At 70.0% G+C, this 56,189-nt stretch carries 52 protein-coding genes and 1 pseudogene (2 of these 53 cut by a window edge); 26 read left to right on the forward strand and 27 right to left on the reverse strand.

The features are described from left to right. Positions 1–828 carry the 5' portion of an LLM class flavin-dependent oxidoreductase gene (locus ACZ7OO_RS36615; protein WP_471511713.1) on the reverse strand. 201 nt of this gene lie to the left of the window's left edge, so only the first 828 of its 1,029 coding nucleotides appear in the window; the start codon lies at positions 826–828; its stop codon lies off the left edge, out of view. Positions 829–1,050: 222 nt separating this feature from the next. Between ACZ7OO_RS36615 and ACZ7OO_RS36620 the strand changes: the two genes are divergently transcribed. Further along, positions 1,051–1,392: an ATP/GTP-binding protein gene (locus ACZ7OO_RS36620; RefSeq protein ID WP_471511715.1), complete on the forward strand. Its 342-nt coding sequence runs from the start codon at positions 1,051–1,053 to the stop codon at positions 1,390–1,392. 15 nt (positions 1,393–1,407) lie between these two features. Here ACZ7OO_RS36620 and ACZ7OO_RS36625 read toward each other — a convergent pair whose 3' ends face one another. From ACZ7OO_RS36625 to mce, 7 genes are all read right to left on the reverse strand, one after another. After that, complete coding sequence (locus ACZ7OO_RS36625) at positions 1,408–2,289, reverse strand: ABC transporter permease (RefSeq protein WP_471511717.1); 882 nt, start codon at positions 2,287–2,289, stop codon at positions 1,408–1,410. Further along, a complete protein-coding gene (locus ACZ7OO_RS36630; protein WP_471511719.1) occupies positions 2,286–3,542 on the reverse strand; it encodes an ABC transporter ATP-binding protein in 1,257 nt (418 codons plus the stop codon). Before ACZ7OO_RS36630 ends, ACZ7OO_RS36625 begins: the two co-directional genes overlap by 4 nt. Before the next feature lie 120 nt (positions 3,543–3,662). Next, positions 3,663–4,439 (reverse strand): ABC transporter permease, encoded by a 777-nt coding sequence (locus ACZ7OO_RS36635; protein WP_471511721.1) that lies wholly within the window; start codon positions 4,437–4,439, stop codon positions 3,663–3,665. After that, positions 4,439–5,395, reverse strand: a complete 957-nt coding sequence (locus ACZ7OO_RS36640; RefSeq protein ID WP_471511723.1) for an ABC transporter ATP-binding protein — start codon at positions 5,393–5,395, stop codon at positions 4,439–4,441. Before ACZ7OO_RS36640 ends, ACZ7OO_RS36635 begins: the two co-directional genes overlap by 1 nt. A gap of 188 nt (positions 5,396–5,583) precedes the next feature. Next, on the reverse strand, positions 5,584–6,519 hold the full coding sequence (locus tag ACZ7OO_RS36645) for a cellulose-binding protein (protein WP_471511725.1): 936 nt from the start codon (positions 6,517–6,519) through the stop codon (positions 5,584–5,586). A gap of 195 nt (positions 6,520–6,714) precedes the next feature. After that, positions 6,715–10,563 carry a polarized growth protein Scy gene (gene scy, locus ACZ7OO_RS36650; RefSeq protein WP_471511727.1) on the reverse strand — a complete coding sequence of 1,283 codons (3,849 nt, stop codon included), beginning with the start codon at positions 10,561–10,563 and terminating at the stop codon, positions 6,715–6,717. Between the two features lie 222 nt (positions 10,564–10,785). After that, complete coding sequence (mce, locus tag ACZ7OO_RS36655) at positions 10,786–11,226, reverse strand: methylmalonyl-CoA epimerase (protein ID WP_352224679.1); 441 nt, start codon at positions 11,224–11,226, stop codon at positions 10,786–10,788. A 148-nt stretch (positions 11,227–11,374) separates the two neighbouring features. On the opposite strand from mce, the gene ACZ7OO_RS36660 reads away from it, so the two are divergent. From ACZ7OO_RS36660 to ACZ7OO_RS36670, 3 genes are all read left to right on the forward strand, one after another. Then, positions 11,375–12,580 carry an acetyl-CoA C-acetyltransferase gene (locus tag ACZ7OO_RS36660; protein WP_471511729.1) on the forward strand — a complete coding sequence of 402 codons (1,206 nt, stop codon included), beginning with the start codon at positions 11,375–11,377 and terminating at the stop codon, positions 12,578–12,580. 39 nt (positions 12,581–12,619) lie between these two features. Continuing rightward, the gene (gene meaB, locus ACZ7OO_RS36665) at positions 12,620–13,576 is read left to right on the forward strand and encodes a methylmalonyl Co-A mutase-associated GTPase MeaB (protein ID WP_471511731.1); all 957 of its coding nucleotides are present in this window, start codon (positions 12,620–12,622) and stop codon (positions 13,574–13,576) included. A gap of 151 nt (positions 13,577–13,727) precedes the next feature. Further along, entirely contained in the window at positions 13,728–14,936 is a 1,209-nt protein-coding gene (locus tag ACZ7OO_RS36670) for an MFS transporter (RefSeq protein ID WP_471511732.1), read from the forward strand. 58 nt (positions 14,937–14,994) lie between these two features. Here the strand turns inward: ACZ7OO_RS36670 and ACZ7OO_RS36675 are convergent, their stop codons facing one another. The 5 genes from ACZ7OO_RS36675 to ACZ7OO_RS36695 all read right to left on the reverse strand — a co-directional run bounded on the left by ACZ7OO_RS36675 (position 14,995) and on the right by ACZ7OO_RS36695 (position 18,159). Next, a complete protein-coding gene (locus ACZ7OO_RS36675) occupies positions 14,995–15,471 on the reverse strand; it encodes a MarR family winged helix-turn-helix transcriptional regulator (RefSeq protein ID WP_471511734.1) in 477 nt (158 codons plus the stop codon). Between the two features lie 92 nt (positions 15,472–15,563). Further along, positions 15,564–16,319, reverse strand: coding sequence for an AIM24 family protein (locus ACZ7OO_RS36680; protein WP_471511800.1), 756 nt, complete (start codon positions 16,317–16,319; stop codon positions 15,564–15,566). A 38-nt stretch (positions 16,320–16,357) separates the two neighbouring features. Beyond that, entirely contained in the window at positions 16,358–17,008 is a 651-nt protein-coding gene (locus tag ACZ7OO_RS36685) for an AIM24 family protein (protein WP_471511802.1), read from the reverse strand. A gap of 1 nt (position 17,009) precedes the next feature. Further along, positions 17,010–17,642 carry an AIM24 family protein gene (locus tag ACZ7OO_RS36690; RefSeq protein WP_471511804.1) on the reverse strand — a complete coding sequence of 211 codons (633 nt, stop codon included), beginning with the start codon at positions 17,640–17,642 and terminating at the stop codon, positions 17,010–17,012. Positions 17,643–17,718: 76 nt separating this feature from the next. Beyond that, positions 17,719–18,159 (reverse strand): DUF6191 domain-containing protein, encoded by a 441-nt coding sequence (locus tag ACZ7OO_RS36695; RefSeq protein WP_471511736.1) that lies wholly within the window; start codon positions 18,157–18,159, stop codon positions 17,719–17,721. On the opposite strand from ACZ7OO_RS36695, the gene ACZ7OO_RS36700 reads away from it, so the two are divergent. The 9 genes from ACZ7OO_RS36700 to ACZ7OO_RS36740 all read left to right on the forward strand — a co-directional run bounded on the left by ACZ7OO_RS36700 (position 18,134) and on the right by ACZ7OO_RS36740 (position 24,353). After that, on the forward strand, positions 18,134–18,478 hold the full coding sequence (locus ACZ7OO_RS36700; RefSeq protein WP_471511738.1) for a DUF3817 domain-containing protein: 345 nt from the start codon (positions 18,134–18,136) through the stop codon (positions 18,476–18,478). The two genes, ACZ7OO_RS36695 and ACZ7OO_RS36700, sit on opposite strands and share 26 nt — an antisense overlap. Next, positions 18,475–18,768, forward strand: a complete 294-nt coding sequence (locus tag ACZ7OO_RS36705; RefSeq protein WP_014675047.1) for an MTH1187 family thiamine-binding protein — start codon at positions 18,475–18,477, stop codon at positions 18,766–18,768. The genes ACZ7OO_RS36700 and ACZ7OO_RS36705 overlap by 4 nt, the downstream gene beginning before the upstream one ends. A gap of 161 nt (positions 18,769–18,929) precedes the next feature. Further along, positions 18,930–19,673, forward strand: coding sequence for a hypothetical protein (locus ACZ7OO_RS36710; RefSeq protein WP_471511741.1), 744 nt, complete (start codon positions 18,930–18,932; stop codon positions 19,671–19,673). Beyond that, positions 19,670–20,350 (forward strand): DUF4166 domain-containing protein, encoded by a 681-nt coding sequence (locus tag ACZ7OO_RS36715; RefSeq protein ID WP_471511743.1) that lies wholly within the window; start codon positions 19,670–19,672, stop codon positions 20,348–20,350. Before ACZ7OO_RS36710 ends, ACZ7OO_RS36715 begins: the two co-directional genes overlap by 4 nt. After that, positions 20,347–20,994 (forward strand): TetR/AcrR family transcriptional regulator, encoded by a 648-nt coding sequence (locus tag ACZ7OO_RS36720; RefSeq protein WP_471511745.1) that lies wholly within the window; start codon positions 20,347–20,349, stop codon positions 20,992–20,994. The genes ACZ7OO_RS36715 and ACZ7OO_RS36720 overlap by 4 nt, the downstream gene beginning before the upstream one ends. Before the next feature lie 188 nt (positions 20,995–21,182). Then, positions 21,183–21,692 carry a MarR family winged helix-turn-helix transcriptional regulator gene (locus tag ACZ7OO_RS36725; RefSeq protein WP_471511747.1) on the forward strand — a complete coding sequence of 170 codons (510 nt, stop codon included), beginning with the start codon at positions 21,183–21,185 and terminating at the stop codon, positions 21,690–21,692. A 66-nt stretch (positions 21,693–21,758) separates the two neighbouring features. Continuing rightward, on the forward strand, positions 21,759–22,097 hold the full coding sequence (locus ACZ7OO_RS36730) for a DUF3817 domain-containing protein (protein ID WP_471511749.1): 339 nt from the start codon (positions 21,759–21,761) through the stop codon (positions 22,095–22,097). 75 nt (positions 22,098–22,172) lie between these two features. After that, a complete protein-coding gene (locus tag ACZ7OO_RS36735; protein ID WP_471511751.1) occupies positions 22,173–23,873 on the forward strand; it encodes an acyl-CoA mutase large subunit family protein in 1,701 nt (566 codons plus the stop codon). A 72-nt stretch (positions 23,874–23,945) separates the two neighbouring features. Further along, positions 23,946–24,353, forward strand: coding sequence for a DUF6086 family protein (locus tag ACZ7OO_RS36740; RefSeq protein ID WP_471511753.1), 408 nt, complete (start codon positions 23,946–23,948; stop codon positions 24,351–24,353). Positions 24,354–24,373: 20 nt separating this feature from the next. Here ACZ7OO_RS36740 and ACZ7OO_RS36745 read toward each other — a convergent pair whose 3' ends face one another. After that, positions 24,374–25,024, reverse strand: coding sequence for a TetR/AcrR family transcriptional regulator (locus tag ACZ7OO_RS36745; protein ID WP_471511755.1), 651 nt, complete (start codon positions 25,022–25,024; stop codon positions 24,374–24,376). Between the two features lie 231 nt (positions 25,025–25,255). Between ACZ7OO_RS36745 and ACZ7OO_RS36750 the strand changes: the two genes are divergently transcribed. From ACZ7OO_RS36750 to ACZ7OO_RS36770, 5 genes are all read left to right on the forward strand, one after another. Then, positions 25,256–26,233 carry a tetratricopeptide repeat protein gene (locus ACZ7OO_RS36750; protein ID WP_471511757.1) on the forward strand — a complete coding sequence of 326 codons (978 nt, stop codon included), beginning with the start codon at positions 25,256–25,258 and terminating at the stop codon, positions 26,231–26,233. Between the two features lie 634 nt (positions 26,234–26,867). Next, the gene (locus tag ACZ7OO_RS36755; RefSeq protein WP_471511758.1) at positions 26,868–27,515 is read left to right on the forward strand and encodes a DUF6230 family protein; all 648 of its coding nucleotides are present in this window, start codon (positions 26,868–26,870) and stop codon (positions 27,513–27,515) included. 141 nt (positions 27,516–27,656) lie between these two features. Next, positions 27,657–28,202: a DUF6114 domain-containing protein gene (locus tag ACZ7OO_RS36760; RefSeq protein ID WP_471511760.1), complete on the forward strand. Its 546-nt coding sequence runs from the start codon at positions 27,657–27,659 to the stop codon at positions 28,200–28,202. Beyond that, on the forward strand, positions 28,192–29,568 hold the full coding sequence (locus ACZ7OO_RS36765; RefSeq protein WP_471511761.1) for a hypothetical protein: 1,377 nt from the start codon (positions 28,192–28,194) through the stop codon (positions 29,566–29,568). Before ACZ7OO_RS36760 ends, ACZ7OO_RS36765 begins: the two co-directional genes overlap by 11 nt. 187 nt (positions 29,569–29,755) lie before the next feature. Next, complete coding sequence (locus ACZ7OO_RS36770; protein WP_471511763.1) at positions 29,756–29,893, forward strand: hypothetical protein; 138 nt, start codon at positions 29,756–29,758, stop codon at positions 29,891–29,893. Between the two features lie 77 nt (positions 29,894–29,970). Here the strand turns inward: ACZ7OO_RS36770 and pyk are convergent, their stop codons facing one another. The 3 genes from pyk to pta form a co-directional block, all read right to left on the reverse strand. Beyond that, positions 29,971–31,398: a pyruvate kinase gene (gene pyk, locus ACZ7OO_RS36775; protein WP_471511765.1), complete on the reverse strand. Its 1,428-nt coding sequence runs from the start codon at positions 31,396–31,398 to the stop codon at positions 29,971–29,973. A gap of 73 nt (positions 31,399–31,471) precedes the next feature. Further along, complete coding sequence (locus tag ACZ7OO_RS36780; RefSeq protein WP_471511767.1) at positions 31,472–32,689, reverse strand: acetate kinase; 1,218 nt, start codon at positions 32,687–32,689, stop codon at positions 31,472–31,474. Beyond that, complete coding sequence (gene pta / locus ACZ7OO_RS36785; RefSeq protein ID WP_471511769.1) at positions 32,686–34,851, reverse strand: phosphate acetyltransferase; 2,166 nt, start codon at positions 34,849–34,851, stop codon at positions 32,686–32,688. Before pta ends, ACZ7OO_RS36780 begins: the two co-directional genes overlap by 4 nt. A 178-nt stretch (positions 34,852–35,029) precedes the next feature. On the opposite strand from pta, the gene ACZ7OO_RS36790 reads away from it, so the two are divergent. Then, entirely contained in the window at positions 35,030–36,055 is a 1,026-nt protein-coding gene (locus ACZ7OO_RS36790) for an ATP-dependent 6-phosphofructokinase (protein WP_471511771.1), read from the forward strand. Positions 36,056–36,077: 22 nt separating this feature from the next. Here ACZ7OO_RS36790 and ACZ7OO_RS36795 read toward each other — a convergent pair whose 3' ends face one another. The 4 genes from ACZ7OO_RS36795 to ACZ7OO_RS36810 form a co-directional block, all read right to left on the reverse strand. Further along, a complete protein-coding gene (locus tag ACZ7OO_RS36795; protein WP_471511773.1) occupies positions 36,078–36,794 on the reverse strand; it encodes an XRE family transcriptional regulator in 717 nt (238 codons plus the stop codon). A 142-nt stretch (positions 36,795–36,936) separates the two neighbouring features. Continuing rightward, the gene (locus ACZ7OO_RS36800) at positions 36,937–37,767 is read right to left on the reverse strand and encodes a carbohydrate ABC transporter permease (protein WP_471511775.1); all 831 of its coding nucleotides are present in this window, start codon (positions 37,765–37,767) and stop codon (positions 36,937–36,939) included. 9 nt (positions 37,768–37,776) lie between these two features. Beyond that, the gene (locus ACZ7OO_RS36805; protein ID WP_352224649.1) at positions 37,777–38,637 is read right to left on the reverse strand and encodes a carbohydrate ABC transporter permease; all 861 of its coding nucleotides are present in this window, start codon (positions 38,635–38,637) and stop codon (positions 37,777–37,779) included. After that, entirely contained in the window at positions 38,634–40,001 is a 1,368-nt protein-coding gene (locus tag ACZ7OO_RS36810; RefSeq protein WP_471511778.1) for an extracellular solute-binding protein, read from the reverse strand. Before ACZ7OO_RS36810 ends, ACZ7OO_RS36805 begins: the two co-directional genes overlap by 4 nt. A gap of 145 nt (positions 40,002–40,146) precedes the next feature. Between ACZ7OO_RS36810 and ACZ7OO_RS36815 the strand changes: the two are divergent. Continuing rightward, positions 40,147–40,293: pseudogene (locus ACZ7OO_RS36815) on the forward strand (PPOX class F420-dependent oxidoreductase); the annotation flags it as partial. Between the two features lie 395 nt (positions 40,294–40,688). Here the strand turns inward: ACZ7OO_RS36815 and ACZ7OO_RS36820 are convergent. Both ACZ7OO_RS36820 and ACZ7OO_RS36825 read right to left on the reverse strand, forming a co-directional pair. Further along, a complete protein-coding gene (locus ACZ7OO_RS36820) occupies positions 40,689–41,375 on the reverse strand; it encodes a response regulator (protein ID WP_471511780.1) in 687 nt (228 codons plus the stop codon). Next, complete coding sequence (locus tag ACZ7OO_RS36825) at positions 41,375–43,003, reverse strand: sensor histidine kinase (protein ID WP_471511782.1); 1,629 nt, start codon at positions 43,001–43,003, stop codon at positions 41,375–41,377. The genes ACZ7OO_RS36820 and ACZ7OO_RS36825 overlap by 1 nt, the downstream gene beginning before the upstream one ends. A 121-nt stretch (positions 43,004–43,124) precedes the next feature. On the opposite strand from ACZ7OO_RS36825, the gene ACZ7OO_RS36830 reads away from it, so the two are divergent. Continuing rightward, complete coding sequence (locus tag ACZ7OO_RS36830; RefSeq protein WP_471511806.1) at positions 43,125–44,534, forward strand: cation:dicarboxylate symporter family transporter; 1,410 nt, start codon at positions 43,125–43,127, stop codon at positions 44,532–44,534. A gap of 239 nt (positions 44,535–44,773) precedes the next feature. Here ACZ7OO_RS36830 and ACZ7OO_RS36835 read toward each other — a convergent pair whose 3' ends face one another. After that, positions 44,774–45,382, reverse strand: coding sequence for a TetR/AcrR family transcriptional regulator (locus tag ACZ7OO_RS36835; protein WP_471511784.1), 609 nt, complete (start codon positions 45,380–45,382; stop codon positions 44,774–44,776). Between the two features lie 183 nt (positions 45,383–45,565). Between ACZ7OO_RS36835 and ACZ7OO_RS36840 the strand changes: the two genes are divergently transcribed. The 5 genes from ACZ7OO_RS36840 to ACZ7OO_RS36860 all read left to right on the forward strand — a co-directional run bounded on the left by ACZ7OO_RS36840 (position 45,566) and on the right by ACZ7OO_RS36860 (position 51,305). After that, positions 45,566–47,239, forward strand: a complete 1,674-nt coding sequence (locus ACZ7OO_RS36840) for an MFS transporter (RefSeq protein WP_471511786.1) — start codon at positions 45,566–45,568, stop codon at positions 47,237–47,239. 92 nt (positions 47,240–47,331) lie between these two features. After that, positions 47,332–48,105 (forward strand): DUF2127 domain-containing protein, encoded by a 774-nt coding sequence (locus ACZ7OO_RS36845; RefSeq protein WP_471511788.1) that lies wholly within the window; start codon positions 47,332–47,334, stop codon positions 48,103–48,105. A gap of 29 nt (positions 48,106–48,134) precedes the next feature. Next, entirely contained in the window at positions 48,135–48,563 is a 429-nt protein-coding gene (locus tag ACZ7OO_RS36850) for a MerR family transcriptional regulator (protein WP_471511790.1), read from the forward strand. Next, positions 48,560–48,892: a thioredoxin family protein gene (locus ACZ7OO_RS36855; RefSeq protein ID WP_471511792.1), complete on the forward strand. Its 333-nt coding sequence runs from the start codon at positions 48,560–48,562 to the stop codon at positions 48,890–48,892. The genes ACZ7OO_RS36850 and ACZ7OO_RS36855 overlap by 4 nt, the downstream gene beginning before the upstream one ends. Positions 48,893–49,022: 130 nt before the next feature. After that, positions 49,023–51,305, forward strand: coding sequence for a HelD family protein (locus ACZ7OO_RS36860; protein ID WP_471511808.1), 2,283 nt, complete (start codon positions 49,023–49,025; stop codon positions 51,303–51,305). 23 nt (positions 51,306–51,328) lie between these two features. Here the strand turns inward: ACZ7OO_RS36860 and glgB are convergent, their stop codons facing one another. The 3 genes from glgB to treS all read right to left on the reverse strand — a co-directional run. Beyond that, positions 51,329–53,515 carry a 1,4-alpha-glucan branching enzyme gene (gene glgB / locus ACZ7OO_RS36865; RefSeq protein WP_471511794.1) on the reverse strand — a complete coding sequence of 729 codons (2,187 nt, stop codon included), beginning with the start codon at positions 53,513–53,515 and terminating at the stop codon, positions 51,329–51,331. 17 nt (positions 53,516–53,532) lie between these two features. After that, positions 53,533–54,906, reverse strand: coding sequence for a maltokinase N-terminal cap-like domain-containing protein (locus ACZ7OO_RS36870; protein WP_471511796.1), 1,374 nt, complete (start codon positions 54,904–54,906; stop codon positions 53,533–53,535). Between the two features lie 103 nt (positions 54,907–55,009). Next, positions 55,010–56,189, reverse strand: part of the annotated coding region (gene treS, locus ACZ7OO_RS36875) for a maltose alpha-D-glucosyltransferase (protein WP_471511798.1) (this coding region is incomplete at its 5' end). 493 nt of the annotated region lie beyond the right edge of the window; 1,180 of its 1,673 annotated nt are in view.

The raw sequence follows: 56,189 nt of genomic DNA on the forward strand, positions 1-56,189 counted from the left end.
GCGCATCGAGCGGAACCGGCCGTCCACCGTCACATGGGCCTCCAGGCCCTGCCTCAGCCAGCCCGGCATCGCCTTCGTCAGCGTCTCCACGGCGTCGGTGCGCCGGTCGGCGATCTGGCAGACGCCGGCCGAGACATGGGCCGCGCCGAGGACCTCCTCGGCCGGCCGTCCGGCCGCCAGCGCGTGCTGCCGCCACAGCGCGACCATCTCGGCCTTCTCCTCGTCCCCCACATGCATCCCGAGCAGCATCGGCAGCCCCTGCTCGGCGGCCAGCCGGACGCTTGCGGGGGAGGTGCACGCGAGCACCACCTCCGGCCCCGGGGCCTCCGTCAGCGCCTCCGACGGGCGCGGTACGACCGGGACTTCACGGAACGAGAAGCGCGGCCCGGAGGCCGACACGGCCGGCTCGCGCAGCCAGCGCATCAGCAGTTCGAGTGATTCCGGGAAACCGTGTTCGTACGCATCGAGTCCGGCCCCGAACACCTCCAGATCCACCCAGGGGCCACCCCGGCCCACGCCGAGCGAGAAGCGGCCGCCGCTCGTCACATGGAGCAGTGCGGCCTGTTCGCCGAGCGCCACCGGGTGGACCGTGGGCAGTACACTCACCGCCGTACCGACCCTGAGGCGCCTGGTGCGGCCCAGCAGTAAAGCCGCCAGCGTCACCGCGGACGGGCATGTGCCGTACGGCACGAAGTGGTGCTCGGCCAGCCAGACCGCGTCCAGCCCGGCCTCCTCGGCCACTTCCGCCGTGCGCACCGCCCGGTGCAACGCCTCCCCTTGGCCCTGGCCCGGGAACTGGGCCGCCAGCACAAAACTTCCTACGCGCATCGCATTTCCCGCTTTCGTGGCTCCTGCCCGGAGCTCCCCCACCCGGCATAACCGTCTGACACGTGCCGAGGACACGGCCTGGCGAAGAGATTTGCGGATTGTCTGGAGAATGGGTCGCCCTCGAGGGGGACTTGTGGGGGTTGGTGCCCTACGCGTACCCCCGCGCGCGCGTCGTAGGCTGGACACAGCCCTTGCTTCCTGTATAGCTCCGAGAGGTGTCCCGTGTCCCCGCGTCGCAACCGACCCAAGGGCCCGAATGGAGCCTCCTCCTCCGGCCGGAGCGCCGAGGACGACCGCGCGGACCGTTACGGCGGCTGGCAGTCCAGCGAGGCCTGGCTGGGCGAGGAGTGGAGCGTGCGGCACGTGGCCGGCGCCAGCGCGGTCGGCAAGACATACCGCTGCCCGGGCTGCGACCAGATGATTGCCTCCGGCGTCCCGCACGTGGTGGCCTGGCCTGAGCACTCGGGCGTCGACGAGCGCCGGCACTGGCACAAGGCCTGCTGGAACGCGAAGGACCGCCGCACCACGCGGGTGCAGCGGTCCCGTAACGCGCCGAGGTTCTAGCGGGAAAGCCGGAACTCACACGTCCCGCTTCTCCAGCAGGGCGTAGGCGCCGGCGAACGCGACGGCCGTCACGCCCAGGATGATCCACAGCGGGTCCCAGCCCGAAGGGCCGGAATCGCTGAGGGAGTTGGAGTAGAAGACGCTCAGCTGGTTCGGGATCGAGTACTCGAACAGGGCGGTGCGCACCTTCTCCAGCGACGCCGAGAACATGAACAGCGCGATCACCAGCGGGGCGAGCACCGCGCCGATCATGATCGTGATGGCGCCCGCCGAGTGCCGGATGATCGAGCCGATGACCAGCGAGAGCAGCCCGAGCAGCGCGATGTAGAGGCTGACGCCGACGGTGCCCTTCAGCCATTCCCCACCGGTCGGCGTCCGGGCGACGTCGTTCAGCATCGACACCTGTGTCATGGCGACGAACGCGCTGGCCGCGAGGGTGATCACGAACGCGACCGCGAAGAAGACGATCGCCTTCGCCGCGAGCACACGCGCGCGGGAGGGGCAGGCCACCATCGTCGTACGGATCATTCCGGTGCCGTACTCGGAGGCCGTGGTCAGCACGCCCAGCGTAATGATGCACATGCTGCCGAGCAGCAGCCCGAAGAAGCCGAGTGACAGCGCGTTCTGGCCCGACAGGTCGTTGGACGAGGAGGAATTGCTGACCACCGCGGCGGCAAGCAGGCCGATGCCGACGACGAGGAGAACGAAGACACCGAGCGTCCACATCGTCGAACGCACCGACCGGATCTTCGTCCACTCGGAGGCGATGGCGTGCCCGAGGTGAGTGCGCACCACCGGGATCGGCGAGGTGTAACCGGGGTACGGGCCGCCGGGCGCCGCCTGCCAGTCGGGCGCGGCCGGGGCTGCCTGTGGCATCGGGGGCTGGGGGGTGCTCATCGGGCGTCCTCGGGCTTGGTCAGGTCGGCGGGGGCGGGAGCGGGAGCGGGAGTGGCGGGAGCCGGCTGTGACGATTCAGCGGGCGCCGGAGCGGGCGCCGGGGCCGGCGCGGCGTAGGGGTTGGGGTTGGGGGCGGCCTGGGGAGCCCCGTAAGGGGCCTGCGGGGCGCCGTACGCGCCTGCGGGCGCTCCCTGTGCGCCGTACGGCGCCGTGAACGGCTGGCCGCCCTGCTGGGGCGGCGGAGGGGCGTACCAGCCGGGCTGGCCCTGCCCGGGCACCGGCATCGGCGGCTGCGCGCCGGGCGGCAGCGGCTGCTGGAGGCCGGTCCTCTGGTCGACGGTGGAGCGGTAGTCGACGGCGCCCTGCGTCATCCGCATGTACGCCTCCTCGAGGGAGGCCTGGTGCGGGGAGAGCTCCCACAGCCGTACGTCCGCCTCGTGCGCGAGGTCGCTGATCCGGGGCAGCGGCAGGCCGGTCACCCGGAGCGCCCCGTCCTGCTCGGGCAGGACATGGCCGCCGGCCTCGGTGAGCGCCGAGCTGAGCTTCTCGCGCAGCTGCGGCTCGGTGTCCGGGGTACGCACTCGCGCGAAGTCGGCGGAATTGGCCGAAATGAAGTCCTTCACGCTCATGTCGGCGAGCAGCTGGCCCCGCCCGATGACGATGAGGTGGTCGGCGGTGAGCGCCATCTCGCTCATCAGATGGGAGGAGACGAAGACCGTACGGCCCTCGGCGGCGAGGGACCTCATCAGGTTGCGCACCCAGAGGATGCCCTCGGGGTCGAGGCCGTTGACCGGTTCGTCGAACAGCAGCACCTGGGGGTCGCCGAGCAGTGCGGCGGCGATGCCGAGGCGCTGGCCCATGCCGAGCGAGAAGCCCTTGGAGCGCCTGCCGGCCACGTCCTGGAGGCCCACCACACCGAGCACCTCGTCGACCCGGCGGGCCGGGATGGCGGACAGCTGGGCCAGGGAGAGCAGGTGGTTGCGGGCGGACCGGCCGCCGTGCACCGCCTTCGCGTCGAGCAGCGCGCCGACCTGGCGGGCGGCGTTGGGGAGCCGGCGGTAGGGGTAGCCGCCGATCGTCACCGCGCCGGCGGTCGGGTTGTCCAGACCCAGGATCATCCGCATGGTCGTCGACTTGCCCGAGCCGTTGGGCCCGAGGAAGCCGGTGACGGCGCCGGGCCGTACCTGGAAGGAAAGGTTGTAGACGGCGGTCTTGTCGCCGTAGCGCTTGGTCAGGCCGACAGCCTCGATCATGCTCCGCACCCATCGAAAGGATCAGGACAGCAGGGCAGACGCCCCCGTAAGGGTTAGGAGGATATCCGGACGCTGACGGTTCCCATCAAGAGCTGGTAAAGCCGGTCGGTCCCGGTCCGGTCACTGGGCGTCCCGTTTCTTCAGCAGGACATACCCGCCGGCCAGCGCGGCGACCACCCACAGCCCCATGATCCCGAGGCCGCCCCAGGGCCCGTACGGGACGTCGTCGCCGACTCTCGGCACCACCTGCATGATGTGACTGCCCGCCTGGTCCGGCAGGAACCGGCCGATCTTCTTGGTCGCGTCGACGTTGCCGAGGATGTTGGAGATGAGGAAGAAGAACGGCATCAGGATGCCCAGCGACAGCATCGGCGAGCGCAGCATCGCGGCCACGCCCATGGAGAACATCGCGATGAGCGTCATGTAGAGCCCGCCGCCGACGACCGCGCGCAGCACCCCGGTGTCGCCGAGCTGTGCCCGGTGGGAGCCGAGCATGGCCTGCCCGAGGAAGAAGGCGGCGAAGCTGGTCACCATGCCGACGACCAGCGCCAGGCCGGTCGCCACCGCGATCTTGCTGAAGAGGAAGGTGGCCCGCTGCGGTACGGCGGCCAGTGAGGTGCGGATCATGCCGGTGCTGTACTCGTTCGCCACCACCAGCACCCCGAACACGATCATCGCGAGCTGACCGAGGGTCATCCCGGCGAAGCTGATGTTCGTCGGGTCGAAGGAGAGCCGTTCCCGCGCGGGCATGTTGCCGAACTGGCTGTTGGCCAGCGCGGAGAGCAGCATCCCGAGCGCCACGCTGACGACCACGGCCAGCGAGAGCGTCCACACCGTCGAGGAGACCGACCGGATCTTGGTCCACTCGGACCGTACGACCTGGGTGACGACCGCCATCACGCCCCCCTGTCCCAGCCGGCACCCCAGGCCTGCGGCACCGGGGTCGAGTCGGCATGTGCGTGGTATTCCACGGACTCCGCCGTCAACTGCATGAACGCCTCCTCCAGTGAGGCCTGCTGGATGCTCAGCTCGTGCAGCACGATCCCGTGCTGCGCGGCCAGTTCCCCGATCGGCTCGGCCTTCGCGCCCTCCACCTCAAGCGCCCCGGTCCCCGTCTCGACGACGGTGATCCCGGCCTGGTGCAGCACATCGAGCAGCCGCTCGCGCTGGGGAGAGCGGATCCGGACGTACGACCGCGAGTTCGTCCGGATGAAGTCCGCCATGGAGGTGTCGGCGAGCAGCCGCCCCTGCCCGATGACGACGAGGTGATCGGCGGTCAGCGCCATCTCGCTCATCAGGTGGGAGGAGACGAACACGGTCCGGCCCTGGGCGGCCAGCGACTTCATCAGGTTCCGGATCCAGTGGATCCCTTCCGGGTCGAGCCCGTTCACCGGCTCGTCGAACATCAGGATCCGCGGATCCCCGAGCAGCGCCCCGGCGATCCCGAGCCGCTGTCCCATGCCCAGCGAGAACCCCTTGGCCTTCTTCCGCGCCACCGCCGTGAGCCCGACGGTGTCCAGCACCTCGCTCACCCGGCTCTTCGGGATCCCGTTGCTCTGCGCGAGGCACAGCAGATGGTTGAAGGCACTGCGCCCGCCATGCACGCCCTTGGCGTCGAGCAGTGCCCCCATATACGTCAGCGGGTCCTTGAGCTGCTCGTACCGCTTGCCGTCGATCCGTACCCGGCCGGCCGTGGGGTGGTCGAGTCCGAGGATCATCCGCATGGTGGTCGACTTCCCGGCCCCGTTGGGCCCGAGGAATCCGGTCACGATGCCGGGCCGCACGGCGAAGGTGAGGTCGTCGACCGCGGTCTTGTCGCCGTAACGCTTGGTCAGTCCCTCCAGCTCGATCATGCGGCCACGCTAAGACCGGCTTGTGGGGGCTGCCACCTGAGTGGGCGCGGGGGAGCAGTGCGGCGGGGACGAAGCGCCGTTGTCGTGTGCGGCGCCGTGGGAGCAACCACGTACGACCCGCACTCGCACGACAAAGGCCCGCACCCCCCACGGGAATGCGGGCCATTGATGTCGTTACCGGTCAGCGCCTAGCGGGACTGCTGAGCCGGGACCCCACGGGAGATCGGCTCGTCCTCCGCCGGAGAGCCGGCGGCGGCCACCGCGGCACCCGTCAGCGTGGCCAGCATCTCGCGGACGTTGGTCAGCTGGGCGTTGATCGAGTCGCGGCGGTTGGTCAGCGCGGCGAGCTCGCGCTCGGATTCCGAGCGGATCCGGTCGGCCTTGGCGTTCGCGTCCGCGACGATGTCCTCGGCCTGACGCTGAGCGGTCTCGACGGTCTGACGCGCACGGCGCTCGGCGTCGGTGCGCAGCTTCTCCGCCTCGAGGCGCAGCTGCTCCGCGCGGTGCTCGATCTCGGCGAGGCGCTTTTCGGCCTTCTGCTGACGCGAGGCGAGGTCACGCTCGGACTGCTCACGCCGCTTGGCGAGGTTCGTCTCGAAGTCGGCGGCGGCCTGCGCGGCCTTCGCACGGGTCTCCTCGAAGAGCGCGTCCGCCTCCTCACGCTTGGACTGCGCGTCCTTCTGGGCCTCGGAACGCAGCTGCGACGCCTCGCTCTTGGCCTTCTCGACGATCCGGACGCCCTCGTCCTCGGCCTTGGCCCTGCGCTCCGCAGCGAACGATTCTGCGTCGTTGCGTACCTGCTGGGCCGCCGACTCGGCGAGCTCACGGTGCTGCTCGGCCGCCCGACGGGCCTCCTCGCGCAGATCCTTGGCCTCTTCCTCGGCGAGGCGGAGGATCTTCTCGACACGCGCGCCGAGGCCGGCGTACGACGGCTCCGCGTCGCTTACCTGAGCCTGGGCGTTCTGCGTCTCGAGATGGAGCTCCTCGATGCGCTTTTCCAGAGCGGTGATGCGGGCGAGAGCGCTGTCACGGTCGGAGACGAGCTTGGAGATTCGTTCGTCCACCTGAGCGCGGTCGTACCCACGCCGCACAAGCTCGAAGCCGTAGGGGGAAGTGTCGCTCATGGGGTTCCTGTCGAGTGAGACCGGTGAGGTGATAGGTGGAATCCTAGGGGCCGAAGCGGTGTGTCATCGAGCGGATGCGTGTTTGATCTGGAGAATGACACCCCTTTTGGGTGGCTGGCCGTGGGATCGCTTGCCAAAGCCTCTGTCAAAGGCTTGCTCAAAAGCCTCAGAACACTACAGAACAGGACCTGGTCTCTAGCCTTCTGACGACTTGCCACCCGATCGAGGGGAGCCCACCGTGCTGCCCGCCTTGACTCCGCCGTCCTTGTTGGCCGACGGGGTCTCGAAGGATTCCAACGCCTCCAGGACGTCCTGGACACGGGAGATCTCGCCGTTGATGTTCTCCCGGCGGCGCTCCAGGATCTCCAGCTCGCGCTTGCCGGCCTCGACCGTGGCCCGGGCCTCGCGGACGGCCTCGGCCTTGAGTTCCTCGGCCTCCCGGACGAGCGTGGCCTTCTTCTGCTCGGCCTCCTTGAGCAGCCCCTCGGCCTTCTTGACGGCGGCGATACGGACCTTGCCCGCCTCGGAATTGGCCTCCGAGACCAGGTCCTTGGCCTTGGCCTGGGCCTTGGCGAGCTGCTCCTCGGCGGCCTTGATGAGCGCGTCACAGCGGTCGCCGGTGGACTTCATGGTCTCGGCGGCCTCGCGGCGGGCCCGCTCGTGCAGCTCCTCGATCTCGCTGGTGATGCGGTCGCGCAGCTCCTCCGCCCGCTCCCTTATGGCGGTGGCGTCCCGGCGGGCGCCGACGAGCAGCTCGTCCGCGTCCGTACGGGCCTTCTCCACCAGCGAGTTGCCCTCGACCGTGGCCTCGGACACCAGCCGGTCGGCCTCCTTGCGGGACGCGCCGACCATGCTGTCGGCCTGCGCCTCGGCATCCGCGGTGGTCTTGTGGGCCTGCTGCTGTGCCTCGGTGAGCAGCTTGTCGGCCTCGGCGGCCGTCTCGTTGATGAGCGTGTCGACCTGCTCGGCCACGTCCTGACGCCGCTTGTTGGCCTCCCTGCGCGCCTCGTCCAGGGTGCGGTCGGCCTCCTCGCGGGCGGCGGTGACCATGCGCTCGGCCTCCGCCTCCGCGTCCGCCTTGAGCCGCTCGGCGTCGCTGCGGGTCCGCTCGGCGTGCAGCTGGGCGGAGCCGACCGTCTCGGCGGCCTCGGCACGCAGCCGCTCCGCGTCCCCGCTGGCGTCCGCGATGAGCTTCTCCGCCTTGGCGATGGCGTCCGCGCGGACGCGGTCGGCCTCGGCGATGGTCTCGTTCTGGAGCAGCTCGGCCTCGTTGCGCGCCTCGGTGATGAGGGTGTCCGCCTGGGTGGCCGCGTCCGAACGGATGCGGTTGGCGTCCTCACGGGCCTCGGCACGCGTACGCGTGGCGTCCTGCTCGGCCTGCGCGATGGTGTCGGAGGCCTCGGTGCGCACCCGCTGGGCGTGCGCGGACGCCTCCGAACGCAGCCGCTCCGACTCCGCCATGGCGTCCGTCACGGTCCGCTCGGCCAGCGCCTTCGCCGCCTCGGACGCCTCGGCGGCCTCGCGGCGGATCCGGGTCGCGTCCTCGCTGGCCCGCTCCCGCTCGGCGTAGGCGTCCGCGCGGAGCCGGTCCGACTCCTCCTCGGCCTCCCGGCGGGTCCGGTCCGCCGCGTGCTCGGCGGCCGAACGCAGCCCGGCGATCTCCTCCTGCGCCTGCTCGTGCAGCCCCGAGACCGAGTCCCGTACCTGCTGGGCGTGGAGCTCGGCGGCGGACACCATCTCGGTGGCCCGCCGGTCGGCCTCCTCGACCAGCCGTACCGCCTCGGCCTGCGCCTCCTCGACGCGGTTGCGCGCGGAGGCGAGCAGCTCCTCGCTCTGCTCGCGGGCCCGCCGGCGCTCCTGGTCGGCCTCCTGGCGGGCGGCGCCCAGAAGTTCCTCGGCCTCGCGGCGGCGCCGGGTGGCCTCCTCCTGGGCGGCGGCCAGCGTCTCGGACGCCTCGGCCGACAGCCGCTCGGCAGCCGCCTGCGCCTCGGCGCGGACCCGGTCGGCGGTGTCCTGGGCCTCCTGCTTGAGCCGCTCCGCCTCGGCCGCGGCCTCGGACCGCAGCCGTACGGCGATGGACTCGCCCTCGGCGCGGGACGCGGACGCGTCGGAGGCGGCCTCGTCGCGCAGCCGCTGGGCCTCGTTCTCGGCCTGCTGCTGGAGCGTGCGGATACGTTCGGCGGCCTCGGAGCGCAGCCGCTCGGTCTCCTCGGCGGCCTCCCGGCGGATCCGGCCGGCCTCCTCACGAGCCTCGGTGAGCGCCTGCTCGGCGTTCGCGAACCGCTCCTCGGCCTCGGTGTGCAGCCGGGTCAGCTCCTCGGCGGCCTCCGCGCGCCGGGCCTCGACGCCCCGCTCGGTCTCCTCGCGCAGCTCGCGCGCGGCCCGCTCGGCGTCCGCCTTGAGGGCCTCGGACTGCTCCAGGACCTCGGTGCGGTGCCGGTCGGCCTCCTGGCGGGTGCGCTCCAGGGTCTCCTCGGCCTGCCGGCGCAGCGTGGTCGCGCGCTCGATGGCCTCGGTGCGGACCTTCTCGCTGTCCGTGGTGGCGGTCTGCCGCAGCTCGTCCGCGTCGGCCTTGGCCTTGGCGAGCAGCTCCTCGGCGGACCTGGCCGCCTCCTCGATCTGCTGCACGGCCTCGCGCCGGGCCTCGGCACGGATCGACTCGCCCTCGGCGACCGCGTCGGAACGCAGCTGCTCGGCCTCGCCGCGCAGCCGGCGGGCCTCCTCCTGCAGCTCGACCGTCTTGGCGCGGTACTCCTTGGTGTCGTCCTTCGCCGCGCCCTTGAGCTGCTCGGCGATGTCGTGCGCTTCGGCACGCAGCCGGTCCGCCTCGGTCTCCGCCTCGGTGCGGATCCGCTCGGCCTCCTCGGCGGCGGCCTTGGTGGTCCGCTTGGCCTCCTCGGCCGCCTTGTTGAGGACGTCCTCGGCGGTCTTGGCGGCCTTGGACAGCTGGGAGGCGCTCTCCTCGGCGGTCAGGGTGCGGGCCTTCTCGGAGGCCTCCGCGATGATCTTCTCGGCCTCGGCCCTGGCGTCCGCGACCACCTGCTCGGCGTCCGCCTTGGTGGCCTCGGCGTCCTTGGTGGCCTCGCTGACCAGCCGGGCGACCTGCTCCTTCGCCGTACGGGTGCGCTGCTCGTTGGCGGCCTCGGCGCTCGACAGGGCCTTCGCGGCGTTCGCCTCGGCCTCGGTGACCAGCTTCTCGGCCTCGGACTGCGCCTTGCGCAGTGCCTCCTCGGCCTCCGCCATCCGCTGCTCGGCGGCGCGGCTCAGCTCGCTCGCCTGCCGGCGGGCCGCGTCCGACTCCGTCGCGGTGGAGCTGCGTAGCTGCTCGGCGTGGTCGGTGGCCTCCTGGGCCTGGGTGGAGGCGGCGTTCAGCAGCCGCTCGGCGTCCCTGCGGGCGCGCAGCAGGAGCTGCTCGGCCTCCGCGCGGGCCGCCTCCGCGTCGGCCTGCACCCGCTGCCGCGCCTCGGTCGCCAGCCGCTCGGCCTCCGCGCGGGCGGCGGCCATGGCCTGCTCGGCCTCGGCCCGCGACTCGTCCAGCAGCCGCCGGGCCTGGGACTCGGTCCGGGCCCGCAGCTGCTCGGCCCACGCCACGTTTTCGTTGACGTGCGACTCGACGGTCTGTCGGCGCTCCGCCAGCTCCTGGTCCAGCTGCTGGCGGCGGGTCACCGCCTCCTGGTGCAGCTCGGCCTGGAGCCGCGCGGCCTGCTCGGCATGCTCCTGGAGGATGCGCTGGGTCTGCGCCCGGGCCTCCGCGGCCACCCGTTCCGCCTCCTGGCGGATCTGGTCGGCCTGCATCTGGGCGTTACGGAGCAACTGCTCGGCGTGATAGCCGATGTCACCGCCGTCGAACGCGGGCCGGGACATGATGGTGCGCCGCGCCTCATGCAGCTTGGCGCGCAGCACCTCGACCTGGTAGCCGAGGTCCTCGGCATGCTGGATCGCCTTTTCCCGCTCGGTCTTCAGCCGTTTCATCTCGGCCTCGAACCGAGAGAGGTGGTCGACGTCAGCCGCCGGCTCTCGCTCCTGGCTCTCGTAGCCCCGCACTGCGCGGTCCCATCCGTCCCCTGGTCGCAACCTTCTCCGAACGAGCCCCGTCCATCCGCCGAACGGGGCCCCCGGGGAATGGTGTCAGATCAACGGCGGAGCACGGGCTGCTGCCCCGACGCTCGTCCCCCGAAACCCGGACCCCGGCATGCGGCCGCCCCGGCCCTGCGAACGTGCGAAGGGACGACCGCGCCCAACCCTACCGGCCCATATGTACGAGGGTCAGTGCTCAGGTGACTCAACAGCCGCCGAAGTGACCAGTTCTGTCAGTACGCCGTGGCAATCCTTTGGATGCAGGAAGGTGATCCGTGATCCCATGGACCCGCGCCGGGGCTCGTCGTACAGAACGCGTACGCCCTTGGAACGGATGTCCGCGGCGTCACCGTCCACATCCGCCGTACCGAAGGCGATGTGGTGCACACCCTCGCCGTTCTTCGCGAGCCACTTGCCGACCGCCGAGTCCTCCCGGGTCGGCTCCAGGAGCTGCAGGTAGGAGGCACCCCCGTCGGACGTCTCGTTGATCTTGAGCATGGCCTCCCGCACGCCCTGCTCCTCGTTGACCTCGGTGTGGAACACCTCGAAGCCGTACGTGGCCCGGTAGAACTCGACGGTCGCGTCGAGGTCGTGGCAGGCGATACCGATGTGGTCGATTCGCGTCAGCATGGATTCAGTGCAGCGCCACCGCGATGGTTACGCAACGTGCCAGCGATCACACTGACGGCCCGATGACGGCACGGAGTGCCACTCAGTACATTCGAAGTAAACCCTCGTTCACTCCTCGGCAGTGCAGCCGGTAAGGGGATCGCAGCTCATGACTTCTGGAACCGCTGGAACCACCTCAGTGATCGTCGCGGGCGCGCGGACGCCCATGGGACGACTGCTGGGCTCGCTGAAGTCCTTCTCCGGGGCCGACCTCGGCGGCTTCGCGATCAAGGCCGCCCTCGACCGTGCGGGAATCGGGGGCGACCAGGTGCAGTATGTGATCATGGGCCAGGTGCTCCAGGCCGGCGCGGGCCAGATCCCGGCCCGGCAGGCCGCCGTGAAGGCCGGCATCCCGATGAGCGTCCCGGCGCTCACCGTCAACAAGGTGTGCCTCTCCGGCCTCGACGCCATCGCCCTGGCGGACCAGCTGATCCGCGCCGGCGAGTTCGACATCGTGGTCGCGGGCGGCCAGGAGTCCATGACCAACGCCCCGCACCTGCTCCCGAAGTCCCGCGAGGGCTTCAAGTACGGCGCGATCGAAATGCTCGACGCGATGGCGTACGACGGCCTGACCGACCCGTGGGAGAACATCCCGATGGGCGAGTCGACGGAGAAGCACAACACCCGCCTCGGCCTCGGGCGCGAGGAGCAGGACTCGGTGGCCGCCCTGTCCCACCAGCGGGCCGCCGCCGCGCAGAAGAACGGCATCTTCGAGGCCGAGATCACCCCGGTCGAGATCCCGCAGCGCAAGGGCGAGCCGGTCGTCTTCAGCAAGGACGAGGGCATCCGCCCCGACACCACGGCGGAGTCGCTGGGCAAGCTCCGCCCGGCGTTCACCCGCGACGGCACGATCACGGCCGGTACCTCCTCGCAGATCTCGGACGGCGCGGCGGCCGTGGTCGTCATGAGCAAGGCCAAGGCCGAGGAGCTGGGCCTGGAGTGGCTCGCCGAGATCGGCGCCCACGGCAATGTGGCAGGGCCGGACAACTCCCTCCAGTCCCAGCCGTCCAACGCCATCCAGCACGCCCTGAAGAAGGAGGGCCTGGAGGTCGCCGACCTCGACCTCATCGAGATCAACGAGGCTTTCGCCGCGGTCGCCGTCCAGTCAATGAAGGACCTCGGCGTATCCACGGAAAGGGTGAACGTCAACGGCGGTGCCATCGCCCTGGGCCACCCCATCGGCATGTCCGGCGCCCGTCTCGTCCTGCACCTGGCCCTGGAGCTCAAGCGGCGCGGCGGCGGGGTCGGCGCGGCCGCACTGTGCGGTGGCGGCGGCCAGGGTGACGCGCTGATCGTGCGGGTACCGAAGGCCTGAGCACGTTTCTCTGAGCGAACGGAAGCGAACGGAGCTGTGATGCAGGACGTCTCCTCACTGGTGGCCCAGGCCAGGGAGGGCCGACCGCGTGCGGTGGCCCGGCTGATCTCACTGGTGGAGGGGGCGTCCCCGCAGCTCAGAGAGGTCATGGCGGCGCTCGCGCCCCTGACGGGCAACGCGTACGTGGTAGGCCTGACGGGCTCCCCGGGGGTCGGCAAGTCGACCTCCACCTCGGCCCTGGTGACCGCCTATCGCAAACAGGGCAAACGGATCGGCGTCCTGGCCGTCGACCCGTCCTCCCCCTTCTCCGGAGGCGCTCTGCTGGGTGACCGCGTCCGGATGTCCGACCACGCCTCGGACCCCGGCGTCTACATCCGCTCGATGGCCACGCGCGGCCACCTCGGCGGCCTGGCCTGGGCCGCCCCCCAGGCCATCCGCGTCCTTGACGCGGCGGGCTGCGACGTGATCATCGTCGAGACGGTCGGCGTGGGTCAGTCCGAGGTGGAGATCGCCTCCCAGGCGGACACGTCCGTCGTCCTGCTGGCCCCCGGGATGGGCGACGGCATCCAGGCGGCGAAGGCCGGAATCCTGGAGATCGGCGACGTGTACGTCGTCAACAAGGCCGACCGCGACGGCGCGGACGCCACCGCCCGCGAACTCAACCACATGCTGGGGCTCGGCGAGTCCCGCGGCCCCGGCGACTGGCGGCCCCCGATCGTCAAGACGGTCGCCGCCCGCGCGGAGGGCATCGACGAACTGGTCGAGGCCCTGGAGAAACACCGCGCGTGGATGGAGGAGCGGGGCGTCCTGGCGGAACGCCGACTGGCCCGCGCCGCCCGCGAGGTCGAGACCATCGCGGTGACGGCACTGCGCGAACGCATCGGCGACCTCCACGGAGACCGTCACATCGGCGCACTCGCGGAACGCATCGTGACGGGAGAGCTGGACCCGTACCGCGCGGCGGACGAACTGGTGACAGGGCTGACGGAGACCTGATCACGGCCGACCGACGGATCCGGCTGCTATTTTGACCCGCATGTTCCTCTCCTTGGCGTAAGCGGACACCCAGCGCCACCGGCACCTTCATGTCCCGTGCCGTGGCGTGCACAGGTGTCCCCTCTTCCGCCTCTGACTGAGGAACCGACCCATGTCCGCGCTGACTTCAACGCGCCCTTCACCCGCCCGGCGACCGTCGTACGCCGCCGTCCTGCGCGTCCCGCACGCGCGCCGCACCTTCCTCGCCGCCCTCGCGGGCCGCCTCGCCTACGGCACCGTCTCCCTGTCCGTCCTGCTCTCCGTGACCCGCGCGACCGGTTCCTACGCCGTGACGGGGCTGGTGATGGCCCTCTTCGGCGGCTCCGCGGTCGTCCTGATGCCGGTCCGGGCGACCTTGGTGGACCGCTACGGCCCCCGGCGGGCCCTGCCACCCATGGCGGGCGCCTACAGCGCCGTGCTCTGCCTGCTCGCGGCCCTGACCTGGCGCCCGGGCGCCCCACCGACGGCGCTCGCCGCCACCGCCGCCCTCACCGGCTGTGTCGCGCCGCCGCTCGGCCCCACCATGCGGGCGGTGTGGGGCAGCCTGGTCGACGACCCGGCACTGCTCCGGAGGGCGTACAGCCTGGACGGGGTCGCCGAGGAACTGTTGTTCGTGTCCGGCCCGGCGCTGGTCGGCCTGCTGCTGCGCTTCGGTCCGCCGCCGGCCGGGCTGCTGCTCAGCGCGGTGCTCATGCTGACCGGCACCTGTGCGTTTGTGATGTCACCGGCGGTGCGGGGCGCGAGTCCCGCGAAGCGTCAGGCCGGCGGTCCGCCCGGGCGTTTCCCGGCGGCCCCCGTGCTCGCGGCCGCCGGACTCGGGCTCGCGCTGAGCGGTGCCGACCTGCTGGTGCTGGCCTTCGCCGAGCAGCGGTCGTACGGCACGGAGGCAGTCGCCTGGGTCCTGGCCGCGCTCTCGGTGGGCAGCGCGGTGGGAGGCCTGCTGAACGGGGCGGTGGACTGGCGCCTCCCGGCCGCCGAACGGCTGGCCTGGCTGACGGTGGCCCTGGGATCGGCGCTGGCCCTCGCCGGGCTGGCCCCAGGTGTCCTGACCCTGACCCTGGCCATGACGGTCACGGGCGGATTCGTGGCACCGACCCTGACGACGGCGTACCTGCTGGCCGACGAGATGGCGGGCGACTCCGCACGGAACCGGGCCGGGGCGTGGGTCAACGCGGCGGTGAACGCCGGAAGTTCGGGGGGCTCGGTGGTGGCGGGGCTGGCGCTCGGACACCTGCCGGTGGGACTCTGCTTCGCCCTGGCAGGAGCCGCGGCCCTGGCCTCGGCCGTGGCGGTATGGACGGTCAGCCGGCTACGGCCCTGACGAGCGGCGGCGGACGAGACCTGAACACTCGTCCGCCGCCGTCAGGTGCCGTTCGCCGTCACGGGCGCCCGCGCTGCCCCCGCAGGTGTTCGGCGATCGGCTTCAGGCCCTTGTCGAGCTCTGTGAGTGCCTCCGGCGACAGCAGGTCGATGAAGTGCCGTCGCACGGAGGCCACATGATGTGGCGCCACCTTCTTCATCGTCTCCATGCCGTGCTCGGTGAGGACGGCGAACAGCCCGCGGCGGTCGGACTCGCAGTTCTCGCGGCGGACCAGGTTCGCGTTCTCCATACGGGTGATCTGGTGCGAGAGCCGGCTCTTGGACTGGAGTGTCGCGGCCGCGAGGTCGCTCATCCGCAGCCGGTAGTCCTCGGACTCGGACAGATTCACCAGGATCTCGTAGTCGTTCATTGTCAGGCCGAACGGCTGCAGATCCTTTTCGAGCTGGTACGTCAACAGCCTGTTGACCTCCAGGTGGGTGCGCCAGGCGCACTGCTCCGCATCGGTCAGCCAGCGCGTGGCCGTCTCGGTCTCCATGTATGAAGTCTACCTAAAATGTTGAAAGGCGAACTAGTGAGGGCGGTGTGACTGCGCGCACGCGTTCGATGTCACACTCCGCAGACTACCGCTCACAGCCCGAAGCGACGTTGCAGGTCCCCCAGCTGTCCGGGAAGGCGCGGTGTGCCCTGCTGCTGTGAATGGCCTGTGAAAGGGCCACTCCCACCGGGTACCCCGGGCTCATGTGGAACCGCTCCCGTGGCCTGCTCCGCCATCAGGGTCTCGGTGGACTGGAGCAGGACCGTGCCGGCCCCCACGAACTCGAACTGGTGCTCCTCTCCGGAGGCCCCGCCGAGGCCCGTCATCGCACGTAGACCGCCCATGACACCTGTCATGTAACCGTGGTCGTAGTGGTGGCACGGGGAGGGGCAGTCGGCCCATCCCACGAGTGCCTGCGGATCCACCCGGATCGGGGGTTCCATGAACACCACCGGCCCGTTGGACGCGGCGACAAACTTGCCGGTTCCGATAAGGGTCAGAAAACCCGGAACGATCGACTGCTTGAGCGCGAGACTTGGCTGAAAAGCTAGCAAGTTGCCGGAGCGAATGGTCAGGTTGCCGTCGTCCAAATCGTACGAATTGACGTCGAAGGCCCGGTCGGCGAGGAGCATCTTGCCCGAGCCCTCCGCCACCACCCAGTCGCTCGCGTGCAGAGGCGAATGGAAGGACGTGCGGACGAGACGGTCCAGGCGGCCGTGCCCGACGCCGTTGAAGTCGATCGAGCCGTAGTAGGCGATCATCTTCCCCTTCTGCAGGAACCACTGGCCGCTCTTGAGCTCCACGCAGAAGGTGTACTTGTTGACGTTGTCGTCGACGGGGAGGGTCATGGGGTCGTACACGACCGGGCCGGCGGGACCGTATGCGCTCACAGCTTCTCCTCGGAGGCCTGGACGTACACCGTGCCGTTTCCGCTGAGCTCCAGCTGGAACGCCTCGCCGGAGCCGCGGCCCACCATGTCCCGCCAGCCGAGCGCGGTCGACAGCTTGTTGCGGACGTCGCCGTGGTGGGCGACGTAGGCCTGCGGGTCGACATGGACCGGGCGCTGCGGGGTGATCGGGATCTCGAAGACCCCGCCGTGGGCCATCACGGCGACCGAGCCGTGGCCCTTGAGGGTGGTCGTGAACAGGCCCTGGCCGGTGACCTGGCCACGCACCATGCCCATCACACCGCCCTGGGAGCCCATGAACATCGTGCCCTGCTGGAGCGTGCCCTCGAAGGCGAGCAGCCGGTCGGCCTCGACATAGAGGGTGTCGCCGGTGAGGGTGATGACCTGGACGTGATGGCCGCCGTGCCCGAAGAAGACCGTGCCGCTGCCCTCGACGGTCATCAGCGGGGTGGCCTCGCCCGCGACGCGGCGGCCGAGCATCGACATCAGCCCGCCCTGGCCGCCCTGGATGTTGGGGGTGAAGGACACCTCGCCCTTGTAGGCGAGCATCGCGCCGCGCTGGCTGTAGAGCCGCTGCCCGGGCATGACGGTCGCCTCGACCATCTTGGAGTTCACCTCGCGCAGGGCCATCTCACACATCCCCCGCGATCGTGTTCCGCTCGCTCGGCTGCACGTACACCAAGCCGTCCCCCTCGAACCGGATCTGGAAGGCCTCGCCGCCGCCCTCTCCGAGGAACGTGCGGAATGTCACACCTGACTGGAAGGACTGACGGAGGTTGCCCTGGTGGGCGATATAGGCGCCGGGGTCGACGGTCAGCGGGTACTGCGCGCTCACCCGGAGCACCACCGCCGGGCCGTCCGACATGATCGCCGCCTGGCCGTGGCCCTCGACCGTGGTCGTGAACAGGCCGTTGCCCTGGGAGGCGCCGTGCAGACCCGTGAAGGTCGTGCCGGTGCGCAGGCCGGCGTCGGTCGCGAGCAGGTTGCTCGACTCGACGTACAGCTTGTCGCCCTGGAGGCCGACCAGGTTGATCTCGGACGCCTGGTCCGCGAACCAGCACGTCCCGTGCCCCTTCACCTCCATCACCGTCATCTGCTCGCCGGTGAGCCGCCGGGTCACCATCCCCCGTAGCCCCTCACCGCCGCCGCTCAGTTTCTTGAACGCCATCTGCCCGTCGTACGCGACCATCGAGCCGTTCTTCGCCTTCACGGCGTCCCCGGTCATCTCGACGGCGAGCACCTTGCTGCCTTGAAGTCGAAACATCGCCACGCTGCGAAGGTAGCCGCAGGCCGACGCCACCAACAGGTCCCACGGGTGGACGTCATCCCGGATCCGACCCCTAGGGGGCTGACCACGGCACCTGGGAGCCCCAATCTCCAGGGTGCCGGCCACCGATCGCCGGAATGCCGGAGCTCTGGCGGGCCGCCCGCCGATCGCCGGGGACGCGTATGACCGCCTGCCCGGCCGTCAGGTCGAACGTGGACCTCGGTGGCGCCCCGTCCTCCTCGTCGAGCAGCATCGACGCGCTCTGCCGTTCCTTCAGCTCGTACTGCTTGCCGGGAGAGAGCCGCGTGAAGCTGCTCGACGCCGGGTGCGGTGATCTGCCACACGAACTGCATCCCGCCCGCACCCCCGCCGTCACCGCGCCCAGCCGCCCACCCCGCGCGGGGACCGCGGCGTTCCTTTGCCACAATGGGTGAACGTTTGTGCTCGCGTTCACAAAGAGTGGACGTCTCTCCCACCGAAGGTGACTCGTGGACATCAAGACCGCCACCGCCATCCGCCGCCTGCGCCTGGTCTCCGCCCCGGAGGCCGTCTCCTTCCTGATCCTGCTCGTCTGCTCGGTGCTGAAGCGGACCACGGACTTCAACGCGGTGCCCGTGATGGGCGCGATCCACGGTGTCCTGTTCGTTCTGTACGTGATCTTCTGGGCCGACGCCTGGAACCGTGCCAAGTGGCCGCTGGGGACCGCCGCCTTCTACTTCGTCCTGTCCGTCCTGCCGACCGGCGGCTTCTTCGCTGAGCGCAAGCTGCGCCGCGAGGCCGAGGACGCGGTCATCGCGGCCCGTGCCCGCCAGGAAGGGGTGGTGAAGGCATGATCGTCGCCTTCTCCGTGACGCCGCTGGGCGTCGGTGAGGATGTCGGGGAGTACGTCGCCGACGCCGTCCGGGTGGTCCGCGAGTCCGGGCTGCCCAACCGCACCGACGCCATGTTCACCTCGATCGAGGGCGAGTGGGACGAGGTCATGGACGTCGTCAAGCGCGCCGTCGCGGCCGTCGAGGCGCGCGCCCCGCGTGTCTCCCTGGTCCTCAAGGCGGACATCCGCCCCGGTGTCACCGACGGACTCACCAGCAAGGTGGAGACGGTCGAGCGGCACCTCGCCCAGTAGCCGACAGCCCCCCGACGTCAGAACCCCGGCCCTTCCAGGGTCGGGGTTTTCTTCCGCCCTGCGATTGAGCGATCGCTCAAAAACGGGTACCGTCTCCGTCGCAGAGTTGAGCGATCGCTCAAAAAGCACTCAAAGGACCAGGTGACGGGGGTACGGCACCAATGGGGCTCTACGTAGAGGCGCACATCCGCGCCGACCTCGACGAACTGTGGGCGCGGACCCAGGACCCGGCCCAGCACCAGCGCTGGGACCTCAGGTTCACCAAGATCGACTACCTCCCGCGCGTGCCGGGCGAGCCGCAGCGTTTCCGCTACGCCACCCGGGTGCTGCCGTTCCTCACGGTCGCCGGCACCGGGATCTCGGCGGGGGAGAAGGAGCGCCCCGACGGCACCCGCACCTCCGCCCTGCGCTTCGCCTCCCCGCACCCGCTCTCGCTGCTCGCCGAGGGCAGCGGCTACTGGCGTTACGTCCCGGTCTCCGACAGCGTCCGTTTCCTCACCGGGTACGACTACCGGCCCCGCTGGGGCGGCTTCGGCGCGCTCGCCGACCGGCTCGTCCTCCGCCCGCTGATGGGGTGGGCGACCGCCTGGTCCTTCGACCGGCTGCGGCTGTGGCTGGAGCGCGGGATCACCCCGGAGCGGGCGCGGTGGAACTGGCTGGCCGAGATGGTGGCCCGCACACTGACGGCCGTCGGCTGTACCGCCGGCCTGAGTCAGGGGCCGGGCCTCGACGCCCTCTCGCCCGCCGTCGCCTTCCTGCTCCCGCTCCTCCTCGTGGTCGCCCTCTCGCTGGCTCTCTTCGCGCCCCCGCTCGCCACCACCCCGGCCGCCCGTCGCTGCCTGCGCACCCCGCCGACCCGGGTGGCCGCGCCCCGTGTCCTGCGCACCCTGGGGAGGCAGTCGTGACCTCCATGTTCCGTACCGTGCTGGGCGCCGGTTTCGACCGGCTGCACCCGCAGCTCCAACGGCGCTTCTCGGTCGGCCTGGCGAGCGGTGAGGCCTGCACCGGCCGGGGTGTGATGGAACGGATCTGGCACGGGCCGGCGTTCGTGAAGCCGTTCCTGGCACTGGGCGCCACCCGTAACATCCTGGTCCCGAAGGCGGGCCGGGACGTTCCGTTCGTGATCGAGAACGTGCCCTACGTCGACACGTACGGCCGTGAGACGGTGACCTTCGTGCGCACCTTCGACCTGCCCGGCCGGGCCCGCCGTTTCGACGCCCAGATGGTGCTCAGCCCCAAGGGCGACCGCATCCTCGACTACCTCGGCACCCACCAGCATCTCGCCAGCGAGCTGCACCTCCGTGCCGAGCCCGACGGCTCCCTGCTCATCCGCTCCGGCGAGCACCGGTTCAGGGAGGGCCCGGTGGACGTCCGGGTCCCCGAACTCGTCGGCGCCACCGCCGAGGTGCGCGAGTCCTACGACGACCGGGCGGACCGCTTCCGTATCCAGGTGCGGGTCGTGAACCGGTACTTCGGTCCGCTCTTCGGCTATCAGGGCTCCTTCGAGGCGTCGTACACCGACGTCGGCCGCTGTGGGGTACGGCCGGGGCTGCGGCCGGTCCGTGAGGAGCCGCGCGCGTGAGCCCGGAGACCGCCAAGTCCCTGGAGACGAAGAACAAGCTGCTGGAGGGTGCGCTGCGGACGCTCACCGAGCAGGGGATCGCCAAGACGTCCGCCCGTACGGTGGCGGCGGCCGCGGGGGTCAACCAGGCGCTGGTCTTCTACCACTTCGGATCCGTGGACGAGCTCCTCGCGGCGGCCTGCCGGTACGGCGCCGGGCAGGCCGTCGCCCGCTTCCGCCCCCGGCTCGCCGCGGCCGGCTCGCTCTCCGAACTCCTCGCCGTGGGCCGGCAGATCCACGAGGAGGAGCGCGCGGGTGGCCATGTCGCCCTGCTCGGCCAGCTGCTGGCCGGCGCCCAGACCCACGCGGCCCTCGGCCCCGCCACGGCAGCCGGGCTCGACCTGTGGATCGCGGAGATCGAGACGGTCCTCGTCCGGGTCCTCGCGGCCACCCCCTTCGGCGAGTTCGTCGACCCGGCCGGGCTCGCCCGCGCGGTCGCCGCGTCCTTCGTCGGCATCGAGCTCTACGAGGGCGTCGACGCGTCCGGCGCCGAAGCGGCCCTGGACGCCCTGGAGCAACTGGGGGCGCTGGTGGCCGCGTTGGAGGACCTCGGCCCGGTCGCTCAGCGCGCGGTCCGCCACCGCCTGCGCCGCCACACCCGCTAGCCGCCGGCGCTGCCTTCACGCCGGGACCCTGACGGGCTCCCGGGGCCTGCCCCCGACGCCGGCGCGGTGCCCGGTGGCGGCCCGGTGCCGGGCGGGCGGTGCCGGGCGTGTCGGCCGTGCTGGGGCGAGGGTGACCGAAAGCCGAGACACGGCTGACCGGTATATGACCGGCCGGTAGGGTCGGTGGCGTGCCGAAGCCTCTCAGTCTTCCCTTCGACCCCATCGCCCGTGCCGACGACCTCTGGAAGCAGCGCTGGGGAAACGTCCCGTCGATGGCCGCGATCACTTCGATCATGCGGGCCCAGCAGATCCTGCTGGCCGAGGTCGACGCGGTGGTCAAGCCGTACGGGCTGACGTTCGCGCGCTACGAGGCGCTGGTGCTGCTCACCTTCTCCAAGGCCGGTGAGCTGCCGATGTCGAAGATCGGTGAGCGTCTGATGGTGCACCCGACGTCCGTGACGAACACCGTCGACCGGCTGGTGAGGTCCGGTCTGGTCGACAAGCGGCCCAACCCCAACGACGGGCGCGGCACGCTCGCCACGATCACCGAGAAGGGCCGCGAGGTCGTCGAGGCGGCCACCCGTGACCTGATGGCGATGGACTTCGGGCTCGGGGTGTACGACGCCGAGGAGTGTGCGGAGATCTTCGCGATGCTGCGTCCGCTGCGGGTCTCGGCGCACGACTTCGACGACCAGTGAGGCGGTCCTCCGGCGAGGAGTGACCCGGGACAAGATCTCCCGGAACGGGTGGTTACGCTCGTCCTCATGAAAAAGAGCGTGCTGACCCGCTACCGCGTCCTGGCCTATGTCACCGGTGTGCTGCTGGTGCTGCTGTGCCTGAGCATGATCGCCAAGTACGGGCTGGACATCGGCGGTGCGGCCGACTTCACGCGGGTCGTCGCCATTGCGCACGGCTGGCTCTACGTCGTCTACCTGGTCTTCGCCTTCGACCTGGGCTCCAAGGCGAAGTGGCCGGTCGGCAAGCAGCTGTGGGTGCTGCTCGCCGGCACCATCCCGACCGCTGCGTTCTTCGTGGAGCGCAAGGTCACCCGCGAACTCGACGCGAAGATCACCGAGACCACCCCGGTGGTGGCGAAGGTCTGATCCGCCCGCCGTACGGACACCCGTGCGGCGGTTCGCCATCGACATTTATTAGGACGTCCTAGTAAATTCGAGGGTATGGACGCTGACGCCATCACGGAGGGCCGCCTACGCTGGCAGGCCCGCTACGACGCGGCCCGTAAGCGGGACGCGGACTTCACCACGCTCTCCGGGGATCCCGTGGAGCCGGTGTACGGGCCCCGCCCAGGGGACACCTACGAGGGATTCGAGCGGATCGGCTGGCCGGGGGAGTACCCCTTCACGCGCGGGCTGTATCCGACCGGCTACCGGGGGCGGACCTGGACCATCCGCCAGTTCGCCGGGTTCGGCAACGCCGAGCAGACCAACGAGCGGTACAAGATGATCCTCGCCAACGGCGGCGGGGGTCTGTCCGTGGCCTTCGACATGCCGACCCTCATGGGCCGCGACTCCGACGACCAGCGCTCGCTCGGCGAGGTCGGGCACTGCGGGGTGGCCATCGACTCCGCCGCCGACATGGAGGTCCTGTTCAAGGACATCCCGCTGGGCGACGTCACGACGTCGATGACGATCAGCGGTCCGGCGGTCCCGGTCTTCTGCATGTACCTCGTCGCCGCCGAGCGGCAGGGCGTCGATCCGGCGGTGCTCAACGGCACGCTCCAGACCGACATCTTCAAGGAGTACATCGCCCAGAAGGAGTGGCTGTTCCAGCCCGAACCCCATCTGCGGCTCATCGGCGACCTGATGGAGTACTGCGCGGCCGGCATCCCCGCGTACAAGCCGCTGTCCGTCTCCGGCTACCACATCCGTGAGGCCGGGGCGACGGCCGCCCAGGAGCTGGCCTACACCCTCGCGGACGGCTTCGGATACGTGGAGCTGGGGCTCAGCCGCGGCCTGGACGTCGACGTCTTCGCGCCCGGACTCTCCTTCTTCTTCGACGCGCACGTCGACTTCTTCGAGGAGATCGCCAAGTTCCGCGCGGCCCGCCGGATCTGGGCCCGCTGGATGCGGGACGTGTACGGGTCACGGTCGGACAAGTCGCAGTGGCTGCGCTTCCACACGCAGACCGCGGGCGTCTCGCTGACCGCCCAGCAGCCGTACAACAACGTGGTGCGTACGGCCGTGGAGGCGCTCGCGGCGGTGCTCGGCGGGACCAACTCGCTGCACACCAACGCGCTCGACGAGACCCTCGCGCTGCCCAGCGAGCAGGCCGCCGAGATCGCGCTGCGCACCCAGCAGGTGCTCATGGAGGAGACCGGGGTCGCCAACGTGGCGGATCCGCTGGGCGGTTCCTGGTACATCGAGCAGCTGACCGACCGGATCGAGGCCGACGCCGAGAAGATCTTCGACCAGATCAAGGAGCGCGGGCTGCGTGCCCACCCGGACGGACGGCACCCGATCGGGCCGGTCACCTCCGGAATCCTGCGGGGCATCGAGGACGGCTGGTTCACCGGGGAGATCGCCGAGTCCGCCTTCCAGTACCAGCGGTCGCTGGAGAAGGGCGACAAGCGGGTCGTCGGCGTCAACGTGCACACGGGTTCCGTCACCGGGGACCTGGAGATCCTGCGGGTCTCGCACGAGGTGGAGCGGGAGCAGGTGCGCGTGCTGGCCGAACGGCGGACCGCGCGCGACGAGGGCGCGGTGCGCACCGCGCTGGACGCGATGCTCGCCGCCGCCCGCTCCGGGGCCAACATGATCGAGCCGATGCTCGACGCCGTACGGGCCGAGGCGACCTTGGGCGAGATCTGCGGGGTGCTGCGGGACGAGTGGGGGGTGTACACGGAGCCGGCGGGGTTCTAGGCGGTTTCCCGGGGCACGGGTGCGGGCGGCGGGGCCTGAAACGGGCCCTGGAGAGCGCATACGGTGACCGTGATGAGGTACGTCTTCACGGTCACCGACACCGACGAGGACGTCTGGGAACCGGCGCTGGCCGTCGGTCAGCTCTTCATGGGCGGTGTCAACGCCCTGGGCTCCCTGGTCCTGAAGGTGCCGACCGGACTCGACGACATCTCCGGTGACTGGGTCCAGATGGACACCCGGCTCTACGGCGAGTTCGTCACCGCGGCCCTGCGCCGGCGGGCCTCGACGGGGCATATGGAGATGATCAAGCTGATGGACGGCGTACTGCCCGTGATGATCATGCTGGCCGACAAGGCCGGCGCCACGGTCACCACGAGCACGCCGACGGAGCGCGTCTATCTGGACTGGGCCCGTGACCAGGAACATGTCCTCCAGGGGCACGTGTGGGAAATGGGTGACGGCAGCGTCACCGTCGGGTAGTTCGGTGTGATCCGCTGACGTTATGGTTTGGCGTCGTGCGGGTTGGCCGTGTCGTCCGCCGCGCCCGCCAGGCCCAGCAGCAGGATCCGGGTCAGGCCGCGTACCCACTCCTCGTCCGCCGGTTTGCCGCTCACCAGGGCGCGGTGGACCACCGAGCCGGCGACCAGGTCGAAGATCAGGTCCGCCGTGCGGTCCGCCTCGCACGGGTCGGGCTGCTCGGGGAGTTCGCCGCGTCGCTGGGCGCGCTCGCGGCCCTCCAGGACCAGCCGCTTCTGGCGGTCCACGATGGACGCGCGGATACGTTCCCGCAGCGCCTCGTCCCGGGTCGACTCGGCCACCGCCGCCATCAGCCCGCTCTTGGCCTCCGGGCGGTCCAGGATCGCCGCGAACTGGAGCACCACGCCCTCGATGTCCTCGGCGAGGCTGCCCCGGTCGGGGAGTTCGAGTTCGTCGAACAGTTCCGCGACCGCGTCCACGACCAACTCGTTCTTGCCGGCCCAGCGGCGATACAGGGTCGTCTTTGCAACCCCCGCCCGCGTCGCCACGTCTCCCAAGGTGAGCTTGGACCAGCCCAGTTCCACCAGCGCCTGCCGTGTCGCTTCCAGGATCGCGGCGTCCGCCTCGGCGCTGCGTGGGCGCCCGGTGCGGCTGGCGGGGGTGCGGCTCTGCATCCCATGACCATAACCGGCGGTTCATGTGGCGTCGTGAGGGAGATCACCGGGGCGCAGTGTCGCGCGGGGTCCCCGAGGCATTACGCTACGGGTCGTAGCGAAAGCTCGTGAATGACCGCACGGGCGACGACCGTGGCGTGGGTGGGGACCCGGCGCCCGTACTAAACGCTTGTTCGACCTGGCTTTCACAACGCTTTTCACACACGCGCGAGAACGGGGGAGGATAGACGCATGCAGCCACGGAACATGTCCATGAGCGGCGTCGTCGACCTCGCCGCGGTGAAGGCGGCCCAGGAGGCCAAGGCCAAGGCCGAGCAGACGCGCGCCGAAGCGGCCCGGCAGGGTGGTACCGGCGCCGTCGCCCCGGCCGATCTGGTCATCGACGTCGACGAAGCCGGCTTCGAGCGCGATGTCCTGCAGCGGTCCGCCGAAGTCCCTGTCGTCATCGACTTCTGGGCCGAGTGGTGTCAGCCCTGCAAGCAGCTGAGCCCGGTCCTGGAGCGCCTCGCCGTCGAGTACAACGGCCGCTTCCTGCTCGCCAAGATCGACGTCGACGCCAACCAGATGCTGATGCAGCAGTTCGGGATCCAGGGGATCCCGGCGGTGTTCGCGGTGGTCGCCGGGCAGGCGCTGCCGCTCTTCCAGGGCGCCGCCGGTGAGGACCAGATCCGGGGCACCCTCGACCAGTTGATCCAGGTCGCCGAGGAGCGCTTCGGGCTGACCGGCCTGACCGTCGACCCTGACGCGCAGCCGGGCGCCGCCCCGGCCGCCGGGCCCGCGATGCCCGCCGGTCCGTACGACGCGCTCCTCGAAGCCGCCGTCCAGGCGCTGGACGCGGGCGACCTGGGCGGGGCGATCCAGGCGTACCAGAACGTACTGAGCGACGACCCGGCCAACAGCGAGGCCAAACTGGGGCTCGCGCAGGCCGAGTTGCTCAAGCGTGTGCAGGGGATGGACCCGCAGCGGGTGCGCAAGGAGGCGGCCGAGAAGCCGACCGACGCCCACGCGCAGATCGCCGCCGCCGACCTGGATCTGGTGGGCGGCCATGTCGAGGACGCCTTCGGGCGGTTGATCGAGACAGTGCAGCGGACGGCCGGGGACGACCGGGACGCCCTGCGCCGACGGCTCCTTGAGCTTTTCGAGGTCGTCGGCACCGACGATCCCCGGGTCGTGGGCGCACGCCGGGCGCTGGCGCGGGCGCTGTTCTGAACACGGTCCTGACCAGTCGCTAAACGTCACGTCCTGTGATGCCGGAGTGAAAGATTCGCCGACACGGGGTCGCAGCGGCCGCTCTTTACCAAATCTTGGTAATCGCGGTCGCTGTTACTCGCAGTAAATCAGAGCCGTTGATCTGTCTGGTTCCGTCCAGGGTTCAACGGCTTTGTTCTGCCCCTGGATGCCACCCAGCGTCGCTCTCCGAGACCAGCGGGTCGTTCATCGGTTATCCGGCCGTTACTACCCAGTAACGAAGCCCCTTGTGCGGGCGGCGAGAATGCACCACGATCGGCGACGCTCGGTCCATTGCCGTACCCCGACAGCCGGTCGGGTCCGCGGGCTCATCTGGGTCCCCACCGAGCAGAGTCGGCGGCAGTGACGCCGGCTCTTGGGCAGGGGGGTCTTCGCCGTGAGGTGAAGCCTGTCCAGCAAGGTTGTGCGTGATGCGTGTCAGGCGCGACCAGTGGTTGTCGCTCGGGGGTGATCGCCGGTGATCGAGGTGCCGTTCGTGCCTCCGAGTGCGGGCGCTCCCCTTCCGAGGACGTAGCACTTCTCCCATCCCTGCCCGGCCGAGCCGCCGTTGGGGGCGATTCCGGGCCAGGAGATGTACGTCCGAGAAGGAGGAAATATGGAGTCCCAGGTGCGTGGCGGGACCAGATGGAAGCGGTTCGCTGTGGTCATGGTGCCCAGCGTCGCCGCCACGGCGTGTATAGGTGTCGCCCTCGCGCAGGGCGCTCTCGCCGCGTCGTTCAGTGTGTCGGGCCAGCAGTTCAAGGTCACGGCCGACCAGCTCGAAGGCGACGGCTTCGTCCAGTACGGTGCCGTTGACTCGGGTGTCACCCTCGCGGGTGACAAGACGATCCACCCGGTGGCGGTCTCGGCGTTCAACACCGCGACCATCACCAACCTGTGCCAGTCCGTGGTCACCCCGAACGTCCCGATCTTCGGGAACGTCAGCCTGATCCTGCATGCGGGCACCGACAGCAAGAAGCCTGTCGAGGCCAGCAAGCTGTACATCGACCTGGACGACCTGAGCGCCGACGCGACGTTCACCAACATCAACATCGGTGTCGCGGCCGGCAGTTCGACCAAGGGTCCCGGCATCAAGTCGGGCGAGGTCGCCAACAAGCAGACGAACCCGAACGGGTTCGCGCAGGAGGCGGACCACGCCTCGCTGTCCGGCGTGAAGCAGACGGCGTGGGCCACCACTGCCGGAACCTTCAAGCTGAGCGATCTGCACATGTCGATCTCGACGAAGGGTGCGGAGTGCTACTAAGCACCCCGTGACGGGCGGGGGAGCCGACGGCACCCCCGCCCTCCACCTTCTTCCCACGGTCTTCACGAGCGGTACAAGGCATCACCACCGCATCACACAGCACCACCACCACAGCAACGCCGCACCAGGGAGCTGTTTTCCATGAGCGCCGAGACTCCTGCCGCACCCGGCCAGTTCAGCCGCCGGAGGCTGCAGTTCCGCTCCTGGCGGGGCACGCGGCCGTTCTGGGCCGGTCTGTACATCCTGATCGCCGGTTTCCCGATCATGTACTTCCCGTACGCGCATCTCCAGATCGGCAACCTCACGGTGGCGATGGCGACCACCGCGGGTGCCGGATCCCTGATCATCGGCGTGCTGCTCGTCGTCCTGGGCGTCAGCGTCTGGTTCCAGAAGCACATCCGCACGTTCGCGGGAGTCGCCGCGATCCTGCTGGCGCTGGTGTCCCTCCCCGTGTCCAACTTCGGCGGCTTTGTCATGGGCTTCCTGTTCGCCCTGATCGGCGGAGCGATGGCCGTGGCCTGGGCGCCGGGTGCCACTGCGCAGCCGGAGGGCGACGCCCCCCCGGCCGGGGAGGCCAGCGACGACGGGGCCACCTACTTCACGGGCGCGAACGGCGTGGGCGAGGCGAATGACCTGTCAGGAACGAGCCCGCTGGACGGGGCGAACGGGAGGCACAGTGCCGGCTGACGAGGTGACCCACGGGACTGATGTGGACGAGTCCCGTGTGAGAACCGGGCCGCGCCACGCGGCACCCAAGAAGCCACTGTTCACCAGGTTCCACATGCCGGCGGGCAAGGCGATAGCCTCCGTGGCGATGCCGACGGCCGTGATCATGGGCATGGGGTTCACGTCGACGCTCGCGATCGCCGACACGAACGGTACGCCGTCGGCGTCGAACAGCCAGAAGGCCGACGAGTACAAGAACTGCGTCTCTGCCCTGGACTCCGCCTCGCCCTCCGCCTCGGCGAGCGCGAGCGACAAGGCCACGGACTCGGCCACGCCGTCGCCCACGGGGTCGGCCGGCGCCAAGGACTCGACGTCGTCGTCTGGCTCGGGCAAGTCCTCGGGCAAGTCCTCCTCGTCGGATTCAGGTTCCGACGACACGGCCACGCCGACGCCGTCCGCGTCCAAGTCGTCCTCGTCGTCGGGTGATTCGAGCTCCTCATCGGGTTCGTCCGGCTCCGGCGGCACGGCCACCCCTTCGCCGTCCACCTCCGCAAGCAGCAGCGGTGGCGGCCTGCTGGGCTCCATCGGGGACGCCATCACCGGCATTCTCGGCGGCGGCAGCACCACGAGTTCGTCCTCGTCGGACTCCACCGCGAGCGCTACTCCCACGCCGTCGGCCTCGGCGTCCGCCGACTCGTCTTCGTCGTCCTCCTCGTCGGGCAAGGACAGCGGCTCCGACGCCGTGTCCAAGACCGTCAAGAAGGTCACGGACACCGTGAAGGACACCACCGGCACGGCGACCAAGGCGGCAGGCGAGGTCACCAAGGACGCCACCAAGGCGGCCGACGTCGCCACCTCCACCGCCTCGCCGAGCCCGTCCGCGAGCTCCAGCACGTCGGCCGACGACTGCAAGGTCGCCACCGAGGCCGTGAGCGGTGTCGACAACAAGGTGGCGGTGGCGGACGACCCCTGGTACCTGAGCGCCAGCTCGCTGCTGCTGAAGAGCGCCGACTACCAGGGTGTCGTGGAGGTGAAGACGGCCAGCGGCAAGACGAAGAAGGTGCTGAAGTACGTCATCTCCGGCGGCACCGACATCGGCGACCTGCACCAGACGGTCAAGGACACGACCATCGGTAAGACCTACCACGTGCAGGCGGCCTCCGGTTCGACGTCCACGATCCGCAACGGCGACACCACGATGTACACGGAGTCGATATCGGGGAACCTGTTCGGTCTGATCCCGATCACGTTCACGCCGGACAGCCCGCCGCCGCTGAACATCCCGCTGATCTACTTCACCAACGTGAAGGTCGTCCAGGCAGCCCAGTTCGGCGGCACCCTGCACGTGCCCGGGATGCACGTGTACACCACCGACGGAACCAGCTGAGCGTCACCACAGACCCGTTCGGGAGCCGCGAAGGGGGCTGTGCCCCGCCGAATTTCAACTCGGCGGGGCACAGCCTTGTTTCATGCCTGCCGGGGAGGCGGTGGCTGAGTCAAAAGGCGAAACAAAGCGCCAGCGCACAGCCCCAGAATGTCTGGTAGGAGCAGAGAGAAGAGATGATCACTTTGTAGTGGAGCTGACCTGGGCCGAGCTGCGGCAGCTCACCGACCGGGCAAGGGCCGAAGCATTCCGGCTGATCACCACCGCCCATCCGGAGCTGCGCGACAACGCGTGGTTGCGGGAGACGGTCGGAGTACCGCCCGCGTGATTCGACGGCGAAGAACCGAGGGCGCCCCCTCTCCCGGGGAGCGCCCTCAGTGCCCTGCAAGTCCCCTCAGCGGGCCGTCACTTGCCGGTGCCGCCGATGTGGTGGACCCGGAGCATGTTCGTCGTGCCCGGGACGCCGGGGGGCGAGCCGGCCGTGATGATGACCGTGTCGCCCGGGTTGAAGCGGTTGATCTTGGCGAGTTCCTGGTCGACCATGTCGACCATCTCGTCCGTGCTGTTCACGAACGGCACCACGTGCGACTCCACGCCCCAGCTGAGGGTGAGCTGGTTGCGGGTGTTCTCGTCGGTGGTGAAGGCGACGATCGGCTGCTGGGCGCGGTAGCGGGACAGCCGGCGGGCGGTGTCGCCGGACTGGGTGAAGGCGACCAGGCCGCGGCCGCCGAGGAAGTCGGCGATCTCGCAGGCCGCACGGGCCACCGAACCGCCCTGCGTGCGCGGCTTCTTGCCGGGGACGAGGGGCTGCAGGCCCTTGCTCAGCAGCTCCTCCTCCGCCGCGACGACGATCTTCGACATCGTCTTGACGGTCTCCACCGGGTAGGCGCCGACGGAGGACTCCGCCGACAGCATGACCGCGTCCGCGCCGTCCAGGATCGCGTTGGCCACGTCGGAGGCCTCGGCGCGGGTCGGACGGGAGTTGGTGATCATCGACTCCATCATCTGGGTCGCCACGATCACCGGCTTGGCGTTGCGCCGGCACAGCTCGATCAGGCGCTTCTGCACCATGGGGACCCGCTCCAGCGGGTACTCGACGGCGAGGTCACCGCGGGCGACCATCACACCGTCGAACGCCATCACGACGTCCTCCATGTTCTGCACCGCCTGCGGCTTCTCCACCTTGGCGATGACGGGGACCCGGCGGCCCTCCTCGTCCATGATCCGGTGGACGTCGTGGACGTCCTTGGCGTCCCGGACGAAGGACAGGGCGACCAGGTCGCAGCCCATGCGCAGCGCGAACCGCAGGTCCTCGACGTCCTTCTCGCTCAGCGCGGGCACGTTGACGGCCGTGCCGGGCAGGTTGATGCCCTTGTGGTCGGAGACGACACCGCCCTCGATGACGATCGTCTTCACCCGCGAGCCCTCGACGTCCAGCACCTTCAGCTCGACGTTGCCGTCGTTGATGAGGATCTGGTCGCCGCGCGAGACATCGCCCGGCAGGCCCTTGTAGGTGGTACCGCAGATGTGCTTGTCGCCCGGGACGTCCTCGGTGGTGATGATGAACTCGTCACCGCGCTCCAGCTCCACCGGGCCCTCGGCGAAGGTCTCCAGACGGATCTTCGGGCCCTGCAGGTCGGCGAGGACGCCGATGGCCCGGCCGGTCTCCTTGGCGGCGGCCCGGACCCGGTCGTACCGCCCCTGGTGCTCGGCGTGCGAGCCGTGGCTGAAATTGAACCGGGCCACGTTCATGCCGGACTCGATCATGGCGACGAGCATCTCGTGGGTGTCGACCGCGGGGCCGAGAGTACATACGATTTTCGAACGGCGCATGGGGCGATCCTATCGGTTTGTTTCGCTACGGAATATTCCGTCTGGCGGAAGATACAAATGGGCGCCGATATGCTCAGCTGTTATTTCTGGCGGAGCCGACCAGCGCGTACGTCTGGGTGGCGATCTCCAGTTCCTCATCCGTCGGCACCACGGCGACGGCGACGCGCGCATCCGCCGGTGATATCAGCCGCGGCTCGTCCGCCCGTACGGCGTTCAGCCCCGGCTCGACGGCCAGCCCCAGCCCCTCGAGCCCGGCAACGGCCGCCTCCCGCACGGGCGCCGCGTTCTCGCCGACCCCCGCCGTGAACGCCACGGCGTCCACCCGGCCGAGCACCGCGTAGTAGGCGCCGATGTACTTCTTCAGACGGTGAATGTAGATGTCGAAGGCGAGCTTCGCCTGTTCGTCGCCCTCGTCGATCCGCCGCCGGATCTCCCGCATGTCGTTGTCACCGCACAGTCCGAACAGACCGCTCCTCTTGTTGAGAAGAGTGTCGATCTCATCCATGGACATTCCGCCAACACGCGCCAAATGGAAAATGACGGCGGGATCCAGATCACCGGAACGCGTGCCCATCACCAGCCCCTCCAAAGGCGTCAGACCCATGGAGGTGTCCACGCACCGGCCGCCCTCGACCGCCGAGGCGGACGCCCCGTTGCCGAGATGCAGCACGATGACGTTCACCTCTTCAGGTGTCTTTCCCAGCAGCCTCGCGGTCGCCCGGGAGACATAGGCGTGTGAGGTGCCGTGGAAGCCGTAGCGGCGGATGCGGTGCCGGTCGGCGATCTTCGGGTCGATCGCGTAGCGGGCCGCCGACTCCGGCATGGCCGTGTGGAACGCCGTGTCGAAGACGGCGACCTGCGGCAGATCCGGGCGCAGCGCCTGCGCGGTACGGATGCCGGTCAGGTTGGCCGGGTTGTGCAGCGGGGCGACCGGGATCAGCCGCTCGATCTCGGTGAGCACCTCGTCGTCGATCACGGTCGGCTCGGTGAAGAACATCCCGCCGTGCACCACCCGGTGCCCGATCGCCGCCAGCTCCGGGGAGTCGAGCCCCAGCCCGTCCCCGGACAACTCTTCCGCCACGGCCTTCAGAGCGGCCTCGTGGTCGGCGATCGGCCCGGTGTGCTCACGGGTCTCGCCGGTGGCGAGGCAGCTGTGGCTGAGCCGCGAGGTCTGCTCGCCGATCCGCTCGACGAGACCCACCGCCAGCCGACTGCTGTCCCGCATGTCCAGCAGCTGGTACTTCACCGAGGAGGAGCCGGAGTTGAGGACGAGGACACGGGTGGGACTCACTGGGCGGACGCCTTCTCGTTGGAGGGATCGTAGGAGGAATCGAGGGTCTGGGCCTGGATCGCCGTGATGGCGACGGTCGTGACGATGTCCTGGACGAGGGCGCCCCTGGACAGGTCGTTGACGGGCTTGCGCAGCCCCTGGAGCACCGGTCCGACGGCGATCGCGCCGGCCGACCGCTGCACGGCCTTGTAGGTGTTGTTGCCGGTGTTGAGATCCGGGAAGATCAGCACGCTGGCCTGTCCGGCGACCTCGGAGCCCGGCAGCTTGGTCGCCGCGACGCTCGGCTCGACGGCCGCGTCGTACTGGATCGGCCCCTCGATCTTCAGGTCGGGCCTGCGTGAGCGCGCCAGCTCGGTCGCCTCCCGCACCTTGTCGACGTCCGCCCCCGAACCCGACGTACCCGTGGAGTACGACAGCATCGCGATCCGCGGCTCCACCCCGAACTGGGCGGCGGTCGCGGCCGACTGGATGGCGATGTCGGCGAGCTGCTCGGCGTCGGGGTCCGGGTTGACCGCGCAGTCGCCGTAGACCAGCACCTTGTCGGCGAGGCACATGAAGAACACGGACGAGACGATGGAGGACTCCGGCTTCGCTCTCCCGTCGCCCGCCACCGCCCTATCCGACGCGCTTTGCGCGGCCCCCCTTGTTCTTATGATCTCGAAGGCCGGCCGGATGGTCGCCGCCGTGGAGTGCACGGACCCGGAGACCATGCCGTCCGCCAGCCCCTCCTGGACCATCAGGGTGCCGAAGTAGTTGACGTCGCTGACCACGTCGTACGCCAGCTCCACCGTCACGCCCTTGTGGGCGCGGAGCAGGGCGTACTGCTCGGCGAAGGTGTCGCGCAGTTCGGAGGTGGCCGGGTCGATCAGCTGGGCGTCGCCGAGGTCGATACCGAGGTCGGCGGCCTTCTTGCGGATCTGGTCGACCGGGCCGAGCAGGGTCAGATCGCAGACGCCCCGGCGCAGCAGCACCTCGGCCGCGTGCAGCACCCGCGTCTCGGTGCCCTCCGGCAGGACGACCCGCCGTTTGTCCTTACGCGCCTGTTCGAGCAGCTTGTGCTCGAACATCATCGGGGTGAGCCGGCCGCTGCTCGGTGCCGAGACCCGCTTGTTGAGGCCGGCGGTGTCGACATACCGCTCGAACAGACCGAGCGCGGTCTCCGCCTTGCGCGGGGTGGCCGCGTTCAGCTTGCCCTCCAGGGAGAACAGCTGGGCGGCGGTCGGGAAGCTGTTGCCCGGCACCGAGAGGACCGGGGTGCCCGGGGCGAGCCGGGCGGCGAGGGTGAGGATCTCGTCGGTCGGCCGCTCGTTGAGGGTGAGCAGCACGCCGGCTATCGGCGGCGTGCCGGCGCTGTGCGCGGCCAGCGAGCCGACGACCAGGTCGGCGCGGTCGCCGGGGGTCACCACCAGGCAGCCGGGGGTCAGGGCGTTCAGGAAGTTCGGCAGCATCGCACCGCCGAAGACGAAGTCCAGCGCGTCCCGGGCGAGGCCCGAGTCGTCGCCGAGCAGCACCTTGGCGCCGAGCGCGTGGGTGATCTGGGCGACCGTCGGCGCGGACAGCGCGGGCTCGTCCGGCAGCACGTACGTCGGCACCGGCAGCCGGTTGGTGATCCGGTCGGCTATCTCGTCGCGGTCCTCGCGGGCGACCCGGTTGGCGACCATGGCCAGTACGTCACAGCCGAGACCGTCGTACGCCCGGAACGCGTTCCGGGTCTCCGCGAGCACCGACTCGGCGCTCTGGTCGCGGCCGCCGACCACCGGGATCACGGAGGCGCCGAACTCGTTGGCGAGCCGGGCGTTGAGGGACAGCTCGTCAGGGAACTGGGTGTCGGCGAAGTCGGTGCCGAGGACGAGGACGACGTCGTAGGCGCGGGCGACCAGGTGGAAGCGGTCGACGAGGGTGGAGACCAGTTCGTCGGCGCCCTGCTCCGCCTGGAGGGCGGACGCCTCGTGGTAGTCCATGCCGTAGACGGTCCCCGGGTCCTGGGAGAGGCGGTACCGCGCACGCAGCAGCTCGAACAGCCGGTCGGGGCCGTCGTGGACGAGGGGGCGGAAGACGCCGACCCGGTCGACCTGCCGGGTCAGGAGCTCCATCATCCCCAGCTCCACGACCTGGCGTCCGTCGCCGCGGTCGATCCCGGTCACGTACACGCTGCGCGTCACGTGTGCACCCCGTTCCGTCTTCGCCGTGTCATAAAAATCGCCCACCGAGGTGAGCAGAACCCTCTTGACAGTACCCCCGGCGCCGGATAAGGCGCCCGTCAGGACTTCACCCGCCCGCCCGGCATGAAACAATCGGATCGGCTCACCGGTAACGACAGCGAGCAGGAGACACACCACCATGCGCATCGGAGTTCTCACCGCAGGCGGCGACTGCCCCGGCCTGAACGCCGTCATCCGATCGGTGGTACACCGGGCAGTCGCACAGTACGGCGACGAGGTCATCGGTTTCGAGGACGGCTTCCGGGGTCTGCTCGACGGCCACTACCGCTCCCTCGACCTGGACGCCGTCAGCGGCATCCTCGCCCGCGGCGGCACGATCCTGGGCTCGTCGCGCCTGGAGCGGGACCGGCTGCGCGAAGCGTGCGAGCGGGCCACCGACATGGTCGAGGAGTTCGGCATCGACGCGCTGATCCCGATCGGCGGCGAGGGCACGCTGACGGCGGCGCGGATGCTGTCCGACGCCGGCCTGCCGGTCGTGGGCGTCCCGAAGACCATCGACAACGACATCTCCTCGACCGACCGCACGTTCGGCTTCGACACGGCGGTGGGCGTCGCCACGGAGGCGATGGACCGGCTGAAGACCACCGCCGAGTCCCACCAGCGGGTGATGGTCGTCGAGGTCATGGGCCGGCACGCCGGGTGGATCGCCCTGGAGTCCGGGATGGCGGCCGGTGCGCACGGCATCTGCCTCCCCGAGCGGCCCTTCGACCCGGCCGACCTGGTCAAGATGGTCGAGGAGCGGTTCGCCCGCGGCAAGAAGTTCGCCGTGGTGTGCGTGGCCGAGGGAGCGCATCCCGCCGAGGGCTCGATGGACTACGGCAAGGGCGCGATCGACCAGTACGGCCACGAGCGCTTCCAGGGCATCGGTACGGCCCTGGCGTACGAGCTGGAGCGACGGCTCGGCAAGGAGGCCAAGCCGGTCATCCTCGGGCACATCCAGCGGGGCGGCACGCCGACGGCGTACGACCGTGTCCTCGCGACGCGGTTCGGGTGGCACGCCGTGGAGGCGGCGCACCAGGGCGAGTTCGGCAAGATGACGGCGCTGCGGGGGACGGACATCCTGATGGTGCCGCTGGCCGAGGCGGTGACCGAGTTGAAGACGGTTCCCAAGGACCGGATGGACGAGGCGGAATCGGTGTTCTAGGGGGCGCGTCCGGCCGGGGCGATCAGGAAGCACCCTCCTCCACCCCGTTCCAGAACCGGGGCACTATCCCGGTCAGGAAGTCCTCGCCCCGCTCCTTGGCGTCCTCCGCCGTCGTGCTCGTGTTGCCCCAGGCCAGGGTGGCCGTCATCTGGCCCTGGTAGTCCTCGTGCAACCCCCGCAGGACGTTCTCGACCACCCGTCTGTCCAGGGGGACCACCTTGGTCACCGGGCGGACATAGCCCTGCCAGCGGGTGGTGACCGCGCTGCGCAGCAGTTCGGCCAGTTTCTCCTCGCGGCCGGTGACGGTGATGTAGTCCGGCAGGGAGAGCCTGAGCAGGTCGGCGAGGGCGGCGGACTGGCGTTCCGTGCCCTGCCACTGCTCGTCCTCCTCCATGGCCAGGTAGACGAGGAGTTCGAGACCCACGGCCATCGCCACGTCCTCGGGTGCCAGCCCGCGGGCGACGCGGTGCTCGCGCAGGGTCCGCGGCCGGCCGATCAGTTCGCCCGGGGAGCACCACAACACGCCCGAGAGCGCGGTGAGTTCGGGACTGCTGGGGACAAGTGCCCCGCGCTCCCAGGCGAGGACGAGATCGGGGGTGGCGTACGGCAGCCCGTACGAGGCGCGCAGATGGTGGGCCACGTGCTCGGGGCCCATACCGAGAGCGGCACGGAGTCTGCGGGCGGCGGGGGCGTTGAAGGGGGGACCTGGCTGGTTCGGCAGAGCTGGGGGTCGGCGCACAGCGCACAAGGTAAGGGCACGCGAGGGCAGTGACTACGGTCTGTTCGGCCAGGAACACGGATTGTGCGAACGTACGGATTCGACCGTACGGCCGACCTGTGCGTCCCTTGACGGCGTCGCCGCACTCCTTGACGACCCCGCCTCACCCCTTGACGGCGCCGCCCAGCGCGAACCCGCCGCCCAGCCGCCGCGCCACCAGGACGTACAGCAGGATCACCGGCGTCGAGTAGATGACGGAGAACGCGGCGAGCTGGCCGTAGGCGACCATGCCACGGTTGCCGAAGAAGTCGTTGATGCTGACCGAGGCGGGCATCTGGTCCGGCGAGAGCAGCAGCATGAAGGGGACGAAGAAGTTGCCCCACATCATCACGAAGGCGAAGACGGTGACGACGGCGAGCCCCGGCCCCATCAGCGGCAGCACGATCCGGACCAGCGACTGGAACGAACCGGCGCCGTCCGTCCAGGCGGCCTCCTCCAGCTCCTTCGGTACGCCGTCCATGAAGTTCTTCATCAGCCAGATGGCGAAGGGGAGCTGGGAGGCGGCGAAGAACAGGATGGTGCCCTGCAGGGTGTCGATGAGGTTGATCCGTACGAACAGCGCGTACACCGGCACCATGATCGCGGTGATCGGCAGGCTGGTCGCGAAGAGGACGGAGAGCAGGAACGGCCGGTTGAGCCGGGAGCGGTAGCGGGAGAGCGGGTAGGCGGCGAGGGCGGCGCAGACGACGGTGAGCGCGGTGGCGCCGCCGCAGAGGATCAGGCTGTTGAGGAGCGGGGTGTAGGTGATGTCGGGGGTGAGGATCGCGTCGAAGTTGGCGAAGGTGAACCCGTCCGGGATCCTCACCCGGAGATCGGCGTGCGGATCGACGGCGGAGAGCAGCACCCAGGCGAGCGGCAGCACGAAGGCGGCGGCCACGACGAGGAGTCCGAGGTCGGCGGCGAGGCGGCGGGAGCGCCGGCGATTGCGAGGCATCAGTCTTGTTCACACCTCCGTACGCAACAACCGCATATAGACGACCGAGAAGAGCGAGCCGACCAGGAGAAGGAGCAGGGCGACCGCCGTCCCGTACCCGATCATGCTGTTCTGGAAGGCCTGTTCGTACATGAAGAGGGGCAGGGTCTGGCTCTTGTCACCGGGCCCGCCCCGGGTCATCACCCAGATCAGCCCGAAGACGGAGAGCGTCTGAAGGGTGTTGAGCATCAGGTTCGTCCCGATGGACCGGCGGATCATCGGCAGCGTGATGTGCCACATCCGGCGCCAGCCCCCGGCGCCGTCGACCTCCGCCGACTCCTCGATCTCGTTGGGTATCTCGTCGAGGGCGGCGGAGTAGACGAGCATCGAGAAGGCGGTGCCCCGCCACACGTTGGCGAACGACACGGCCAGGATCGGCAGTGTGAACAGCCAGTTCTGGGACGGGAGATGGAGGAAGTCGAGGATGGCGTTGAGGGTGCCCTCCCGCCGGAAGAAGGCGTACAGCAGAAACCCGGCGACGACCTCCGGCAGCACCCACGCCGTGATCACGATCCCGCCGGTGAGCGTCCGCACCGGCTTCGACGCCCGCCGCATCAGTGCGGCGAGCGCCAGCCCCAGCGTGTTCTGCCCGACGAGCGCGGACAGCACGGTGAAGACGAGGGTCAGCCAGACGGCGTTCAGGAAGGCGTCGTCCCCGAACGCCGTACGGAAGTTGGCGAAACCGACGAAGGAGGAGTGCGCCTGGCCGGTGAGCTGGAGGTCGGTGAAGGCGATGTAGGCGCAGTAGACGATGGGCCCGCCGAGGAAGAGGAGGATCAGGACCAGGGCGGGGGTGAGCGGGAGAGTGCGGGCGATGCGACGGGTGATCACCGGGTGACCACTTGGTTGTCGGTGACGTCCTTGAGCGTCGAGTCGTAGGTACTCGCCGCCTTGTCGACCGACGCGTCACCGGTGGTCACGCTCTCCATGGCGTCCTGGATGGCGGTGGAGACCTTCGGGTAGGCCGTGTAGGCGGGCCGGTAGTGCGTACTGGCGACGAGATCGGTGAAGAACTTGATGCCTGGCTGAGCGGACGTGTACGACGGGTCACTCGCGACGTCCTTCCGCACCGAGATCCCCGAGTTGGCGATGTACCACTTCTCCGCGTTCGCCTTGGTCTGCATGGTCCTGATGAAGTCGAAGGCGAGGTCGGGGTTGCCGGCCTTGGCGGGGACGGCCCAGGTCCAGCCGCCGGACATGCTCACCCTGCCGGGCGCCTGGCCGTGCTGGGTCGGCATGTAGGCGAGACCGAGTTGCTTGGACCAGTCGGACCACTCGTGACCGCTGCCCTTGAGCCAGTTCTGCGGAAGCCAGGACCCGTCGAGGTTGATGCCCAGCTTGCCCTGGGGCATGAGTTCACCCCACACGGTGTTCCGGTAGTTGGGGTCCAGAGCGTCGGAGACGTCCGGCCCCAGCTTGTCCTTGTACACGGTCCCGACGAAGGACAACGCGTCCCTGAACCCCTGACTCCCGGCGATCCACTTCTTGCTCGTCTTGTCGTAGAGCGGGTCACCGGTCCCGTCGTTGGTGCCGTACAGCAGCATCTCGAAGCCCTGCATGCTGGCGGTCTCACCGGCGGCCTTGCCGGTGTAGACGTTGAGGGGCGTGACGCCGGGCACCTTGGCCTTGATGGTCCGGGCGGCGGCGAGCACGTCGTCCCAGCTTTTGGGCTGCCAGTCGGTGGGCAGCCCGGCCTTCTTGAACACCCGCTTGTCGAACCAGAGGCCGCGGGTGTCGGTGCCGTCCGGGACGCCGTACGTCTTCCCGTCCTCCCCTCTGGCCGCCGACTTCGCGGTGTCGATGAACTGCCCCCAGTCCTTCCACTTGGCGAGGTAGGAGTCGAGGGGCTTCAGATAGCCGCTGGTGATGTCGGAGTTGATGAGGAAGGTGTCCTCGTAGACGAGGTCGGGAGCGGTTCGCGGGGACCTCAGCATCTGCTGGAGCTTGGTGTAGTAGTCCGCGTCCGAGGCCTTGATGGGAACGAGCTCCACCTTCTTCCCCGGGTACTCCTTCTCGAACTGCTTCTTGATGTCCGCGAGATACGTGTCCGTCACCTTGACGGAGTTGTCCATGGACTGCTTGAAGGAGACCTTCACGGTGTCGGGACTGCTCCCGGATCCGCTGCTGCACGCGGTGAGTGAAGCAGCGGCGGTGACAAGAGCGAGGGCAACGATGCTGACGGCGGTGGGGCGCACGGGCACGACCTCCTCGGGGCGCACTGCGCTGTGGCCTGGGGGTTCGTCTCTCTTGCCGTGTGAAGGTAAGTGGAGTGGTCTAGTCAGGTCAATGAGTGTGCGGGGGTTTGCTGGGGGAGGGAGGAGGCGAGGATCCCCCATGTATTCGGCGATCGGCCGCGTGAAGGAGGAGAACCTGCGGCGCAACCCCGGCGTCTCGCTCTCGCATCACGACCCCGACAACCCCTACGAACGGGTCGAGATCCCGGGGCGGGTGGTGCGGTTCGCGTCGACAGTCCAGGGCAGCGCGGCAACGAGCTGGTTCACCGACCTGCTGAACCGGGTGTCTCGGTCCAGGGCACCATGTGCGGGACGAGTTGGGGCCCCGGATCGCTCAATTGGCCTCCGGTGAAGGCGATTTCACGACCTTCGGCTGGGCGGCCCATCACCGGACCGACGTCCGGCTGCGGACCCGCAGGACGATTCAGGCCGTGATCGATCTGACGGCGTTCTGCGCGGTGCCGCTCACGGCGCCGGTGGTGTTCTGGGCGGGTGGGGACGGTGGTGGGTTGCTGGTCGGGCTGTCGGTGGTGGAGGCGCCTGCGGTGGTCGGGCTCGGGGCGGTCCTGGCCGAGGACGCGGTGGCGATGCCGAACGGCTGCTCCCCGGAGCCGCCAAGCCCTCACCTGGGCCGCCCAACCCGCCCCCCTAGCGCCCCCGCCCCCACCGGTAAACCAACTCCGGCCTCCCCACCTGCCCGTACAACGGGCTCCGCCCCGCTCGCCCCGCCTCCACCAGGTGTTCCAGATACCGTCGCGCCGTGATCCGGGAAATCCCCACGCTCTCCGCCAGCGCCGCCGCGGTCAGTCCCTCCTCCGCCTCCCGCAACGCGACCGTCACCCGCTCCAGCGTCGGTGCGCTCAACCCCTTCGGGAGCGCCGCAGGGGACGACGGCGCCCGGAGTGCGGCCAGCGCCCGGTCCACCTCGTCCTGGCCGCTCGCCTCGCCCGCCGCCGCACGGAACTCCGCGTACCGGGTCAGCCGGTCCCGGAGCGTCGCGAAGGTGAACGGCTTCAGCACGTACTGCACGACCCCCAGCGAGACCCCCTCCCGCACCACCGTCAGATCCCGTGCCGACGTCACCGCTATGACGTCCGCCTGATGTCCCGCCGCCCGCAGCGACCGCGCGAACTGCAAGCCGTGCACGTCCGGCAGGTGCAGGTCCAGCAGGAGCAGATCCACCGCCGTACGGTCCAGGATGCGCCGCGCCTCCGCACCGCTGTGCGCCTTCCCCACCGCCACGAACCCCGGCACCCGCCCCACGTACATCACATGCGCGTCCGCGGCCACCGGATCGTCCTCGACCACCAGCACTCTGATCGGTTCCCCGGCCATCACACCTCACCCCCCACCACAGACGCCCGCAAGGGCAACCGCACCTCGAACACCGCCCCGCCCTCCGGCGCCTCCGTCACGGTCAGAGTGCCCTCAAGCCGTACGACCACCTGTCGGACGAGCGCCAGACCGAGCCCCCGCCCGGCCGGCCCCGCCGGCTTCGTCGTGAAGCCGCGCTGGAAGACCAGTTCCGCATGTGCGGGGTCCACCCCCGCCCCCGTGTCCGCCACCCTCATCACCAGCTCGGCATCGTGATCGTCCGCGTACGCGGTGACCGTCACCCGCGCCCGGACCGTCCCCTGGGCCGCGTCCACCGCGTTGTCGATCAGGTTGCCGAGGACGGTGACCAGATCGCGCGCCGACAGGCTCTCCGGTAGCAAACCGTCATCCAGCCGGCTCTCGTCCGAGACCACCAGCTCGACACCCCGCTCGTTCGCCTGGGCCGTCTTGCCCAGCAGCAGTGCGGCAAGCACCGGTTCGCTGACCGCCGCCACCACCTGGTCGGTCAGCGCCTGCGCCAGCTCCAGTTCCGCCGTCGCGAAGTCCACCGCCTCCTCCGCCCGGCCCAGCTCGATCAGGGAGACGACGGTGTGGAGGCGGTTCGCCGCCTCGTGCGCCTGGGACCGCAGCGCCTGTGTGAAGCCCCGCTCCGAGTCCAACTCGCCCGTAAGGGCCTGTAGTTCGGTGACGTCGCGGAGGGTGACCACCGTGCCGCGGCGCTCGCCGCCCGACACCGGCGAGGTGTTCACCACCAGCACCCGGTCCGCGGTCAGATGTACCTCGTCCACCCGGAGTTCCGAGGCCAGCAGCGCGCCCGTCAGCGGTGCCGGCAGGCCCAGCTCGGCCACCGAGCGGCCCACGACCTCCCCCTCCGGGCCCACCCCCAGCAGTTCCCGGCCGCCGTCGTTGATCAGCGCCACCCGGAACTGGCCGTCCAGCATCAGCAGGCCCTCGCGGACCGCGTGCAGCGCCGCCTGGTGGTAGTCGTGCATCCGGCTCAGCTCCGAGGCGTTCATGCCGTGCGTGTGACGTCGGAGCCGCGCGTTGATCACATACGTGCCGATCGCGCCCAGCGCCAGCGCGCCCGCCGCCACCCCCAGCAGCGCCGTCACCTGTTCCTGGACCCGCTGGCTGATCGCCTCCACCTTGATGCCGGCGCTCACCAGACCGATCACCCGGCCGTTGTCCAGGATCGGTGTCACCGTGCGCACCGACGGGCCGAGGGTGCCCTTGTAGGTCTCGCTGAAGGTGTGGCCGTGCCGGGCCGCCTCGATATGGCCCAGGTAGTGCCTGCCGATCTCGTTCTTGTCGGGGTGGGTCCAGCGGATGCCGTCCGGGGTCATGATCGTGATGAAGTCGACCTCGGTGTCATGCATGACCTGGAGGGCGTACGGCTGCAGGAGGGTGCTCGGCTCGGACGTGTGGATCGCCGTACGGACCGAGGGGGCGTCGGCGACCGACCGTGCCACCGCCGCCGCCTGCCGGGTCGCCGCCTCCTCCGCCTGGTGGCGGTCGCTGACGTAGGTGAAGAGCGCGTATCCGGCGACCAGCACCGCTATCAGCACCGCCTGCACGGCGAACAGCTGGCCGGCCAGGCTGCGGGGGCGGGAGACGGTCGGGAAGCGCATGTCAGCAGTGTGCCTCTCGGGTTAACGATGAACTAAATGAACGGAAGGGTGACCGGCCTCACAGACCAGGAGATAGTCACGGCAACCCCCATATCCCCCGGACGTGAGCCGCACGCCGGTGATGCCGACGAAGACGTCAAGGAGGGCAGCCGTGGCCGCCGCAAGCACCCCCAGTACGGCACCTGCCGCACCCGCCGTGAAGCGGGACCGTACCCATTACCTGTACATCGCCGTGATCGTCGCGGTCGCGCTGGGCATCGCCGTGGGCCTCATCTGGCCCGACGCCGGAGTCGAGCTCAAGCCGCTGGGCACCGGCTTCGTCAACCTGATCAAGATGATGATCTCGCCGATCATCTTCTGCACGATCGTGCTCGGGATCGGGTCCGTCCGGAAGGCCGCCAAGGTCGGGGCCGTGGGCGGTATCGCGCTCGGCTACTTCCTGGTGATGTCGCTGGTCGCGCTCACCATCGGGCTGGTCGTCGGCAACATCCTGCACCCCGGTGACGGGCTGCACATCACCAACGCCCTCAAGGCCTCCGGACACGCCCAGGTGGACTCCGAGGCGCTCGGCGGCGTCGACTTCGTGCTGTCGATCATTCCGACCACCTTCGTCTCCGCCTTCACCGGGGGACAGGTGCTGCAGACGCTGCTGATCGCGCTGCTCGCCGGGTTCGCGTTGCAGGCCATGGGATCGGCCGGGCAGCCGGTGCTGCGGGGCATCGAGCACATCCAGCGGCTCGTCTTCCGCATCCTGGGCATGATCATGTGGGCCGCGCCGATCGGTGCGTTCGGTGCCATCGCGGCCGTCGTCGGGTCCGCCGGGCTCGACGCGCTCAAGAGCCTCGCCGTGCTGATGCTCGGCTTCTACATCACCTGTGTGCTGTTCGTCTTCGTGGTGCTGGGCGCGATGCTCCGGGCCATCGCCGGGCTGAACATCTTCTCCCTCTTCAAATACCTCGCCCGCGAGTTCCTGCTGATCCTGTCCACCTCCTCCTCCGAGTCCGCACTGCCGCGGCTCATCGCGAAGATGGAGCACCTGGGGGTCAGCAAGCCGGTCGTCGGCATCACCGTTCCGACGGGGTACTCCTTCAACCTCGACGGCACGATGATCTACATGACCATGGCGTCGCTGTACATCGCCGACGCCCTCGGTACGCCGATGTCGATCGGTGAGCAGATCCCGCTGCTGCTCTTCCTGCTGCTGGCCTCGAAGGGTGCGGCGGGCGTCAGCGGCGCCGGTCTGGCCACGCTGGCCGGCGGTCTGCAGTCGCACAAGCCCGCGCTGGTGGACGGCGTCGGCCTGATCGTCGGCATCGACCGGTTCATGAGCGAGGCCCGCGCGCTGACGAACTTCGCGGGCAACGCGGTCGCCACGGTGCTGATCGGCACCTGGACCAAGGAGATCGACAAGGGCCGCGTGCAGCAGGTGCTCGCCGGTGAGCTGCCGTTCGACGAGAAGACGCTGCTGGACGACGGGGAGCCGACGGTGACCGAGCTGCCCGAGCAGCGGGAGGAGCTGGCGAAGGCCTAGCCGTCCGGCGGGTTGCCGTGCATGCGCGGACGCCGGTCGTGGGTGGCTGGTCACGCCCACGCGGCGGAGCCGCACATCGACACGGCCCGCGCCCCTTACGGGGCGCTGCCCCCCGGCGTCCATGAAGCCGCCGGACGTCCGGCTCGGCCTGAACCCGGGCCGGCCGTCCGGTCATCGCCCTCCGGGCGGCTGAGAACTCCCCCCTCTTCGCTCAGCCGCCCGGGGCAGGCCCAAAGGGACTACTCGCTCAACTCGGCCACCAGCTCCGTGGCCCTGGAGGCGGGCACGCCCGCCGCCGTCAGTGCGCTGACCGCGGCCGAGCGGCCCGCCTCCTTCGCGTCCAGCAGCCCGTCGTTCACCGCCTCCATCACTGCGAACAGCAGCTGCTCGTGGACGTACGCGAGCGCCGGCGCAGGCAGCGGTGAGCTGAAGTCGCCCTCGTCGAGGCCGCGTTGCAGCACCTCCACCTTCTTCTCGCGCAGGGGCGTCAGGCGGTCGCGGATGCCCTGCATGGTGACCGTGCGCTGGGCGAGGCCGATCAGCAGCCGGTAGCGGTCGGCGATCTCCCAGATGGCCAGCATCGACCGGGCCACCGACTCCGCCGGGTCCGCCGTCTCCCGGCGGGCCTCCGCGTCGGCGGCGGCCAGCGCCTCCACCGCGCCGTCGACCAGCGTGCCGATCAGCGCCTCACGGCTCGGGAAATGGCCGTACACGGTCCGTCGTACGACCCCTGCCGCGCGTGCGATCTGGTCCATCGAGGCGTCGGGGTCGCGCAGCAGCTCGGCGAGGGCGACGTCGAGGATGCGGCGCCGATTCACGTCGGCGCGGGAGGTGCTACCCGTGGTCATGCTGCCATTGTGCCCGCCCCGCGGCCCGGCTCACCGTCCTTCCGCAAGGGCTTCACCTCCTTCATTTGCACAGTGGTGTGCAGATCCCTTACATTGCACATGGTTGTGCAATTGCACTCCGATGTGCAAGTCCACTCGTGCGCATCAGACCGCATCGGACGCGTGAGGAAGGCGATCCCTGCCATGCGACTCGTCATGAAGGAACCGGTCGAGACGATGGAGCGGCCGTATCCGCGCCGCTGGTGGGCACTGCTCGTGCTCTGCCTGAGCCTGCTGGTCATCGTGATGGCCAACACCGCCCTCACGGTGGCCGCGCCAGACATGACCACCGACCTGGGGCTCAGCAGCGCCGACCTGCAGTGGGTCATCGACGGCTACACCGTCCCGTACGCCGCCCTGATGCTGCTGCTCGGCGCGATCGGCGACAAGTACAGCCGCCGTGGAGCGCTCATCCTGGGCCTGGTCGTGTTCGGGGGCGGGGCCGTCTTCGGATATCTCGCCGACAGCGCTACGACCGTGATCGCGGCCCGTGCCGTGATGGGCACCGGCGCCGCGCTGATCATGCCCGCCACCCTCTCCCTGCTCGCCGCCACCTTCCCGCGCCATGAGCGGGCGAAGGCCATCACCCTGTGGACCGCCACCGCCGGGCTCGCCATCGCCGCCGGGCCGGTGGTCGCCGGCGCCCTGCTGCGCGACCACGGCTGGTCCTCGACCTTCCTCATCAACGTGCCGATCGCGGCCGTCGCGATCGTCGGCGCCCTCGTCCTCGTACCGCCGTCCAGGGCCGGTCACCACGACCGCATCGACTACGTCGGCGGACTCCTCTCCGTGGTCTGGGTCGGCTCGCTGGTCTACATGATCATCGAAGGGCCGCACTTCGGCTGGGGCGTCAAGGCGGTCACCGCGGCCGTGGTCGCGGGCGCCGGTCTCGTCGCCTTCGTCCTCTGGGAGCTGCGCCACCCGCACCCGGTCCTGGACGTCCGCCGGTTCGCCCAGCGCCGTTTCGCCGGGTCCAACCTCGCCGTCGCCCTGTTCTTCCTGGCCGTCTTCGGCGCCTTCTACTACCTGACCCAGCACCTCCAGTTCGTCCTCGGCTACGACGCCCTCGGCACCGGCGTGCGGATGCTCCCGCTGGCCGGCGCGGTCTTCGCCGGCTCGGCCCTGACCGGCTGGCTCACCCCGCGCGTCGGCATGAAGTGGACGGTGACGGCCGGAATGGTCGGCGGTACCACCGCCCTGGCCCTGCTGACGCGGGTGGACGCCTCCTCCGCGTACGGCGACTTCGTCGCGCCCCTGATCATCCTCGGCCTGGCCATCGGCCTCGCCCTCTCGCCCTGCACGGACGCGATCATGGGAGCCTTCCCGGAGTCCGAACTGGGCGTCGGCGGCGCCGTCAACGACACCTCGCTGGAGCTCGGCGGCTCACTCGGCATCGCCATCCTCGGCTCGCTGCTCGCCACCTCGTACGGCAACCACCTCACGGACGCCACCAGCGGCAGCAAGCTGCCCGCGAGCGCACTCGCCACCGCACAGGACTCGGTCGGCGCCGGCTACGCGGTCGCCCAGGGCATCGGCGAGAAGGCCCGGCAGACGGCCGCCCGGGCCGCGCAGGCCACCGACCCTCAGCAGGCGGCCCAGTTGAAGGCACAGGCACAGCAGCTGGCACAGGGCGCCCGGCAGATGACGGACGCCGTCGGCTCCTCCTTCGCCGACGCCGTGGCCCACACCAGCCTGGTCGGCGCGGTGATCCTGGGCATCGGGACCGTGCTCGTGGCGGTACTGCTCCCCGGGCGCAAGAATGCGGAAGCGGATGCTCCGGCCGACGAGCCGGAGCTGGCGGACAGCGGCGCGCGCTGACCCCTCACCACCACTTGTCAGCCGTATCCACTAACGTGCCGCTCCGGGCCAACCGCAAACGGCACGTCGGCACTGGCATGGAGGCACGGGGGATGAAGATGGACTGGGATCGGCGGCACTGCGCGCGCAAGGGGCATGTGACCTATGCCCCAGACGACCCGCGGCTGCGGGTGCGGCTGCACGCCCAGACCGCGGTCGGCGACGCGTGGCGCTGTCTGCGCTGCGGCGACTTCGCGCTCGGTGAGCCGCACGGCTCGGGACCGGCGGCGGACGCCCCGCTGGTGCCGCGGGGGAAGGTGCTGCGGGATCTGTTCATCCTGCGTTTCCTGGCGGTCGAGCGGGCCGTGCGCGGAGTGTTCATCGTGCTGGTCGCGGTAGCGGTGTGGAAGTTCAGCAACAGCCAGGACGCGGTGCGCCGGCTCTTCAACGAGTACCTGGACACCTTGCGGCCGGTCTTCAAGCACTTCCACTACGACCTCGACCATTCACCGGTCGTCGGCTCCATACAGAAGGCATTCGGCTACAAGCACTCCACACTGCTGCTGGTGGCCGCGCTGCTGCTGGCGTACGCGCTGATCGAACTCGTCGAGGCGGTCGGACTCTGGTACGCCAAGCGGTGGGCGGAATACCTGACGGTGGTCGCCACCGCCGCCTTCCTGCCGCTGGAGATCTACGAACTCACCGAGAAGGTCAGCTATCTGAAGATCGCCACTCTGGTGCTGAACATCATCGCGGTGCTCTACATCGCCCTCGCCAAGCGGCTGTTCGGGCTGCGCGGCGGGCGCCGGGCTTTCGACGAGGAGCGGCACAGCGCCTCCCTGATGGAGGTCGAGGAGTCCGCGGGGGTGCAGCCGAGCTTGTCTTGACGTCGGCGTCAAGTCCTACCGTCGTAGACATGCGAATCGGCGAGCTGGCCGCACGGGCCGGGACCACCACGCGCACCCTGCGGTACTACGAGGCGCGCGGGCTGCTGCCCGCGCGGCGTTCCGGGAACGGCCACCGGACGTACGACGAGAGCGATCTGAAGCTGCTCACGCAGATCCGGACCCTCCAGGACTTCGGGTTCGAGCTGGAGGAGACCCGGCCGTTCGTGGAGTGTCTGCGGGCCGGGCACCCGGAGGGCGACACCTGTCCGGCGTCGCTCGCGGTCTACCGGCGCAAGCTGGCGGAGCTGGACTCGCTCATCGGTGAGTTGCAGGCCGTGCGGGCCGAGGTCGGGGCCCAGCTGGTGCGGGCCGAGCGGGCGCGGGACGAGCTGGCCGCCGAGGCGCGGGTTCCGGGTGGTCCTGAACCGGTGTGCGAGCTGGGAGGGGATGTCGAATGACCAAGGCGACGGGTGTGGCCGAGGTGACGGACGCGGACTTCGCGGCGGAGGTGATCGGGGCTCAGGGGCCGGTGCTGGTGGAGTTCACCGCCGACTGGTGCCCGCCGTGCCGGCAGATGGCGCCGGTGCTCACGGCCCTCGCGGCGGAGGAGGGCGAGCGGCTGAAGGTGGTCCAGCTGGACGTGGACCACAACCCGGAGACGACGAACGCCTACAAGGTGCTGTCGATGCCGACGTTCATGGTGTTCCAGGACGGTGAGCCGGTGAAGTCGATGGTGGGCGCCCGGCCCAAGCGGCGGCTCCTTGAGGAGCTGTCCGACGTGCTCTGAGCCCACCCCGACACAAGGAATCCCCCGAGCAATTGCACTCGGGGGATTTCTTTGCGTATATTCAAGAGTTCGTGACTTCAAGTCGATGCGAAATCGGCCCGATCGCGAAGAAGCTCAGTGGGCACAGTATATCCGGGCGGGAGCGGAATTGTCAAACACCGAATTTCCGGACGATGAATTGCGGCACGAGCAGGAATTCATCGACGGACTGTACGCACGGGTGGACGCGCTGCGCGGCGCCACCGAGGACTCGGTCGCGGACGCACTCGCCCTCGGCGACAAGCCGATGCAGGCCCGTCTGGAACGGGACATCCTGGTCGCCGAGCGCTCCGGGCTGCTCGCCGCGCTGAACGCCGTGGACGGCTCCCTCTGCTTCGGCCGGATCGACCTGGCCTCCGGTACGAAGCACCACATCGGACGGATCGGACTGCGCCGGGACGACGCCGAGCGCACCCCGTTCCTCATCGACTGGCGTGCCGAGGTCGCCCGCCCCTTCTACCTGGCCACCGGCCACACCCCGATGGGCCTGCGCCGCCGCCGGCACATCGCCACCGACGGCCGCAGGGTCGCCGCTCTGCACGACGAGATCCTCGACCTCGGCGACCAGGAGCGCACCGGCCACGAGGACCCCTCCGGCGACGCGGTGCTGCTCGCCGCCCTCAACTCGGCCCGCACCGGCCGGATGAACGACATCGTGCAGACCATCCAGGCCGAGCAGGACGAGATCATCCGCGCGCCGCACCGCGGGATCCTGGTCGTCGAGGGCGGACCGGGGACGGGCAAGACCGCCGTCGCGCTGCACCGGGCCGCCTATCTCCTCTACGAACACCGCGAACTGCTCGCCAAGCGGGCCGTGCTCATCGTCGGCCCCAACCCCGCCTTCCTCGGCTACATCGGGGAGGTGCTGCCCTCGCTCGGCGAGACGGGCGTGCTGCTGGCCACGGTCGGCGAGCTGTACCCCGGGGTGAAGGCCACGGCGGCCGACACCCCCGAGGCGGCCGCCGTGAAGGGCCGCGCCGACATGGCCGACGTGCTCGCCGCCGCCGTACGCGACCGGCAGGCGCTGCCCGACCCGGTGCTCACCATCGAGCACGACCGCGAGGTGCTGATGCTCGACGACGGCCTGGTGAACATGGCCCGCGAGCGCACCCGGGCCGCCGGGCTCCCGCACAACGTGGCCCGCGAGCACTTCGAGGGCCACATCCTGAACACGCTCACCGAGCTGTACGCCGAGCGGGTGGGCACCGACCCCTTCGACGGCAGCAGCCTGCTGGACGCCTCCGACATCACCCAGATCCGCGACGAACTCGCCGAGAACCCCGAAGTCTGGTCCGCCGTCGACCAGCTGTGGCCGCGGCTGACCCCGCAGCGCCTGGTCGCCGACTTCCTCGCCGCCCCCGAGGGGTATCTCGGCGCCGAGGACGCGGCCGCCGTCCGCCGCCCGGTCACCCGGTTCTGGACGGTCTCGGACGTCCCCCTCCTCGACGAGGCGGCCGAACTGCTGGGCGTCGACGAGCGCGTCGCCCGGGCCCGCGCCGAGCGCGAGCGCGAGACCCAGATCGCCTACGCACAGGGCGTCCTCGACGTCTCCTACGCCTCCCGGACCTACGAGTTCGACGACAAGGAGGACAGCGATCCCGATGCCTCGGAGGTCCTGTCCGCGCACCACATCATCGACGCCGAACGCTTCGCCGAGCGCCAGGAGGAAGAGGACTTCCGCAGCGCGGCCGAACGCGCGGCCGCAGACCGCACCTGGGCCTTCGGGCACATCATCGTCGACGAGGCGCAGGAACTGTCGCCGATGGCCTGGCGGCTGCTGATGCGGCGCAGCCCCACCCGCTCCATGACCCTGGTCGGAGACCCGGCCCAGACCGCGGAGGCGGCGGGCGTGGGCTCCTGGTCGAAGATCCTCGAACCGTACGTCGAGGACCGCTGGGACCACACCCGCCTCGGCGTCAACTACCGCACCCCGTCCGAGATCATGGACCTCGCCGCGGCCGTGGTCCGCGCCGGGAACCCGGCCTTCGAGCCCCCGAGCTCGGTTCGCTCGACGGGCGTACGGCCATGGATCCGGCAGGCCCACGACGACCTCCCCGGCGCCGTGGAGAAGGCGGTGGCCGAACTCGCCCCCGCCGAAGGCCGCCTGGCGGTGATCGCCCCACGCGACCTCCACCGCGCCCTCGCCACCCGCCTCGACGGCGTCACGGCCGGCGCCGAACCCGACCTGACGCAGACGGTCGTCCTTCTCGACCCGCGCCAGGCCAAGGGCCTGGAGTTCGACTCGGTCCTGGTGGTGGAACCGGGCCGTTACGGCACCAGCGACCTGTACGTGGCCCTGACCCGCGCCACCCAGCGGCTGGGGGTGCTGCACACCGGCCCACTGCCGAAGGGACTCACCGACCTGGATTCATGAGGGGTCGCCCGACGTGGCGGAACCTACGCCGGCCGCAGCCACACCGTGGCCAGCGGGGGCAGGGTCAGCCGGATGCTCGCCGGGCGGCCGTGGCAGGGCTGGTGCTCCGGCTTGACCGGGTCGGGGTTGGTGATGCCGCTGCCGCCGTAGTCCGCCGCGTCCGTGTTGAGGGTCTCGTGCCAGGCGGGGATCTCGTCGGGGACGCCCAGGCGGTAGTCGTGGCGGACCACGGGGGCGAGGTTGGAGACCGCGAGGAGCGGGGTGCCGTCGGCGTCGTACCTGAGGAACGCGAAGACGTTGTCCTCGGCCGCGTCGCCCACGATCCACTGGAAACCGGCGGGGGAGGTGTCCCGCTGCCAGAGGGCCGGGGTGGCGCGGTAGACGGTGTTGAGGTCGCGGACCAGGTCGCGGACACCCCGGTGGTCGGCCTCGGCGCCGTACTCCGGGTCGAGCAGCCACCAGTCCGGGCCATGCGCCTCCGACCACTCAGCGCCCTGGGCGAACTCCTGGCCCATGAAGAGGAGCTGCTTGCCCGGGTGGGCCCACATGAAGCCCAGATAGCCGCGGAGGTTGGCGCGCTGCTGCCACCAGTCGCCGGGCATCTTCGAGACCAGCGAGCGCTTGCCGTGCACGACCTCGTCGTGGGAGATGGGCAGGACGTAGTTCTCGCTGTACGCGTACACCATCGAGAACGTCATCTCGTGGTGGTGGTAATTGCGGTGGACCGGCTCGTGGGACATGTACTCCAGCGAGTCGTGCATCCAGCCCATGTTCCACTTCAGGCCGAAGCCGAGACCGCCGGTGTCGGTGGGGCGCGTCACGCCCTCCCAGGCCGTCGACTCCTCGGCGATGGTCACCACGCCTGGCACCCGGCGGTAGACCGTCGCGTTCATCTCCTGGAGGAACGCCACCGCGTCCAGGTTCTCCCGGCCGCCGTGCTCGTTCGGCGTCCACTGGCCAGGCTCGCGCGAATAGTCCAGGTAGAGCATCGAGGCGACCGCGTCGACCCGCAGCCCGTCGATGTGGAACTCCTCGCACCAGTACAGGGCGTTCGCCACCAGGAAGTTGCGCACCTCCCGCCGGCCGAAGTCGAACTCCAGGGTGCCCCAGTCGGGGTGGGCGGCCCGCAGCGGGTCCGAGTGCTCGTACAGCGGCCGCCCGTCGAACTCCGCCAGCGCCCAGTCGTCCCGCGGGAAGTGCGCCGGCACCCAGTCCATCAGCACCCCGATGCCGGCCCGGTGCAGGGCGTCGACCAGGTACTTGAAGTCGTCGGGGGTGCCGAGCCGGGCCGTCGGCGCGTAGAAGCCGGTGACCTGGTAGCCCCAGGAGCCGCCGAAGGGGTGCTCGGCGACCGGCATCAGCTCGACATGAGTGAAGCCCAGGTCACTGACGTAGCGCGGGAGTTGCTCGGCCAGTTCGCGGTAGGTCAGGCCGGGGCGCCAGGACGGCAGGTGCACCTCGTAGACCGAGAAGGGGGCCTCGTGCACCGGCGTGTCGGCCCGGTGGGTCATCCACTCCTCGTCGGTCCACTCGTGGCGGGACGCGTGCACGATCGACGACGTGCTGGGCGGGACCTCGGTACGACGGGCCAGCGGGTCGGCGCGCAGGGTGCGGGAGCCGTCAGGCCGGGTGATGTCGAACTTGTACAGCTCGCCCGCGCCGACGCCCGGCACGAACAGCTCCCAGATCCCCGAGGAGCCCAGCGAGCGCATCGGGTACCCGGCGCCGTCCCAGAAGTTGAAACCGCCGGCCAGCCGCACCCCCCGCGCGTTCGGCGCCCACACAGAGAAACGGGTGCCGGACACACCCTGGTGGGTCATGGGGTGCGCGCCGAGCGCCTCCCACAGCCGCTCGTGCCGGCCCTCGCCGAGCAGATGCAGGTCCAGCTCGCCCAGGGTGGGCAGGAAGCGGTAAGCGTCCTCGGTCTCCTGGACCGTCCCGTCGTACTCCACCAGCAGCCGGTAGACCGGCACGTCGGACAGGGGGAGCAGGACGGAGAAGAAGCCGTCGCCGTCATCGTGCAGTTCGGTCCGCAGATCCCGGCCGGCGACGACCGTCACCGCGCGGGCGTACGGGCGGAACACCCGGACGGCGACCCCGCCGTCCGGGACCGGATGCGCGCCCAGGACGGAGTGCGGGTCGTGGTGCGTGCCGTGCAGCAGCCGCGCACGGTCGTCGGCGGCTACGGATACGGACGTCTTGGAGGTCACGGACGGGTCTCCCGGGATCAGGTCGAGTCGGAGGTGGCGAGTCGGTGTACGGCCGACAGGGGCACGGGAAGCCAGTCGGGGCGGTGCCGGGCCTCGTAGACGACCTCGTAGACGGCCTTGTCGGTCTCGTAGGCCCGCAGCAGCACGGGGTCGGTGCGTGGGTCGACGCCGGTGATCTCGGCGTATCCGGCGCAGTAGGCCGACCGGCACAGCCGCGCCCAGTCGCGGGCCGGCGGGGTCGTCGAGTGGGCCGCGTAGTCGAAGGAGCGCAGCATGCCGGCGATGTCCCGCACCGGCGGCTGCGGCATCCGGCGCTCGGCCAGCGGGCGGGCCGGCTCCCCCTCGAAGTCGATCAGCGACCACTCCCCGGACGGTGAGCGCAGGCACTGTCCCAGATGCAGGTCGCCGTGCACCCGCTGGGCGGTCCAGGTGCGGCCCTCGGCGGCCAGGCCGGCCAGCGCCTCGTAGGCCGAGTGCAACCCGTCCTCGTACGGCCGCAGCGCCGGTACCGCCTGGGCGGCCGCCTCCAGCCGCTCGGTCATGCCCGCGACCATCGACTCCAGCTGGCTGTGTCCGAGGGTGACGGTAGGCAGCGCCCGGGCCAGCGCGGTGTGCACCTCGGCGGTGGCCCGCCCCAGCGCCCGCGCGTCCGCCGCGAAGTCCTCGCCCTTGGCCAGCTCCCGCAGGGCCAGTTCCCAGCCGTCGGTCGCGCCGCGTACGAAGGGCTGCAGGACGGCCAGGACGTACGACTCCCCGGCCAGCTCCGCCCGCAGCCACGCCGTCGGCGCGGGAACCCGGGCGCAGCCCTCGCGGGCCAGGGCCAGGGGTATCTCCAGGTCGGGGTTGACGCCGGGCACGACGCGTCGCAGCAACTTCAGAATGAACGTATCTCCGTAGACGACCGAGGAATTGGACTGCTCGGCGGTCAGCAGCCGGGCCACAAGCCCGTCGCGTATCTCCTGGCCGGGGTCGTTCTCGAAGAACAGCCCGCCGATGCGGGCCTGGGTGCGCAGGGCCTCCAGGACCACCTCGGCGGGCCGGGGGTCGTACAGGGCGTCGTACACCGTCCGTCCGGCCAGCGGGCCGTCGGGCAGGTGCCCGATCAGCGCGGGCGCGAGCCGGGGCGGCAGCGCCTCGCGCACGCCTATGAGGAGCTGGTAGCAGTCGCCGGCCTCGGCGGGGGCGGGTGGCTGCTCGGCGCGGACCAGCAGATGGTGCAGGCCCAGCCTGCCGTCCGAGGGCAGGAGTTCCGTCTCGGCCACCGTGGCGAAGCCGGTGACCGGGCGACCCTTGCCGGCGAACCAGCGCTGCCGGGGCAGCCATTCGCGCAGGAGAGGGTCGAGCGAGGTGAGAAGAGGGGGCGTCGTGGAGGGGGTGACCGTGTCCGCCATCGCGGTACGTCCTTTCCCCGGTCGTCGGGGGCGTCAGTATTGCGTGCCCCGGGCGGGCCGGAGGAAACCGCCGCCGCCCGGGGTGGACTATGCCGTGTTCCGGTTACCCGTCCGCGCGCAGGCGGAACCAGTAGAAGCCGTGCCCCGCCAGGGTCAGCAGATACGGCAGCTCGCCGACGGCCGGGAACCGCACCCCGCCGAACAGCTCCACCGGATGCCGCCCGTTGAACTGCCTGAGGTCCAGCTCGGTGGGCTGGGCGAAGCGGGAGAAGTTGTGCACGCACAGGACCAGGTCGTCCTCGTACTCCCGCAGGAACGCGATCACCGCCGGGTTCGACGACTGGAGTTCGGTGTAGGACCCCAGTCCGAAGGCAGGATTCTGCTTGCGGATCTCGATCATCCGGCGCGTCCAGTGCAGCAGCGAGGACGGCGAGGACATCGACGCCTCGACGTTGGTGACCTGGTAGCCGTAGACCGGGTCCATGATGGTCGGCAGATACAGGCGGCCGGGGTCGCAGGAGGAGAAGCCGGCGTTGCGGTCCGGCGTCCACTGCATGGGGGTGCGGACGGCGTCGCGGTCGCCGAGCCAGATGTTGTCGCCCATGCCGATCTCGTCACCGTAGTAGAGGATCGGCGAGCCGGGGAGCGAGAGCAGCAGGGCGGTGAACAGCTCGATCTGGTTGCGGTCGTTGTCCAGGAGCGTGGCCAGCCGCCTGCGGATGCCGATGTTGGCGCGCATCCGCGGGTCCTTCGCGTATTCGGCCCACATGTAGTCGCGTTCCTCGTCGGTGACCATTTCGAGGGTCAGCTCGTCGTGGTTGCGCAGGAAGATGCCCCACTGGCAGCCGGACGGAATGGCCGGCGTCTTGGCGAGGATCTCCGAGACGGGGTAACGGGACTCCCGGCGCACCGCCATGAAGATCCGCGGCATCACGGGGAAGTGGAACGCCATGTGGCATTCGTCGCCGCCGCTGCGGTAGTCGCCGAAGTAGTCGACGACGTCCTCGGGCCACTGGTTCGCCTCCGCCAGCAGCACGGTGTCCGGATACTGGGTGTCGATCTCCTTGCGTACCCGCTTCAGGAAGTCGTGGGTCGCGGGCAGGTTCTCGCAGTTGGTGCCCTCGCGCTGGTAGAGATACGGCACCGCGTCCAGACGGAAGCCGTCGATGCCCAGGTCGAGCCAGAACTTCAGCGCGGAGAGGATCTCCTCCTGGACGGCCGGGTTCTCGTAGTTGAGGTCCGGCTGGTGGGAGAAGAAGCGGTGCCAGAAGTACTGCTTGCGG

Source organism: Streptomyces sp. NPDC111744 (genome assembly GCF_055634995.1).

Bases quoted from the DNA above. Each gene is read 5' to 3' on its own strand.
- ACZ7OO_RS36625 (WP_471511717.1), bottom strand. From the start codon at position 2,289: ATGAGCACCCCCCAGCCCCCGATGCCACAGGCAGCCCCGGCCGCGCCC.
- ACZ7OO_RS36630 (WP_471511719.1), bottom strand. From the start codon at position 3,542: ATGATCGAGGCTGTCGGCCTGACCAAGCGCTACGGCGACAAGACCGCC.
- ACZ7OO_RS36635 (WP_471511721.1), bottom strand. From the start codon at position 4,439: ATGGCGGTCGTCACCCAGGTCGTACGGTCCGAGTGGACCAAGATCCGG.
- ACZ7OO_RS36640 (WP_471511723.1), bottom strand. From the start codon at position 5,395: ATGATCGAGCTGGAGGGACTGACCAAGCGTTACGGCGACAAGACCGCG.
- ACZ7OO_RS36645 (WP_471511725.1), bottom strand. From the start codon at position 6,519: ATGAGCGACACTTCCCCCTACGGCTTCGAGCTTGTGCGGCGTGGGTAC.
- mce (WP_352224679.1), bottom strand. From the start codon at position 11,226: ATGCTGACGCGAATCGACCACATCGGTATCGCCTGCCACGACCTCGAC.
- ACZ7OO_RS36660 (WP_471511729.1), top strand. From the start codon at position 11,375: ATGACTTCTGGAACCGCTGGAACCACCTCAGTGATCGTCGCGGGCGCG.
- meaB (WP_471511731.1), top strand. From the start codon at position 12,620: ATGCAGGACGTCTCCTCACTGGTGGCCCAGGCCAGGGAGGGCCGACCG.
- ACZ7OO_RS36670 (WP_471511732.1), top strand. From the start codon at position 13,728: ATGTCCGCGCTGACTTCAACGCGCCCTTCACCCGCCCGGCGACCGTCG.
- ACZ7OO_RS36675 (WP_471511734.1), bottom strand. From the start codon at position 15,471: ATGGAGACCGAGACGGCCACGCGCTGGCTGACCGATGCGGAGCAGTGC.
- ACZ7OO_RS36680 (WP_471511800.1), bottom strand. From the start codon at position 16,319: ATGACCCTCCCCGTCGACGACAACGTCAACAAGTACACCTTCTGCGTG.
- ACZ7OO_RS36685 (WP_471511802.1), bottom strand. From the start codon at position 17,008: ATGGCCCTGCGCGAGGTGAACTCCAAGATGGTCGAGGCGACCGTCATG.
- ACZ7OO_RS36690 (WP_471511804.1), bottom strand. From the start codon at position 17,642: ATGTTTCGACTTCAAGGCAGCAAGGTGCTCGCCGTCGAGATGACCGGG.
- ACZ7OO_RS36695 (WP_471511736.1), bottom strand. From the start codon at position 18,159: ATGGCGGTGGCGGTCTTGATGTCCACGAGTCACCTTCGGTGGGAGAGA.
- ACZ7OO_RS36705 (WP_014675047.1), top strand. From the start codon at position 18,475: ATGATCGTCGCCTTCTCCGTGACGCCGCTGGGCGTCGGTGAGGATGTC.
- ACZ7OO_RS36710 (WP_471511741.1), top strand. From the start codon at position 18,930: ATGGGGCTCTACGTAGAGGCGCACATCCGCGCCGACCTCGACGAACTG.
- ACZ7OO_RS36730 (WP_471511749.1), top strand. From the start codon at position 21,759: ATGAAAAAGAGCGTGCTGACCCGCTACCGCGTCCTGGCCTATGTCACC.
- ACZ7OO_RS36735 (WP_471511751.1), top strand. From the start codon at position 22,173: ATGGACGCTGACGCCATCACGGAGGGCCGCCTACGCTGGCAGGCCCGC.
- ACZ7OO_RS36740 (WP_471511753.1), top strand. From the start codon at position 23,946: ATGAGGTACGTCTTCACGGTCACCGACACCGACGAGGACGTCTGGGAA.
- ACZ7OO_RS36745 (WP_471511755.1), bottom strand. From the start codon at position 25,024: ATGCAGAGCCGCACCCCCGCCAGCCGCACCGGGCGCCCACGCAGCGCC.
- ACZ7OO_RS36750 (WP_471511757.1), top strand. From the start codon at position 25,256: ATGCAGCCACGGAACATGTCCATGAGCGGCGTCGTCGACCTCGCCGCG.
- ACZ7OO_RS36755 (WP_471511758.1), top strand. From the start codon at position 26,868: ATGGAGTCCCAGGTGCGTGGCGGGACCAGATGGAAGCGGTTCGCTGTG.
- ACZ7OO_RS36760 (WP_471511760.1), top strand. From the start codon at position 27,657: ATGAGCGCCGAGACTCCTGCCGCACCCGGCCAGTTCAGCCGCCGGAGG.
- pyk (WP_471511765.1), bottom strand. From the start codon at position 31,398: ATGCGCCGTTCGAAAATCGTATGTACTCTCGGCCCCGCGGTCGACACC.
- ACZ7OO_RS36790 (WP_471511771.1), top strand. From the start codon at position 35,030: ATGCGCATCGGAGTTCTCACCGCAGGCGGCGACTGCCCCGGCCTGAAC.
- ACZ7OO_RS36800 (WP_471511775.1), bottom strand. From the start codon at position 37,767: ATGCCTCGCAATCGCCGGCGCTCCCGCCGCCTCGCCGCCGACCTCGGA.
- ACZ7OO_RS36820 (WP_471511780.1), bottom strand. From the start codon at position 41,375: ATGGCCGGGGAACCGATCAGAGTGCTGGTGGTCGAGGACGATCCGGTG.
- ACZ7OO_RS36825 (WP_471511782.1), bottom strand. From the start codon at position 43,003: ATGCGCTTCCCGACCGTCTCCCGCCCCCGCAGCCTGGCCGGCCAGCTG.
- ACZ7OO_RS36830 (WP_471511806.1), top strand. From the start codon at position 43,125: ATGCCGACGAAGACGTCAAGGAGGGCAGCCGTGGCCGCCGCAAGCACC.
- ACZ7OO_RS36835 (WP_471511784.1), bottom strand. From the start codon at position 45,382: ATGACCACGGGTAGCACCTCCCGCGCCGACGTGAATCGGCGCCGCATC.
- ACZ7OO_RS36840 (WP_471511786.1), top strand. From the start codon at position 45,566: ATGCGACTCGTCATGAAGGAACCGGTCGAGACGATGGAGCGGCCGTAT.
- ACZ7OO_RS36845 (WP_471511788.1), top strand. From the start codon at position 47,332: ATGAAGATGGACTGGGATCGGCGGCACTGCGCGCGCAAGGGGCATGTG.
- ACZ7OO_RS36850 (WP_471511790.1), top strand. From the start codon at position 48,135: ATGCGAATCGGCGAGCTGGCCGCACGGGCCGGGACCACCACGCGCACC.
- ACZ7OO_RS36855 (WP_471511792.1), top strand. From the start codon at position 48,560: ATGACCAAGGCGACGGGTGTGGCCGAGGTGACGGACGCGGACTTCGCG.
- ACZ7OO_RS36870 (WP_471511796.1), bottom strand. From the start codon at position 54,906: ATGGCGGACACGGTCACCCCCTCCACGACGCCCCCTCTTCTCACCTCG.